The organism is Sinimarinibacterium thermocellulolyticum (genome assembly GCF_040327995.1).
GTDB lineage: Bacteria > Pseudomonadota > Gammaproteobacteria > Nevskiales > Nevskiaceae > Solimonas > Solimonas thermocellulolyticum.
Genome location: NZ_JBEPIJ010000008.1, coordinates 1 through 56,309 on the forward strand (window position 1 = coordinate 1; position 56,309 = coordinate 56,309).

The following is a 56,309-nucleotide window of genomic DNA, read 5'->3' on the forward strand; positions in this document are numbered from 1 at the left end:
CCCGCAGGCGCGGCACTTCAGACGTCCATCCCCCAGGCGATAGTGCCGACAACCTGCACATCCGGGACATCGCTTCATGACCAAATCCTCTCAGATTTGGTCCGGTTTGCTTAGGAATTACCATGCCGGCCACCAGGCGTGGTCCACGGACTCCATCAGCCGAAGCAGCGGCAGGTGGAACGACGACGGCGCGTTCTGCAGCGCCTGCAGGGCCTGAATCTGCCGGTGCAGCGTGAGCGTGTTCGGGCGCAGGAGCAGCTGCTCGCCAACGGGGCGGCGGTCGAGCAGGAGCTGGGACGTCTCGGGGTCCCGGTCGAGCACGAGGAGCTTGCGGTCGTCCGCGAACTTCCTCCTCCCGTTGCGCCGTCGGTCGGTCGCGTCGTCCGGATCGTCGTCGACCAGGTCGAACACGTCGCGCACGTTCTCGTCCATGAACGCGCGGAACGTCGACTCGGGCTCGTTCGGGCGGTCCTTGGGCTCCTCGAGCTGGACCCAGAAGCCACGCCCGCGGTCGGCGTCGTCATCGTCAGGCGGGACGCCAGCCTTCCAGGCGAGCCGCTTCACCGCAGCGTCGCTCTCCATTTAGTCCTTCGTTCGGCGGAGGAAGTCGTAGAACGCTTTCAGGCCGTAGAAGGCTTTCCTCATGAGGATGTCCGGCCGTCGAACATCCAGGTTCTGGTAATGGAGCAAGGCCATCGTCGTCAGCTGTCCTCGTCGGCAAGAGTGCGTTGCCGCGAGCGTGTGTGAGCGAAGCGCATGCCAACGACCGTCGTCGTTGGGTTCGACGTCGGCATCAAGGGTTGAGCGTACAGCGGTCGGCCTTCCTCCGGGCGACACCGCCCGGCTCCGGGTCATTCTACCCGGATCGGTCGAGGGCTGCGTCGCGTCGCCGAGAGGACCACAAAGCCCGCCGAGCCAGTCTTCGAGCCTCCGAGCTACCGCGCCAAGTGGCGCCAGCGACGAGCCGCCGTCGCGAGGCCGCAATCAGGTAGGATTCGCCTGCTACGTCTCGCCGAGCTACTTCGCCGGGGACGACCCGTTCGCCGACTTCATCGTCCACGAGGCCGCGCACATCTTCCACAACTGCAAACGACGGACGATCGGGCTCCGAGAGACGCGCCGGAGGGAGTGGCTGCTCGACATCGAGCTCGGGGAGCGCGAGACGTTCGCGTACTCGTGCGAGGCATACGCCCGCATCGTCGCCCGGGCGAAGAGCCCCGCCGAGCGGCGCGCGCTGGCCGCCGAGTACGGCTCGAAGCGGCGCATCTCCGAGGAGCGCGTCGATCCGTCAAGGTCGCCGGCATCGTCTCAGAGGCGGCGAACGCGCGGAACGGATGGAAGGTGATCCTGGCCCGGTGCGCGCCGACCAGGAAGCCGCGCTCGGCGCTGCAGCTCGCGCGCGAGATGATCGCAGCCCGGGACCTCGCCGACCGCCCGTGACGCGCCGGTCGAGGCGATCAGGGCGGGTCACGAGCTGGTGGTCCACGGGCCGCCCGGTGCCCAACGCTGGTTGAAGCTCTCGCCTCGGGCGCAGGCGCGCGCGATCGGAACCAGGAACTCGGCGAGGAACGTCACAACTTCCGAGAGCTTCGCCGGGCACTCGGTGTTCGGAAGCTTGTTTCGGAACGCGGTCCACTGCGCGAGCGTCGACGCCTGCTCGGTAAAGGCCGGCGTGAACGCGATCGGCGCCACGTCGATGGCGGTCTCGCGGTTCGCGAACGTAGCGGCGATGGCCTTCGTGAGCAGCGCGCCGTCAAAGGCGAACTGACTCGCGAGGAGCCAGACGTCGTAGAAGTCCTTCATCCTGCTGTTCAGCGTGCGCAGATAGACCATCGCCTGGAACTTCTCGGCCACCACCGTCTCGCGCGGGTAGCCCGAGAGCTCGCGCGCCGGGAAGTCGAGCAGCGCCGGATACGTGATGGTCTCCACGCCCGGCGTGACGACGTCGCCGAACCCGACGTCGATCTGCATCGCGACGCGCGCCCTGCCGAGCAGGCCGACGAATCGCACGCGCACGCCCTCGTAGTCCGCGTCCTCCTTGATGCGCTCGGTCTTCACCGTGGCAGGGTCGAACACCATGCCGTCCGGCTCGACGTCAGCGGCGCACACCTCGCGGACCACGCGCTCCAGGTTCTCGAGCGAGTTGTCGAGGCGGCCGAGGAAGTCGACGTCCTTCGTCGCGCGCGCGAACGGGCCGCCCCACACGTGCAGCATCAGCGCGCCCTTGAGGACGAAGCGCGCGCGGTGCGGCGTCTTCGAGAGCCGGTAGAGGAACCGCTCCATCGCGTAGTACTGCAGCAACTCCTGGAAGGGCCGTTTCGTCGCGCGGGCGTGGTTCTGAAGACGCGCCTGCACGGAGGCAGCGAGGTTCTGGATGGTCACGACATCGCCTCCAGGTAGGGCTGCATCGCGCGTTCGACATGGCGCATGCGGGCGTACTTCAGGAGGACGTCGAGCTTCTTCTTGCGGCGCTCGCGCCAGAACCGCAGGGCCTCCAGCACGACGTCCATACCCAGCTGGTTGCGGTAGCGGAAGCAGTCGACGAGCGTCTTCTCGGGGTCGTAGATGCGGACGGGCACGCCATCGAGCTCGTGCGTCTCGATACCCTCGTGGAACGCCGGCCCCGAGAACCAGAAGAAGCGGGTCGGCGGGTAGTCGAGGCGCGGCTTCCGTGTCCCGCGCTCGAGCGCGACGTCGATGGTGTGCGGCACCTGTGTCGTCAACTCGTGGAACGAGAGGGCCGAGATGAGGCAGAGCACGCCCTGCGGGACGCGCGTCGCCACGGTGACGAGGTCCGGGTGCGCGATCGGATCGAGCGCCGCGAGCCGGTACAGCCCTCGGGTGACCGGCTCGACGACGCCCGCGTCGCGCATGGCGTAGAGCGTCTTCCGGTTGATGCCGAGGCGCAGCGCTTCGGACATGCGGAGGCCGCCGCCATGCTTGCGGAACAGCTCGACCTCACGTTCGAAGGCTCTCGTGCCCATCGCGAGACATATTGCCTTCAAACATATGCAAAGTGAAGGCGTTTTGTTCCGAGGCTCTCCGCGCCCCTCGGGCGCCATTCTTGGGGCCCTGGTGGTTGCGGCGCCTCCGGGGGCCTGCGGTCCGTAGGGCGTGCACACTGGGCCACACCGCCCGCGTCGCGGCGCTCCCCGGCGCTGACCCTGGCGGTCGCGGGTGCCGGCCTACCCGCGACTGGACGGCGCGAACGCGGAGAGCCGTCCGGTGCCGGCGCGCTCAAGCACGAGGAATCTCAGCCTTTCGCTCTCGGCTGGACGGCGCGACTCTCGGCGGGCTGTCCGCCCAAGAGCCGGAGAGAGCGGTTCGCAAGCCGCCCCCATACCGAGCCAAAGATTCCACGACTCAGCCACCTCGGGGTGGCTATTTTGCGCCCGCTTCCTAAGATGTTCCTTGAGATTGGAACCATCACGGAGGCTCGTATGCGCAACTTGATCACCGCCGTGCTGCTCGCCCTGGCTGCGTCGACCACCGCCCACGCGCAGCCCGGCCCGATGACCAGCAGGCCGATCCGCATGCCAGACGGCACGCTGCTGCAACTCGGTGCGACCGAGGCGCAGGTGCTGGCCAAGTTCAAGCGGGCGCCGGATCGCGAGGTGACGCTGGAGAACCAGTTCGGCGGCGCCGTGGGGCAGCGGTGGATCTACATCGAACCGGGCTATTCGGGCCGCGTGGTGACCGTTGAGTTTGCGGGCGGCAGGGTGACGGCGCTGCGCGAGGAGCGGCTCAAGTAGCCGCTACACTGTCACCTCGAAGCTCTGCAGGTTCGGCGCCGCGCCGACGATCTGTGCGCCGCGCGCGAGGCTCTTCAATCTCGTCGCCGCCGATTCGCGCACACCTCCGACCAAGGCGCGCAAAACTCTCGGCTGGTCGCTGGCGGGTCACCGAAGCGCAGCCGCGGCTGGCATCGCTCGGCAAGCCGGGGAGCGAAGGTTCGGAATCAGCCTATCTGTCGGCGGGGATTCGCCTACTCTCTGACCAGTCGCATGACTTCTGCGCCGACCGTCATGTCGTCCAGTCGGCCGAAGTGCTGGCGGCGGATGTGCCCGGCGCGGTCGATCAGGACCAGGGTGGGTGTGCCCTGCATGGCATGGGCCTGCATGGTCGCGGGGATGCGCTGTCCTGGCACGGCGACATCCACGCCCACCGGATGGGTGACGCGAAACTCATGCAGGAACGCTGCCAGCGACACCGGCTGCATGGCGGCGTGGTGCTCGAACACCGTGTGCCGACCGACGACGGTGACGCCTTCGCGGGCGAACTGCTGGTGGATGCGCTCTGCCTGTGGCACGCCGTGCAGCACGCAACCCGGGCAGAGCATTTGGAAAGCATGCAGCACGACCACCCGGCCGCGCAGGCTGGCCAGATCCAAGGGTGTCCCGGTATTGAACCATTGGCTCGTCTGCCAGGCTGGCGCGACCGGAGGCTCGCTCATCGTCTCTGCTCAATCGCGGGTGACGCTGAACACGTAGTCGTGATCCTTCTGCGCGGCGTGGCAGGCGAAGCAGGCCGTCGCCGCATTCTCACCGACGACGCGCTTGTCGCGGTCGCCACCACCAAAGCCCTCGAAGCCCCAACCTTCGGTGGCCGCGAAAGTCTTTGCGTCCTTGTGCATCACGCCGATGACTTTGCGCGCGCCCTCGGTGATCGCGTGGTCGGCGGCGCTGGCGTCGAGCAGATCGAACACGATGACGCTGCCATTCGGAAACTTGCCCGTCTTGTAGCCTTGCAGGGCTTTGTCGTTGGCATACAGGTGATGGATGCCGCCAAAGGCGTCGTAGAGGGCATGGCCGGGCTGGATCACCAAGCTCTTCACGTGGCGCCAGTTCCGATAGCCGTCGGGGTAGGGCACCGCGTTGTCTGCGGCCATCGCGGGCGCGGTCAGACCCAAGAAGGCGAGTGCGGAGGATCGGGTGATTGGCACTCAATCTCCGCTTCGCAGCGCGGCATCATGCACCGCGGGTTCGGGCCAGCACCGGTCTGTGGACCGGGCGGCCGGCGTTCCGGCAGGCTTGGCGACACCGTATCACTCGGGACCTTTGCCCCTCGCGCCGTGATGACCGGAACGAGCAGAGCTTCCGAAACCGCCTCACATACAAATATTCAGACAGCCCCCAGATGGTCGGTCGGGGTTCACAGGCGCGCCGGTGGCGGTCCGCGCTCGGCCTCGGGGCGGGATAGTCCGGCTGTGATGACCAAGCGCATCGCGTCCTCGAAGCCCATGTCCAGCGGCGTCAGGCAGCGGCGCGGCAGCAGCACGGTGTAGCCGCCGATCTGATAGCTCATCGGCAGATAAACCGCGACTTCATCGTCTGCGTCGGCGAGACCGGCCCCGCGCAAGTCCTCGATGGTGACGAAGCCGACCAGGCGGATCGGCAGGCCAGGCAAGCGCACCATGACCACCCGGCTGAAAGCGCGCTCGCCGTTGTTGCCGAGCATCGCGGTCAGGTCGCGCACGGCGCCGTAGACTGTCTTGATCAGCGGGATGCGGTTGAGCACGTTCTCGAACCAGCGCAGCAACTGGCTCATGAATACGCCCTTGAGGCCGAGGCCGACGGCGAAGATGATCGCGATCGCCAATAGCAGACCCATGCCCGGCAGGTGCGCGGACCGGGGTAGCAGGGCGCCGAGCATGCCGCCGAAAAGTGCTTCGGCGAGCTGGATCAGCCACAGCACGAGGGTAATGGTGACCACGATCGGCAGCACCGCGAGCAGCCCGGTGAGAAAGATGCCGGTCAGGCTTGCGGCGTGCCGGCGCAAGGAGGCGGCGAACGACGGCGTGTTCGGTGTGGTCATGCACAGCTCCAGCGGAACTCGCCCAGCAGCGGGCTGGCGAGCACGATCTCGTCGCCCGGTCGCAGCGGGCCGACGCCCTTGGGTGTACCGGTAAAGAGCACATCGCCGGGTTCCAAGGCCCAGGTCTGCGACAGGATGTGGATCTGACGCGCGACCGTGAACAGCATGTCCCGTGTATGGCCGTGCTGGCGTAGCACGCCGTTGACGTGACAGGTGAAGTGGATGTCCTGCAGATCCTGTTCGAGGTAGGGCCGGATCATGCCCATGGGCGCGGAACCGTCGAAGGCCTTGGCCAATTCCCAGGGTTTGCCGCTGCGTTTGAGCTCGGTTTGCAGGTCGCGCAAGGTCAGATCCAGACCCAGGGTCATGCCGGCGACGCAGTCCAGTGCCTCGTCTTCCGGGATGTCGCGCCCGCCGCCGGTGAGTTCGATCACCAGTTCGGCTTCGTGGTGTACCGCGCCGCGGCCGCGCGGTAGCACGATGGGCTGACCTTCTTCGACGATGCAGCTGGCGGGCTTCATGAACACCACGCAGTCGCCGTCCGGCGGGGACACGGCGTCTGCACGAAGCGCTGTGGGTGCGGGAGCTGCCGCTGCCGCCGACCGCGTCGCAGCTTTTGGTGCCCGCAATCCTTCGGAGGCGGCGGCATCCAGGTGGGCGAGTTCGGCGACGTGCTCGGCGTAGTTCTTGCCGATGCAGAAGATGCGGTTGACGGACATGGCGAGGGACGAAAAGCGACTGAGCCGATTATCCGATAGCCGACGTGGGACGCGCGCTACGCGCCGCCCGGCGTGCCGGAAACGACGAAGGCCGCCCATCATGGCGGCCTTCGTGCGTGCAGGCGAGTGCCGTCAGATCCGTTCTTCGATACCGAATGCGGCGAAGCCCTTTTTCCTGAAGTTGTCGCGCAATGCCTGATTGCGCAGCTCGATCAGATCCGTTCTTCGATGCCGAACGCGGCGAAGCCCTTTTTCCTGAAGTTGTCGCGGAACATGTCGCGCAGCTTGATCGCGGTGGCGTCGTAGGCGTCCTTGTCGGCCCAGGTGTTGCGCGGGTTGAGGATCGCGCTGTCCACGCCCGGGCAGGACTTGGGCATCTTCAGATTGAGGATCGGGTGGACCTCGGTCTCGACGCCGTCGAGCTCGCCATTGAGCGCGGCGTTGAGCAGGGCGCGTGTCACCTTCAGGCTCATGCGCTTGCCAACGCCATACGGGCCGCCGCTCCAGCCGGTGTTGAGCAGGATGCAGCGCGCATGGTGCTTCTGCATCTTTTCGGCCAGCAACTTGGCATAGACGTTCGGCTTGTGGGCCATGAACGGCCCGCCAAAGCAGGCCGAGAAGGTCGGCTGCGGCTCGGTGACCCCGACCTCGGTGCCGGCGACACGTGCGGTGAAGCCGGAGACGAAGTGGTACATGACGTCCTTGGCATCGAGGATGGCGATCGGCGGCAGCACGCCGAAGGCATCCGCGGTGAGCAGGACGATGGTCTGCGGATGCGGACCCTGGCCGTTGGGCATCACGTTCGGGTTCGCATCGAGCGGGTAGGAGAAGCGTGTGTTCTCGGCGATGGAATCGTCACTGAGATCGAGCTCGTCCGGATGGCAGTCCTCCATGCGCTTGCCCGGCAGCGGCGGCACGTTCTCGATGATGGTGCCCGGCTTGGACAGCGCCGCGGCGATCACCGGCTCGGCTTCCTTGTCGAGGTTGATCAGTTTGGCGTAGCAGCCGTCTTCGAGATTGCACAGGCCGTTGTCCGACCAGATCGTCTCGTCGTCGCCGATCAGGCGGCGCGAGGCATCCGCCGACAGCGTGGTCTTGCCGGTGCCCGACAGGCCGAACAGGATGGCGGCATCGCCCTTGGCACCGACGTTGGCCGAGCAGTGCATCGACAGCCGGCCCTCCTTGGGCAGCAGATAGTTGCCCACGGTGAAGATGGTCTTCTTGTTGACGCCGCAGTAGTCGGCGCGGCCGGCGACCAGACAGATCTTGTTGCGGACATCGATGACGATCGCGACCTCGGAACGGCATCCGTCGCGTTCGGGCACGCACTCGAAGCTAGGCACGTTGAGCATGGTCCAGCGGCGCGCGTCGGCGTCTTTCACGCCCTGCAGGCCCTTGGGGAACATGTTGTGCACGAACATCGCATGCGTCGCATATTCGCCGACGAAGCGGTACGGCACGGCGAACTCCGGATCCGAGCCCATGAACACGTCCTTGACGTACAGCGTGGCCCGCTTGTCGTTGAGGTGCTGGACCACGCGCCGGAGCAGGCCTTCGTACTGCGCCGGGTCGTAGGGGTTGAGGTCGGCCTTGAACCAGATCTCGTCGGCGACCTCGGGCCACTTGACCGCGTAGGTGTCCTTGGTGCGGCGACCGGTGCAATCCGGGTCGGTGTAATAGACCAGCGGTCCTTTGACGCCGAGTTTGGTCGGGAATGCCTTCTGCTCGTTGCTGGGGCCGCCGCGGCGGACGCGGCCGCGGTCATTGGCGATGGCTTCGGCGAACAGCGCTTCCTTGTCGAGATTGTGTTTGTAGTTGACTGTTTTTAGACCAAGAAGCTTTTCGAGATCGGCCTGGAAGCTCATGCGATTCCCTCGGAAGGCAGTCGGGCGGCGGCAAGGCCGCGAAAAAAGAGCGCAGATGGTAAGGAGGGGGCGGGGGGGGAGGCAAGCGCAGCCACAACGCAGCGGCGTGGCCGCGCGGCGATGGCGCGCGGGCACGCGATGCCCCCTGTGCAGATCGTCCAAGCCCGTCGGGCCGCTCGGGAATCGGTCAGACGGACGGTCTCGTCTGGGGGGCGCGAACAGCGAGCGACGCTGCAGAGGATGCGCGCTAAGCCAGGGTGTCCTCCGGCAGCTTGAACCCGGCCACCGACTCGCGCAGCTTCTGCGACAGCAGGTTGAGCTCCTCGACCGCGTTCGCGGTACGGTTGGCCGCACCTGCCGTCTGTACGGCGATATCGCGGATCGCCTGCATGGTACCGGCGATGCTGGTCGCCTGTGCCGACTCCTTGCGCGCCGCCGAGGAGATGTTGGTGATCAGCTTCGCCAGCTCCTGCGAGGCGCTCTCGATCTTGGTCAGCGCCTGGCCGGCTTCTTCGGCACTCTTGGCGCCGACGACCACGTTCTGCGTCGAGCGCTCCATCGACACGATGGCCTCGTTGGTGTCGGCCTGGATCGTCTTGACCAGATTCTCGACCTGACGCGTGGCGTTGGCCGCGCGTTCGGCCAGCCGCTGCACTTCGTCGGCGACGACGGCGAAGCCGCGGCCGGCGTCGCCGGCCATGGCCGCCTGGATGGAGGCGTTGAGGGCGAGGGTGTTGGTCTGCTCGGCGATGTCGTTGATGAACTCGATGATGTTGCCGATTTCCTGTGACGATTCGCCGAGGCGCTTGATGCGCTTGGACGTGTCCTGGATCTGCTCGCGCAGCGCGGTCATGCCCTGGATCGTGCGGTTCACGGTCTCGGCGCCGTTGTGCGCGACGCGCACCGATTGCTGCGCCTGCAGCGCGAGCTGCTCGGCGCTCGCGGCCACCTGCTGCATCGACTGCGAGCTCGCGGTAATGGTGTTGGCAGCCTCGGTGATGGCCTTGGCCTGGCGTTCGGAGGCCTCGTTCATTTGCAGCGCCGTCTGTTTGGTACTCGACGCCGCGTTGGCGATCTCGACCGAGGTGTTGTTGATGGTGCCGACCAGGTTGCGCATGTTCTGGACGGTGTAGTTGATCGAGTCGGCGATCGCGCCGGTGAAGTCCTCGGTCACGGTCACGTCGACGGTCAGATCGCCGTCGGCGAGGTTGGTGATCTCGTCGAGCAGCGACAGGATCGCGCGTTGCTGCTTGGCGTCGCGCTCTTCGGCGAGACGCAGGCGCAGGCGCGTGGCGCGCACGGTCACGACGATGAAGATCACCAGCAGCACGATCGCAAGGCCCCCGGACACGGCGACGACGATCGGCAGGATGACTTGGCGTACGCGCGTGTCCAGCAGGCGCTGTTCGAGCGCCTTGGCGGTGGCGATGACGTCGGCCGCCAGTCCCTGGAGCTGGCCGGCGGCGATCTGCAGGCGGTCGACGGCCTCCGCATTTTCGAGCAGCAGCTCGCTGGCCGAGGACACCGCCTCGAAACGCTGCGCCGCCTCACGCGCCAGCGCGCCGACCTCGGCGTCACTGGTGAGCTGGTCGTTGACTTGCCGGAAGCTGCGTACCTCGGCGTCCAGCGCCTGCACCGTGGCCAGTGCATCGCGGCCGGCACCGAGTACGCGCGCCGCTTCCGACGAGATGCGTTCGAGCCGGACGAGCTGTGTGATCGCCGGGTTCTGTCCTGGACGGCCGCCGAGCCGTTCGGCGATGCGCTCGTAGAGTTTGAACAGATCGTCGCCCTCGTCGGCGTGCACGGCAGTACGGATCTGGTTGACGCTGCTGGCCGACAGGCGCCAAGCCTGCTCGCCGTCGATCAGCGTCTGCACCGTGCCCTTCATCTGGTTCCAGGCGGCGCTGACTTCCGCGACCTCCGCTTGCACCTGCGGCGGCGCCGCTTCGATGCCGGCGACCTCGTCACCCTCAGCCAGCGCCTCGACGTTGAGGTCCAGGTCCTCGATCCGGGCCGCGAGTGTCAGGAAGTCCGGCGTCAGACCGCGCGTGACGGTCTCGCCTACATCGACGATCTCGCCGACGTCACTGGACAGTGTGCGCGCGAGCTCCACCCAGGTTTCGTCGCGCGTGTCCACGCGCTGGATGAAGTAGAAGCCCGCCATCGCCACGATCATCAGCAGCACCGCGGTGATCAGCGCGGCGAGTTCGCGACGGGCGCCCCGTACCCTGCGTTTTTCGGCCATGTCTCCCCCAGATGACGTTGCCGCGTTACGACCCGAGCACGGCCTTGATCTTGGCGAGCAGATCGGCCTCTTTAACCGGCTTGGTCAAGTATTCCTTGGCGCCCTGACGCAGGGCCCAGACGCGATCGGTTTCCTGGTTCTTGCTGCTGACCACGACCACCGGAATGTGGGCCGTCGCCGGGTCCTTGGCCAGCATCCGGGTGGCCTGGAAGCCGTTCACGCCGGGCATCACCACGTCCATGATCACGACGTCCGGCTTTTCCGCCTTGACTCTTGCGACCGCCTCTTCCCCCGTCGAGACCTCGGTGACGGTGTGACCGGCCTTCTGCAGCAGGTTGCGCAGGTTCTGCACGTCGGTCGGTGAATCGTCCACGATCAGTACGCGTGCCATCGTTTCTTCCCCAGTCCGCGCGGGCGGACCCTCCAAGTGGCAAATCGTTTTTGCGACTTTATACCAAGCGGCGTCTGCGCACGCCAAAGGCGTCGGTACTCAGCCGCTTGCGCGAAACACAGCTCGCCCGGCGCGCCAGGTCGCGCGCACCCGGCCACGCAGCGTGCGGCCGGCGAACGGCGTGTTGCGCCCGGCGCTGAGCATCCGTTCCGGACGCAGCGTCCAGCGTGCCTCGGCGTCGACCAGCACCAGGTCCGCCAGCGCGCCGCTGGCGATGCGGCCGCTGTCGAGACCGGCGATCGCCGCCGGTCCACGGCTCAGGCGCTCGGCCGCCTGCAAGGGAGACAGCAGGCCGTCGTGCACCAGTTGCAGCGTCAGCGGCAGCAGCGTCTCCAGCGCGCTGATGCCGGGCTCGGTCAGCGGAAACGGGTTGATCTTGGCGTCGGCCTCGTGCGGCTGGTGGTCCGAGCAGATCGCGCCGATCACGCCGCTGGCGACCGCGGCGCGCAGCGCGTCGCGATCGTCCCGCGTCCGCAGCGGCGGCTGCACGTGGCACTGCGCATTGAAGCCGTCGACGTCGGTGTCGCAAAGGTGCAGCTGATGGGCAGCGACGTCGGCGGACACCGGCAGGCCGCGGCCCAGCGCCGCCTCGATCAGCTCGGCACCGCGCGCGGTCGACAGCCGGCAGAAATGCACACGCGCGCCGGTGTCCTCGACCAGCGAGATCCAGAAGCGCAGCGCGGCGACCTCGGCCGCGACCGGCACCGCGGACAGGCCCAGGCGTGTGGCCACCGGACCTTCGTGGGCGCAGCCGTTGCCGGCAAGACCCGCATCCTGGGCGAACACGTGCACCGGCAGCTCGAGGCCTTTGGCGTACTCCAGCGCGCGCCGGGCGATGCGCGAATCGTTGATCGGCGCGGCGGCGTTCGAAACGCCGACGGCGCCGGCGCTCTTGAGCGCGGACAGCTCCGCCAGCGCCGCGCCGGAAAGCTCGCGCGTGAGCGCGCCGAGCATGCGCACGTCGAGCGTGCCGGCCTGGCGGGCGAGGCGCTGCACGCGGATCAGCATCGCCGGCGTGTCCAGCGCCGGTTGCGTATCGGGCGGGATCAGCACCTGGGTGATGCCGCCGGCGAACGCGGCCGGCATCTCGCTGGCGAAACTGGCCTTGTGCGTGGCGCCTGGTTCGCGCAGACGCGCGCACAGATCGACCAGGCCGGGCATCAGCCACAGGCCGTGGGCGTCGATGATGCTCGCCCGCGCGGGCGCGGCCAAGGCCTCGCCGACGGCGGCGATGTGTTCGTTCTCGATCAGCACGTCGAGCTTACGGTCGGTCGCGCTGGCCGGATCGAGCACGCGCGCGCCGCGGATCAGGGTCGCGCCCGTCGGTTCGGCTTGCGCCTCGCCCGCTGCGCGGGCCCGTGCCGACCACTCGCGCATGTTCGAGGGGCGCGTCATCGGCGTCGCCCTCTGCGCGATGCGGCGCCGCGCGCCGCGGTTTTTGCCGTACGCTCGCCGGGGCGCGCTTCGAGAATCATCGACATCACCGCCATGCGCACGGCGATGCCGTGGCTGACCTGCTGCAGGATCACCGATTGCGGACCGTAGGCGACCTCGCCCTCGATCTCCACGCCGCGGTTGATCGGACCCGGGTGCATGATGATCGCGTCACGACGCATCGCGCTCAGACGCTTGCGGGTGAGGCCGAAGTCGCGATGGAACTCGCCGAGCGAGGGCAGGTAGGCGCCGAGCATGCGCTCCTTCTGCAGGCGCAGCAGGATGACGACGTCCACACCGTCGAGGCCTTCTTCGATACGATGGCAGACGCGCACGCCCATCTCTTCGATGCCGGCCGGCACCAGCGTCGGCGGCGCGACCGCGCGAATGTCGCGCACACCGAGCGCGCGCAGGCCGTGGATGTCGGAGCGGGCGACGCGTGAATGCAGGATGTCGCCGACGATGGCCACGCGCAGCGTCGCGAAGCAGTCCGGCCCCTTGTAGCGGCGGATCGTCAATAGATCGAGCAGCCCCTGCGTCGGGTGCGCGTGGCGGCCGTCGCCGGCATTGAGGATCGCAACGCCAGGGGCGGCATGCTCGGCGAAGAAATGCGCGGCGCCCGAGGCTTCGTGACGCACGACGAACATGTCCGCCTGCATCGCTTCGAGCGTCTTGAGCGTGTCGAACAGAGTCTCGCCCTTGGACGTGCTCGAGGTCGCCATCTGCAGGTTGAGCACGTCCGCCGACAGGCGCTTGGCGGCGAGCTCGAAGGTCGTGCGCGTGCGCGTGCTCGGCTCGAAGAACAGATTGACGATGGTGCGTCCGCGCAGCGTGGTCAGCTTCTTGTCGGGGCCGCGCAGCGATTTTTCGATCGTATCGGCGCGGTCGAGGATCTCCGTCAACAGCGGTGCGCCCAGGCCTTCGAGCGTCAGCAGGTGGCGCAGGCGGCCGTGGCGGTCGAGTTGGAGTTCGGGGCTCATGCTGGGCGCGTATTGTGGGCGTTCGCGCGTGGCAATGAAAGCTGCGTGAGCCGTTTTCGGATTGCGCCGAGTTTCGCCCCTGCCGGGCCGAAACCATTGTCAGTTCAAATGCCGATCGCCGTGCAGCGATCAACCGCGACTCTCCAACCACTGCTGCAGAATCACCCGCGCCGCCTGCGCGTCGCGATCCCCCTTGCGCACACGCCGCGTCAGGCGCCCGCTGGCGCGCGCCTCGCGTAGCAGCTCGTCGGCGGCGAGCGAGCTGTAGCGCTCGTCGGCCAGATGCACCGGCAGTCCGGTGCGTTGGCCGAGCTGCGCGGCGAAGCGGCGCGCGGCGGCGCTCATGCTCTGTTCGGCGCCATCGCGATCCAGCGGCAGGCCGACGATCAGCTCGGCCGGGCGCCACTGCTCGACGAGCTTGAGCACGGCGGCCCAGTCGTCGCCGGGAAACGACGCCAGCGCGCGCGCCTGGCCGGTGACGTCATCGCCGATGGCCGCGCCGGTTCGCCGCTGGCCATAATCGAAGGCGAGATAGAGCGGCATGCACCGCCTCTAGGCGTGTCCGGCCTCGCCGCTGAGCTGGCTCACGTCGACGCCGAGCAGCTTGGTCGCCGCGGCCCAGCGCAAGGGCGGCGGCGTGCGGAACAGGATCTGCTGGTCGACCGGGGTGTGGAGCCAGGCGTTGTGCAGGATCTCGCTCTCCAGCTGTCCTGCGCCCCAGCCGGCATAGCCGAGCGCGACGACGTACTCGCGCGGGCCCTCGCCCTTGCCGATCGCACGCAGCACGTCGCGCGAGGTGGTCACGTAGAGCTCGTCGCCCAGGGCGATCGACGACTCCCATCCGCCCGGATCGCCGTGGATCACGAAGCCGCGCTCGGGTTGCACCGGACCGCCCCAGAACACGATCGCACGGGCGTCCACGCCTTCGTGTTCGAGGCCCATCTGTTCCATCACCTCGGTCAGGAGCAGTTCGGTGGGCCGGTTGATGACCAGGCCGATCGCGCCGCTGTCGCTGTGCTCGCAGACCAGCGAGACGGTGTGACTGAAGTTCTCGTCGTCCAGGCTCGGCATGGCGACGAGAAACTGGTTTCTCAGGTAGGCCTCGATCTCGCTCATGGGGCCAGTATCGGCCGCGCTCGCGGGGAGTCAAGGCCGGGCGGCGGCCGGCGGCGGTAGATGGCGCAGGATGGCGGCCGCGGCGGCGCCGGTCGCGAGCCCGAACAGCAGCGCCGCGCTCATCAGCAGCGGCAGCAGCCGCAGCAGGCCCGGATGCGGCACGAAAACCGCATAGGCGAGGGCGAACTGCCCCCCCATGTGGGCCAGCGCCGCGAGCACCGACAGGCCGACCGCGCCGAGCTGCAGCGGCGGCAGCAGACGGCTGAAGGTGCGGCCCAGGGTCAGCGCCGCGAGGCTGGCGAGCGCCCCCGAGGCCGAGAGCCAGAATCCCGGCGCCAGGAAGCTGCCGACCAAGAGGCTGCCGACGAGCACGCGCAGCAGGGCCACCCAGATCGCTAGACGCAGCGAATGGCGCAGCAGCACGATCAGGGTCACGACGTTCGCAAGGCCCGGCTTGACGCCGGGGATCGGCGACGGGAAGCCGGCTTCGAGCACGTGAATGACGATGGCCAGCGCCGCATAACCGGCGACCAGGCGATCCTCACGGGTGGCTTGGAGCCGCATCAGTAGGCGATGCCGTCGAGCGGCACGTCGCCGCCGACGAGGCTGATGCTGACGCGATTCGGCAGACAGGCCGCGGCGTCGCCGCCGCGCTGTAGCCAGCCGCTGTGCACGCAGACTTGGTTGCGGCACGGGCTGCGCAAAAAGCGCACGCGGCCGTCTTCGATCTTGAGCACCGAGGGGCCGAGCCGGCCGTCGACGCGGATCTCGCGCGCTTCGTTCAGGGCGTAGCGGCCGGCGTCGACGCCACCGACACGCAGTTCCACATGCGTGGCCGCGACCGCCGGCTGCCAGAAGTGCGCGTAGAGCGCGCCGACCAGCGCCGAGGCAAGCGCGATGGCGAGCACGTCGCCGCGGTTCATCGCACCGTCGTCACGGCGGCGTCGTCGGCGAACCGGATGCGCGGCGCGAGCGCCGTGGTGACCTCGATGCGCCCGTCGGCATCGACGACGAACACCTGGTCGACGCCGAGCGCGCTTGCGGTTTCGCGCCAGCGCTGTGGGCCGGCCACGAAGATCGCGGTGCTCGCGGCGTCGGCGAGCGCGCCAGAGGGCGCGACCACGGTCACCGCTTGCAGACCGCGCGCCGGCTGGCCGCTGCGCGGATCGAGCAGGTGGTGGTAGCGCCGCCCGTCGGCTTCGAAGTATCGCTCGTAGTCGCCGCTGGTGATCACCGCCTCGTCGCCGTCGATGTTGAGGGTCGCCAGCACGCGCTGCTCGCGGTTTGGGCGCGGATGGCGTACGCCGATGCGCCAGGCACGCGCACCGCGGCGCCCGGCGGCACGCAGGTTGCCGCCGGCGTTGACGATGACGTTGGCGTAGCCGGCGGCGCGCAGCGACGCGACGATGCGATCGGCCGCGTCGCCCTTAGCGATCGCGCCGAAGTCGAAGCGCACCGCGGGCGCCGGGCCGTAGGCCAGCGGCGCGGCATCCAGCATGGGCGCCTGTGCGAGCGCGGCGACGGCGGCGTCGAGTGTCGCCGGATCCGGTGACGTGCTGCGGTAGTGCGCCTCGTCGTGAAAGCCCCAGATTTCGACCAGGCGGCCGATGCGCACGTCGAACAGCCCGCCGCTGGCGTGGGTGAGCTGCGCAGCCTGCGCGAACAGCGGCTGCAGTGCCGCCGGAATCGACACGCGCTCGCCCTCAGCCAGACGCTGGTTGAGTCTTCCCAGTTCGCCATCGCCCCAGGCGCTCCAGCGCTGCGCATACGCCATAAGCTCATCGCGCGCGCGGTCGAGCGCCATGAGTGCGTCGGCGCGGTCTTGATCCTCGCCCAGATACAGCGAGATCGACACGATCGTGCCCATCGCCAGGAATTCTTCGTGCAGCAGGCGCGCGTCCTCGCCCTGCGGCTGGCGCAGCGCCAGCCAGGTGAACAGCACCGCCAGCCCGATGCCCAGTGCGAGGCGTCGCAGGAACAGGCGCAGATGAGGCGATTCGGGCAGTTTCATGTTCTAGGGATCGGCAGCGGCCAGCGGCCGCAATGGGCACGCACCGTGCTACGTCAGTTTGCGTTCGATCGCGGCGATCACGTCGCTGCCGATGTCAAGGCCGCAACCGGCGTCGAGTTCGCGTACGCAGGTCGGCGAGGTGACGTTGATCTCGGTGAGGTAGTCGCCGATGACGTCGAGGCCGACGAACAGCAGCCCCATCTCGCGCAGCTTGGGGCCGACCTGCGCGGCGATCCAGCGGTCGCGCGCGGACAGCGGGCGCGGCTCGCCGCGGCCGCCGGCGGCGAGATTGCCGCGCACCTCGCCGTGTTGCGGGATGCGCGCGAGCGCGTGCGACACCGGCTCGCCGTCGATCATCAGCACGCGCTTGTCGCCGTGGACGATCTCCGGAATGTAGCGCTGCGCCATGATGTGGCGACGGCCGTTGTCGGTGAGCGTCTCGATCACCGCGCCGAGGTTCAGGCCGTCGGGCCGTACACGGAAGATGCCGGCGCCGCCCATGCCGTCGAGCGGTTTGTAGATCACGTCGCGATGCTCGGCGTGGAAGGCGCGCAGCGTCGCGGCATCGCGCGCGATCAGCGTCGGCGCGCAGCACTGCGCGAACCAGCTGATGAAGACCTTCTCGTTGGCGTCGCGCAGCGCGCGCGGGCGGTTGACCACAAGCGCGCCTTGCTCCTCGGCGCGTTCGAGCACATAGGTCGCGGCGATGTATTCGAGATCGAACGGCGGATCCTTGCGCATGAACACGGCGTCGATCTCGCCGAGGCGCCGCTCCTGCGCTTGGCCGAGCTCGAACCAGCGCTTGGCGTCGTCGAACACCGTCAGCGGGCGCATGCGTGCCATCGCGATCCCATCGCGCAGCCACAGGTCCTGCATCTCGATGTAGCGCAGCGTCCAGCCGCGCTTCTGCGCGGCGAGCATCAGCGCGAGCGTCGTGTCCTTGTACGGTTTGATGGACCCGATCGGGTCCATGACCACGGCGAGGGTTCTGCTCATCCGCAGGCCTTCAGGCCGCCCGCGGCGCCGCAAGCTGGCGCGTCGCCTCGATCTCGCGCGCCGCCGCCAACGCCGCCATGCGTGCGACCACGCCATAGGCGTAGAAGCGGTTGGGGCGTTCGTCGGGACCGCAGCGCGGATCGGGGTGGCTGCAACATTCCTCGAAGGCCAGCGGCTCGAAGCGCATGCCCGGCGCGTTGAGATTCTCCTGGTTGCCGCGTTGCGCATTTAGCCGGTAGAAGCCGCCGACGACGAACTGATCGATCATGTAGACCACCGGTTCGGCGGTGGCGCCGTCGGGGCCGAGCTTCTCGAACGTGTAGACCCCTTCTTGGATGATCGCGCTGGTCACCTCCCTGCCTTCTTTGGCGCTGGACATGTGCGTTCGCGCCCTGCGGTTCATGTTGCGGATGTCGTCGACGCTGCGCGCGGTCATCACGCCCATGCCGTAGGTGCCAGCGTCGGACTTGACGATCACGAATGGCTGCTCGGTGATGCCGTATTCCTTGTATTTGGCGGCGATGTCTTCCAGCAGCAGTGCGACGTTGGCTTCGAGACACTCCTGGCCTTCGCGCTTCTGGAAGTTGATCTGGCCGCAGTTGCGGAACAGCGGGTCGAACAGCCACGGATCGAGTCCGAGCAGGGCCGCCATCTCCTTGGCCACCTCGCGATAAAAGCCGAAGTGGTTGGACTTCTGCCGCGCGTGCCAGCCGAGATCCAGCGGCGGAATCACTTCTTGGTCGAGGTCGCGCAGGATCTCGGGCACGCCGGCGGACAGGTCGTTGTTGAGTAGCACCGCACAGGGCACGTAGTCGCCCACGTGCACACGATTGCCGGTGCGGCGCAGGGGTTCGAGGCGCAGCCGGCGGCCGGAGTGCTCGAGCGGCAGCTCGGTCGCCTCGTGCAGATCGGGAATCAGCGAGCCGATGCGCATGTGAAAGCCGGCCTTGGTGATCAGATCGACCAGCGTCGCCACGTTCTCGAGGTAGAACGTGTTGCGTGTGTGGTTCTCGGGCACCAGCACGAGGCGCTTGGCGGTCGGGCAGATGCGCTGGATGGCGGTCTGCAGCGCCTGGATGCACAGCGGCTCGAAGGCTGGATTGAGGTTGTTGAAGCCGCCCGGGAACAGGTTGGTGTCGACCGGCGCCAGCTTGAAGCCGGCGTTGCGCAGGTCCACCGAGCTGTACAGCGGCGGCGTGGTCTTGAGCCACTGTTCCCGGAACCAGGCCTCGATGTCCGGCGAGCGCCGCAACAGCGTCGATTCCAGCGCCAACAGCGGACCGGTGAGCGCGGTGGTCAGGTGGGGGACGGGGCTGTTCATGGGCAGACTCGATGCGCGCGGATCGTGGCACCGCTGCGCGGCGCACGGACGGGCCGGCATGGTAACCCAAGCCGCACATCGAGGGGGTCTGTCCGTGGACCGCTGTCGAAGCGGCCGGGACTGTGCTAAAACCCGCTGGAAACGAGCGCTTGCAGCCTCTTTTTGACGCGCTCCGGACTCGACTCACGGGGAGAATTGAGTGTCCACCGAGCCCATCGCGAAGGTCATGGTGATCGACGACAGCCAGACCATCCGACGTACTGCCGAAACCCTGCTCGCTCGCGAGGGCTATCAGGTGTCGACGGCGCAGGACGGTTTCGAGGCGCTGGCCAAGATCGCCGACGATCCGCCCGATCTGATCTTCATCGACATCATGATGCCGCGGCTCGACGGCTATCAGGCCTGCGCGCTGATCAAGGGCAATCCGCGCTTTGCCAAGACGCCCGTCATCATGCTCTCGTCCAAGGACGGGCTGTTCGACCGAGCGCGCGGGCGCATTGTCGGTTCCGACGAGTATCTGACCAAGCCGTTCACCAAGGACGAGTTGCTGGGTGCGGTGCGCTCGCACACGGCGCGTAAGTGAGGGAGGCATGGCGGGGGAATTGAGGGGGCTGCGCGATGACCCGTTCGGGCAGTTGGCCGAACTCGAGCGGCTGCTGCGCGCATCGCGCCGGGACGCCGCGGCCGGCGCGGCACAGAGCTGGACCGGACTGGGCTTTCGCATCGGCGACACCTGGCTGGTCGCGCCGCGCGAGGACGTGCGCGAGGTGATTCCGCCGCCGGCGACCACGCGCGTGCCCAATGCCAAGCCGTGGATGCGCGGTGTCGCCAACGTGCGCGGCGAGCTGCTCGCCGTGGTCGATCTGCCCGGCCTGCTCGGCTTGGGCGAAACGCCGCAGCAGCGGCTGCAGCGGGTCCTCGTGCTGAACTCACGACGGGTGCCGGTCGGCCTGCTGGTCGACGAGGTGGCCGGCTACCGCCAGTTTTCGCCGGGCGATCAACGTCCGGCGCTGGTGGCTCGCTCGCAACCCTTCACTCCCTATCTGCTCGGCGCCTTCGCGCGCGAGAACCGCCAATGGCTGGCGTTTTCGCTGCACCGGCTCGTGCAGGACGAAGCTTTCAGGTCCGCGGCGCTATGAACGCAAGCCCCCGTCCACTTCTGGCCATCGGCATCCACTGGGTGCGCGGCGAGCTCGATCAGAGCATCGCCCGGGCTCGCGCGCTGATCGATCACCATGCCGAATCCGGCGGCGACCCACTGCAGTTGCAGCAGGCCTATGTCGAGTTGCATCAGGTGCGCGGCACGGCGGCGATGATCGAGTGCCATGGCCTTGCGACCGTCGCCGCGGAGATGACCGCCGGCCTGCAAGACTTGATGCACCAGCGCATCGCCGAGCCCGAGGCGCTGTACGCCGCACTGCTCGGCGCCAGCGTGCAGCTCAGCGACTACATCCACGCGCTGGCCGACGGTCTGCCCGACTGCGCGCTGGTACTGCAGCCTGCGATCAACGAGCTGCGCCTTTCGCGTGGACGTCCGGTACTGACCGAGAGCGAGCTGTTCGTCGCCCAGATGCAGGCGCTAGGCGTGACACTACCGCTGCCGGTCGATGCCGCCGCGCAGCCCGGCGGCGCCCAGCGGCAGGCAAGGCGACTGATGGCGCTGTTCCAGGCCTCGCTGGTGGCCTGGGTGCGCGGCGGTGCCGATGCCCAGACCGGCGCCGCGCGCGCCGGCAAGATCGCCGAGCAGATCGCGCAAGATGCGACGCAGCCGGCCGTGCACCAGTTGTGGCGCGTGGCGGCGGCTTCAATCGAAGCCTACTTGGGTCGCGCCATCACCAACGCGCTCGAACTCAAGCGCCTGTTCGGTCGGCTCGCCGCGCAGCTCAAGCTGCTGGCCGAAGCGGGCGAGGACGCCGCCGCCGCGCAGGCGGGGGATCTGGCGTTCCAACTGCTGTTCATGATCGGGCGTTCGAGCGCCCAGGGCGCACGCGTGCGTGCGCTGCGCCGGGCTTTCGAGCTCGACCGGTACCTGCCGACGGTGGCGACGCTCGAGCAGATGCGCCGCCGTATCCACGGTGCGAACACGGCGCTGTTGGCCAAGGTCGCCAGCGAGATCCGCAGCGAGTTCGTGCGCGTGAAGGATCAGATCGACCTGATGGTGCGCACCGGCGATGAGACAGGGCAGCGCAGTGCCGCCGTCGCCGACAGCCTGACCGAGATCGGCCGCACCCTGTCGGCGCTCGGATTGCTGCGCCTGCAGGAGGTGATCCTGCGTCAAGTACAGCGCTTGCGTGAAGCGAGCGCGGACGGCGCGCAGCCGGCGCTGCTGATGGATCTGGCCACCGCGATCCTGCGCGTAGAGAACGATCTGGAAGACGCGTTGTTCCGGCAGATGCAGCTCGCCGACGCCGCCGCGCGCGAGTTGTCCGAGGACGTGCCCGCGCCGCGCGATCTCGCCGAGGGGCGCGATGCACTGTACCGCGAGTTCCTGGTCAACCTCGCGCGCATCAAGGCGGCCGTCGATGCCTATCTGCGCCATGGGAACGAGTCCGACCTGCCGGCCTGCGCTGCGCTGCTGCAGGAAATCGCCTCCGGCTTCGAGGTGCTGGCACAGCCGCAGGCCGCAGAGCTGTGCTGCCGCCTGTCGCGTCCTCTGGCGGCGCCGGCGTACACGCGCCTGCGCGAGGACTCGGCCTACGCCGACCGCTACGCCGACGCCGTGGCCGCGGTCGAGTACTACATCGAAGCACAGCGATCGCGCCTGCCGGGGGCCGAGCGCATCCTCGCCGACCTGATCGCGCGCACCGAGCGGCTGGAACAGCGCGACGCCGCCGCGGCGCCTGCGCTGGACGACACGGCCGACAAAGCGGCGGGCGAGGCCGCCGAGGTGCCGCCGCGGACTGAGCGCGTCGCCGTTGCGGCACCCGAGACCTTGCAACCGACCGAGCTCGCTGCCGGCGCCGATCCGGAGATCCGCGAGATCTTCCTCGAAGAGGCGGCCGAAGTCGGGGCGACGCTGGATGCCGCCTTCGCCGCCTGGAGTCGCGATCCCAAGGACCGTGACGCGCTGACCACGCTGCGGCGTGCCTTCCACACGCTCAAGGGCAGTGGCCGTACCGTCGGAGCGACCGAGATCGGCGAGTTCGGCTGGGCAATCGAGAACATGCTCAACCGCTGTCTCGACGGATCGGTCGCGGTGACGCCGGGCATCGTCGAGACCGTCGGTCGCGCGCGCGCTGCTGCCGGAACTGATCGGCGCATTTCGCGAGGCGCGCGACATCGCCGAGCGCAAGAGCTGGCGACGGTCATCGAGCACGCCCGCGAGTACGCGGCCGGCCGTACGCCGGTCGTGGCTACCGAGCCGGACATCGCGCAGGTGTTTCGCGAGGACATTGGCGAGAAGCTGGCTGCGGTCGAGCGCTGGCTGGCCGAACACCCGGAACCCGAGGCCGAGGTCGCCGCCGAGGTGGTGCGCGCCTTCCACACGCTGCGCGGCGCGGCGCGCGTCGTCGATGCACAGGCGCTGAGCGAACTCGCCGGGGCGCTCGAGGCTTACCTTGACGCGCTGGTCGAGGCGCAACGACCGCTCGATGCGCAGGGGCTTGCCCTGCTGCGCGAGGCCGTGCCGCTGCTGCAGCGTTGGGTCGGCGAGGTCGGCTCGACCGCCGTCGTGCGTCAGGACGCCGGGCCGCTGCTGCAACGCATCGAGGCGCTGCACGCCGAGCTGCCCAAGGCCGCGGCGCAGGCCAGCGCCGAGCGCCAGCTCGTCGAGATCTTCGCCAGCGAGGCCTTCGAGCTGGTGTCGAAGATCGAGGATCAGGTGCGCGGCTGGCAACAGTCACCGGAGAGCCAGCGTGCGGCGGTGGAGCTGCGCATGCTCAGCCACACGCTGCTGGGCGCCGCGCAGATGTCGTCGTGCCCGGCGGTCGCCAAGGTTGCGCAGGCACTCAACCGCAGCGTCGACGGTGCCGCTGCGCGCGGCATCGTGCCGGACGCGGCGGCGTTCGCGCTGTTGCTCGATCTGTGCGAGGGATTGTTCGGTTACCTCGACCGCTTCCGCGAACATCGCCTCGCCGACGACGACGAGGGTTGGACCGATCGCGTGAACGCGCTCGGCTGGGCACGCGAAGCCGAAGCCGCAGCCCCGGCGGCCGCGCCGTCCGGCGAAGTGCCGGCCGCGACCGAGCCGCAGGCACCGACCGAATTGCCGGAACTGTCGCTCGACGGCTTCGACGCGGCGCTCGATCTGCCAGCGCCGCAGGCGACGCTCGCAGCGGATGCGCCGCCGGTTGCGGATACGGCGATCGAACCGAGCCTCGATGAACCGGCGCCGCCGTCTGCCGAGCCGGCTGCTGCCGCAACCGACGGCGAGGATGCCGAACGCATCGTCGAGATGCCGCCGGATGAAGCGGCGCAAGGCCCGTGCGATCCGGAGCTGATCGCGATTTTCCGCGCCGAGGCCGAGGAACTGGTCGAGAGCCTCGACCAGAGCCTCGCAGCACTCGAGCGCGACCCACGTCAGTTTGCGCCCCTGGCGGAGATCAAGCGCGCACTGCACACCTTCAAGGGCAGTGCCCGCGTCAGCGGGCTCCACACGCTCGGCGAGGTCGCGCACCGGCTCGAATCCCTGTTCGAGGATTTGGAAGTGGGTGCCGTGACTGCCGACACGCACTTCTTCGCCCGTACGCACAATGTCGTCGACGGCCTGCATCTGGCGCTCGACGATCTGCGCCGGGGCGTGATTCCGGAGCCCCTGAACCTGCTCGACGAGCTGTCGCAGCCACTGGCGCCGGCGCCCGCTGCTGCGGCGTCCGAAGCGCCGCTCGCTACACCGCCGCCGGTCGCGCCATTGCCGCCGCCGATGGCGCCGGTGACGCTGCCGAGCGCCGCCGCCGCGTCGCTGCCGGACGATTTCGACATCGATCTCGCGCAGACCTTCGCTGCCGAGGCCGAAGAACTGATGGAGATCCTCGAGGCGGCGCTGCCGCGCTGGCAGGCACTGCCCGGCGATTTCTCGCCGGCGCGCGACATGCTGCGCGTGTTGCACACGCTCAAGGGCGGCGCGCGCATGGCCGGCCTGCCGGTGCTCGGCGACGCCGCACACGAGCTCGAATCGCTGATCGAGGGTCTGGAGTACGCCGGGGAGCTCGATGCCGGCGCGCTCAGGGTCGTCGAAGGCGCGGTCGCCGAGTTACGGCGCTACACCGACCATCTGCAGCGCGGGCAGTACGCGGCGCTGATCACCGCGACCGACGAGGCCGCGCAAGCGCCCGCGGCAGCATCAGCGCTCGACACCGGCGCGCCCGCCGTCGTCGACGGGCCAGCGGCCGAGGACGTCGCCGAGGAGGCGGCATCGCAGGGTCTGTGGGACCCGCAGTTGTTCTGGCGGCCGGAAGAAGACCTCGAAGGTCTGGCCGCGCAGCGTCGCGAGACCGCGCGCGTGCCGGTCGAGGCGCTCGAGCGCATGCTCAACGAGGCGGGCGAGATTTCGATCCACCGCTCGCGTATGGACGAGCACAACGCCGCGATCCAGGCCCAGCTCGACGACATGGCGCAAGCGATCCAGCGCGTGCGCGACCAGCTGCGCCAGCTCGACATCGAGACCGAGGCACAGATCACCGCACGCGGATTCAACCAGGCCGAGGGCGCCGACCGTTACGCCGGCGAGTTCGATCCGCTGGAAATGGACCGTTACACGCGCATGCAAGAACTGTCGCGCGCGCTCAACGAATCCGTCGGCGACCTCGCCGCGGTACACGCCGCGCTCGATCGGCTCGCCAGTGAAGCGACGACGATCCTGCTGCAACAAGGCCGTATCAATACCGAGATACAGCAGGGCCTGATGCGCACATTGATGGTGCCGTTCTCGCGCCAGGTCGCGCGCCTGCAGCGCGTCGTGCAACAGACCGCGAACGAGCACGGCAAGCGTGTCGAGTTCGTCGTCGACGGTGCCGAGGCCGAGCTCGATCGCAACGTGCTCGAACGCATGACCGCGCCGCTCGAGCATTTGCTGCGCAACGCCGTGATCCACGGCATCGAGACGCCGGAGCAGCGCGACGGCGCCGGCAAACCGCAGACCGGCCGCCTGAGGCTGTCGCTGTGGCGCGAAGCCAGCCAGTTGTTCATGGAGTTGGCCGATGACGGCCGCGGCCTCGATCTCGATGCGATCCGCCAGACCGCGATCCGTCGTGGCCTGATCCCGGCCGATGCCGAGATTTCCGACGACGAGGCCGCGCAGTTCATTTTCCTGCCCGGCTTCTCGACGGCACGGCAGCTCACCCGGGACGCCGGCCGCGGCGTCGGCATGGACGTGGTCGCGGCCGAGGTCAAGCAGCTCGGCGGCAACCTCGAGCTCGCCTCCGAGCCGGGCAAGGGTACGCGCTTTAAGATCCGTCTGCCGTTGACGCTGGCGCTGTCGCAGTCGCTGCTGATCGGCGTCGGTCACGAAATCTACGCGACGCCGTTGCCGAGCATCGAAGGCATCACCCGCATCGCGCGCGACCAGCTCGACGCCTATCTGGCCGAGGACGGGCCGGAGCTCGAATACGGCGGTCAGCGTTACCGCGTGCGACATCTCGCCGATCTGGTCGGCATGCCGCGCGAGGCCGCCAGCGATGCCAAGACCGCGCACGCGGTGCTGGTGCGCATGCCGGAGGGCATCGGCGGCAGCGAGCGCCACGTCGCCGTCGTCGTCGACCGCTTGATCGGCAGTCGCGAAATCGTCTCCAAGGCGGTCGGCCCGCAGATCAGTTCGATTCCGGGAATCAGCGGTGCAACCATCCTCGCCGACGGCCGCGTCGTGTTGATCCTCGACATCGCCGCATTGGTGCAGGACCGCACGCGGCGCGTGCTGCGCACGCAGATGGCCGAGCGCAGCGGCGGCGAGGCGCCGCTGGCCGCGCAGCGCGACACCATCATGGTCGTCGACGACTCGATCACGATCCGCCGTGTCACCGAGCGCCTCTTGGCCAAGCACGGCTTTGCCGTGGTCACCGCCAAGGACGGTCTCGATGCCATGGCGCAGCTCGCCACCGAGCGCCCCGCGGCAATCCTGCTCGACATCGAGATGCCGCGTGCCGACGGGTTCGAGGTCGCGACCTTCGTGCGCAACACCTCGGCGATCGCGCGCACGCCGATCCTGATGATCACCTCGCGCTCGGGCGACAAGCACCGCGAGCGCGCCGCGGCGATCGGCGTCGACCGTTATCTGATCAAGCCCTACCAGGAGGACCAGTTGCTCGGTGAGCTGCGCGCGGTCCTCGCGGAGCGTCGATAAGTGAACGCCGATGAACTCTATGCGGTGCTGATGTCGGTGCATGACGACACCCTGCTGCTGCCCAACGCCGCGGTGGCCGAGGTGCTCGCGCGCGATGCCCTGCAGCCGGCCAGCGGCGGCCCCGACTGGCTCGCCGGATTCTGCGACTGGAACCACAAGCGCGTGCCGGTCGTGCGCTTCGAAGTGCTCAACGGCGGCGAGCGCGGCGGCGATCCGCGGCGGGAACGCATCGTCGTGCTGCACTCGCTCGGCCGTCACGTGCCGGGCGGGCACATCGGCTTCGTCGCGATGGGTTATCCGCACCTGGTGACGCTCAACCGCTCGGCGCTGCGCCCGATGGCGCTCGATCGTGGCGATGTCGACGAGTTCGTGCTCTCGCGCGTGCGCATTGCCAGCCAGATCGCGCTGATTCCCGATCTCGAAGCGGTCGAGGCGCGGATCGCCGGCGCGCTGGCTGCGGCCTAGCGGATTCGCGGCATGGCCGCGAGTCTTGCGTCCGCGCCGGCGGCTCAGGCGCACCGCTGGATGCTGCTGTCGATCGCCGCGGCACTGGCGACGATGGTGCTCAAGCTCGGCGCGTGGAGGCTGACCGGTTCGGTCGGCCTTTTGTCCGACGCGCTCGAAAGCGTGGTCAATCTCGGCGCCGCGCTGCTCGGCTTTGCGATGCTGCGCCTCGCGATCCAGCCGGCGGATGACGAGCACGCGCACGGGCACGGCAAGGCCGAGTACTTCGCCAGCGGCTTCGAAGGCGCGCTGATCTTCGTCGCCGCGCTGGCGATCGCCTGGAGCGCGTGGCCGCGGCTGTTCGATCCGCAGCCGCTGGCGCAGCCGGGCCTGGGCCTGGCCATCGCGCTCGTCGCCGCGGCGATCAATGGCGGTGTCGCGCTGCTGTTGCGGCGCGCCGCGCAGCGGCACCGTTCGCTCACGCTCGAGGCCGATGCCCAGCACTTGCTGACCGACGTGTGGACCTCGCTCGGCGTCGTCATCGGCGTGGCCCTGGTCGCCGTCAGTGGCTGGCTGCTGCTCGATCCCTTGATTGCGCTGGCGGTCGCGACGCACATCCTGTGGACCGGCTGGCGTCTGTTGCGCGAGTCCGCCGCCGGATTGATGGACGCCTCGCTGCCGGCGGCCGAGCGCGCCAAGCTGGATGCGATCCTCGACGACTTTCGCGGTGAGGGCATCGATTTCCACGCGGTGCGCACGCGGCGTTCCGGAGCGCGTCACTTCGTCAGCTTCCACGTGCTGGTGCCGGGGCGTTGGAGCGTGCAGCGCGGCCACGACTTCGTCGAACGCATCGAATCGCGCATCGCCGCCGAGCTCGCGCCGGTGAGCGTGCTGACCCATCTGGAGCCGATCGAAGACCCCGCGGCGCACGCCGACACCGGTCTGGACCGCGTACCGTGATGGCGGCGCCCGCCGCGGCCGGCTAGGATCGGCACCCATGGCCAACCCGTTCGGTGGCGGCGACGTGAGCACCGTGGCGCACGCGATCCAGCTCGCGGTCGCGCCGGCGTTTCTGTTGACCGGCGTCGGCGCGACGCTCAACGTCATGGCCAGCCGTCTCGCCCGCGTGGTCGACCGTGCCCGCATTCTCGAGCAGCGGCTCGACGGCATCCGCGGCGCGGAGCGCGATCAGGTGCTGGCTGAGCTCGGTACGCTCGCGCGGCGGGCGAAGCTGATCGGTCGGGCGATCGGCTTGTGTACGTTTGCCGCGCTCGCGGTCGCCACCGTCATCATCGTGCTGTTTTTCGGTGCGGTGACGCCGGTACGGGTATCGGCACCGGTGGCGCTGTTGTTCATCGTTGCGATGCTCGCGTTGATCCTTGCGCTGCTGCTGTTCCTGCGCGAGGTGTTCCTGGCCACGCGCAGCCTGCGCATCGGCGGGCGCCAGACATGATCGAGCTGATCGCCAATATCGATGTCGACGACCTGTCCGCCGCACTCGCGTTCTACGTCGATGGCCTGGGTCTGGCCGTGCGCCGGCGTTTCGGCGACCTCGGCGTCGAGCTCTGCGGCGCGTCGTCGTCGATCTTCCTGCTGGTCAAGCCGGCCGGCACGACGCCGGCGCCCGATGCCGCAGCGCGCGACTACCGCCGCCACTGGACGCCGGTGCATCTGGATTTCGTCGTCGACGATGTCCAGGCCGCCGCGGCGCGTGCGGTCGCCGCCGGCGCCCGCCTCGAAGGCGAGATCCGCACCCACCGCTGGGGCCGCATCGCGCATCTGGCCGATCCCTTCGGTCACGGCGTCTGCCTGATCCAGTTCCTCGACCGCGGCTACGATGAAATCGCCGACGCCTGAGGGTGCCCGTGGTATGGCCTTTGGAGGGCCGCGAGCATCGCCGCCCGCGGCCTCGATGGTCCCGCGGCCGGTCCTCAGCTCGGGAACGGTACGGTCGCGAAGGTGCGCACGGCGAACGCGGCGTACTCGGCGCGGCTGACGGTGCCACGCGGGTTGATGCGCGCCTGGCCGTCCTCGATTTCGGCATCGAGGATGCGCAGGTTCAGGGCTTCCTGGACGTGGCCGAGCAGGGCAGGGTCGACGTCGGCGGCGTCGACCACCGGCACCGGGTTGCCGTCGGCGTCCGGCGCGGTGAGCGCAGTGCCGGCATGGCCTTGGGCGCGCGCCTGCAGGCCGATGGCCTGGACCAGCGCGTAGGCGACCTGCTCGCGCGTGACCGGCGCCGAGGGCCGGAAGTTGGCGCCCTGCAGCGGCATCAACGGCAGCGAGGCAGTATCGCGGCTCAGGATCAGCTGGCCGCTGCGCGTGACGGCTTCTGCCGCGGCGGCGACATGGCCGGCGTCGGCCGGGATGTCGATGAAGCGCAAACTGCCGTCGTGCGCGCGCGTCTGGCGCACGCCCCAGGCCATGAGGTATTCGGCGAACTGCGCGCGTGTCAGCGGCAGGTCCGGCTTGAAGCCGCCGGGCAGGCCGTCGATCAGGCGCTCGGCGACCGCGGTCAGCACGAACGCTTCGAGCGGATGGCCGAACACGTCGTCCACGCCGCGCGGCGCGGCGGCAGTGAACTGGGTGACGTTGATGTCCGCCGAACCGGGGCCGGCGATGCCGTTGGTGACGCCGGCCGGATCGAGCGGCACGCCGGACACCGAGCCGATGCCGCGCAAGGTGAGAGTCCAGGTGCCAGGAATGCCGCGGCCGACGGCGGCGACATTCGAGCCGAGTAGTGGCAGGGCGATGCCCGAGCCATAGCGCGTGCCTTCGGGGTCGATCAGCACGACCGCGCAGGTGCAGGGATTGCCGAGCGGCTGGCTCCACTGCGCGGTGACCAGGGCGATGTCGTCGCCGACCTCGAACTGCACCTCGCTGACTGGCCCGACCGGCGCGAAGTCGATGGTGTAGCGCTCGCTACTGGCGTCGCCCAGGCCGATCTCGGCGTAGAAGCCGCGCTGCGAGTGATTGGTGCTGCCGTAGTCGTCGCGCAGCGCGAGCGCCACTGCCAGCGCGGCCTCGACGTTGGCGAAGCCGGCACCCACTTCCCAGCTCGCGTAGCCGGGCATATTCGTCGCGGTCTGTTTGAAGATCTGTTTGACCTCGCGCCAGGTCAGCGCCGGGTTGGCTTCGAGCAGCAGCGCGGTCAGGCCGGCCAGGTGCGGCGCGGCCATGCTGGTGCCGGTCTTGCGCGTGTAGAACGGAATCAGTTCCGGCGGAATCTCGCCGGACTCGATATCGGCCTGCAGATCCAGCGGCGTGAACGGATCGGCGGCGACGGCGCGCGCGGAGATGTAGTCGGTGCCCGGCGTGACCACGGTCGGCCGGTCTTCGACCACGAAGGTTTCACCGTCGACCTCGACCGTGTAGCTCGGGTGCGCCAGCGAGCCGCGCGACGACGACGGCGCGAGCAGGCCGGATTTCTCGCCGTTGGCGGCCACCAACACCCAGGGTGCTTTCTTGAAGTTGCCGGTGATCGTGTCCTGGCCCGATCCGGAATTGCCGGCCGAGAACACGACGATGACGCCGCGATCGGCCAGCGCCTTGGTGGCGATGTTGGTCGGATCGTCGGGATCGAAGCAGGTACCGACGTCGCCGGTGTTGCCGAAGGAATTGGTGACGATGCGCAGGTTGAGCTCCGGCGCTTCGTCGAGCAGCTTGAGCGCGTAATCGAAGCCGCCGAGCGTGTCGAGCACGAACACGACCGCGCCGGAGCCGTAGCCTACGAGCGTGGCGCCCTTGGCCGCGCCGGCGAAGCGGCCGCCCGAGGCCGTGCCGTCACCACCGGCGATGCCGGCCACGTGGGTGCCGTGCGAGCCGAGCAGGTCGGTGTTGGGCACGCCCTCGATCGGCGTGAACGGCACCATCTGGTTCTCGGTCAGGCTGCGCAGGTTCAGGTGCCCGAGGGCATTGCGCACCACCTTGTCGCCGAAGGCGAGATCCGGATGCGTCGCGTCGATGCCGGAGTCGTTGACCAGGATGGTCACGCCCTTGCCGGTGATCGGCTCGCCGGTGGCGTTGCGCAGCGCCGGCGCCGCCTGGGCCTGGTCCACCGAGGTCAGGTAGCGGGCGACCTCGTCCTCGTAGCTCAGCGGTGCGTTCCAGCGCACCGAGCGCACACCGGGCAGCGCTTGCAGAGCCTCGATCTGACGGCGCGTGGCCAGCACGCCGGCGATCGGCAGGCGACTGAGGGTGTAACCCCGCAGACCGAGCCGTTCGAGCAGACCGATGCGGTCGGGGCCGAGCGGGCCCTCGCCGTCGAAGCTGACGATCACCTCGAGCAGCTCGTCCTCCCCGAGCAGACCGATGCGTTCGGTGGTGGCGGCCTCGGGGTCGGTGCACTGGGCTTCGGCGAGCGGCGGTGGCGGGGGTAGCGGGGCGATGCCGCCGGGCTGGGCCGGCACGCCGCCGGTCTGGGGCGCGGTGCTGCTGCCGCAGGCAGCGAGCAGCACGCACAACAACAGCGCGGCGCCGCGGCTGCGGCCCGGAGTCGCAACATGGTTCATCTCTCACCCTCTTCCAATGACGACAAGTCCGGCCTCTGGCGGGCCGGATGATCGGTAACGCAAGCACGAAACGTACCGTGCGCGCAGTGTAGGCCGTCCGGCGCCGCCGCGCGTCAGGGTTTTCCCCAAGCGCTTGCGGCCGGCGGCGAGCGTGTTGTATCTACGCGTAAACACAGCGCAGGGATGCCGCATCGGCTGCGGCCATCGACACGGGACGACGAGGATGCCGGACATGGCAGACAGCGGGCTCGACCGGCTCATCGAGGCGCTGTACGGCTGTGTCGTCGAATATCCGGACCCCGCGGTTTTTCGCGCCGCCGCCTTGGAGCGGCTGTGTGCCTGGTGTGGGGCCGGGGCCGCCGCCTGGCTGACCCAGACCGCGCAGGGGCAGCAGGCCGATTTCACCCACTGGCGGTCATCGCTCGAGGCCGCGCAGGTGGCGGCGATCGCCTGTTCGTCGGATCGGCGCTGGCGCGAGCTCTCGCCGGCCGCGGACTGGTTGGTCGACGGACGCCCGGCGGCTACCGCGCTGGCCTTGCGGCTGGTACATCGTGCAATGCCGCTGCACAGCACGGTGCTGCTGCTGTTCGCCGGCGCACCCGGGGTCGCCGGCGCTGCGCTGCAACGTGCACTGGGCCACCTGGTGCAGGCCGGCAGTCTTTCGCTGCTGCAGCTGATCCAGCGCGACCAATGGTTGCAATCCTTGGGGCGGCCCTCCCGCGGTTGCGCCGCACTGGTCGATGCGCAGGGGCGCATCGTCCTCGCCAGCCGGCGCTTCTTCGAACTGCTGCCGGATCTCGGGCACACCGGGGACGATCCACGTCTGCCGTTCCCGCTGCCGGCGGCGGTGCTCGCCCCAGGGCATGGCGAGCTCGATCTCGACCGGCTGCACGTTCGCATGCGGCGCAGCGGCGGGCTGCTGCTGATGCATGCGCGCCGGCCGCACCCGCTGGACGCCCTCACCCCGCGCGAGCAAGAGATTGCCCGCGCGCTCGCCGCCGGCAAGACCTTCAAGACCATCGCCCGCGACTTCGACATCGCGATCAGCACCGTGGCCAATCACGCCTCGCGCATCTACCGCAAGCTCGGCTTGTTCCGGCGCGAGGAGCTCGTCGGCCTGCTGCGCCAGACGGCGGCTGCGTAGCGGGGCGATGGGCGAATCGCGCACAATCGCGCGCCGTGGCCGACAGCCACAGGCCCGACCGATACGACCGCCGCACTCTCCGAGATGAACGCCGATCCCCAGCCGCGTCTGCCGCCCGTCATCGATTACCCGCACGGCATTGTTTGCGTCGACACACTGCAGGAACGCGCCGGTCTGGCCTGCTGCTATCTCGTGCGGCGTGGCGAGGACCTCGCCTTCGTCGAAGCCGGCACCGCGCCCGGCGTGCCGCGCCTTTTGGCCTTGCTCGATGCGCGCGGTCTGGCGCGCGAGCGTGTGCGCTACGTCATTCCCACGCACGTGCATCTGGACCACGCCGGCGGCGCCGGCGCACTGCTGCGCGAGTTGCCGGCGGCCAAGCTCGTCGCGCATCCGCGCGGCGCGCGACATCTGATCGATCCGTCCAAGCTGATCGTCGGCGCGCAGGCGGTCTACGGCGCGGCGGCGGTCGCACGCATGTACGGCGAGATCGTGCCGGTGCCCGAGGATCGCGTGATCGTCGCCGACGACGGTGCCCGTCTGCCGTTCGGCGATGCCGAGCTGCAGTTCGTCGACGCCCCGGGACATGCGCGCCATCACTTCTGCGTCTGGGACGTGGTGTCGCGCGGCTTCTTCTGCGGCGACAGTTTCGGCCTGTCGTATCGGGAGTTCGACGGGCCCGGCGGCCCGTTCCTGTTCCCGACGACCACGCCGGTGCAGTTCGAGCCGGACGCGTGGATGCAGACGCTGGACCGGCTCCTGTCCTTCGCCCCGCAGCGCATGTATCTCACGCACTACGGCTGTGTCGACAACGTCGAGCATCTGGCGCGGATGCTGCGCGCCGGCATCGAGCGTTACCGCACGATCGCCGAGGCGCTCGCGAAGCAACCCCAGCGCCACGCCAAGCTGGTCGCGGCCTTGATGGCGGACGCCCTGCGCGAACTGGCCATGCTCGATGCGCCGGTGTCCGAGGCGCGCGCGCGCAAGCTGCTGGCCTTCGACATGGAGCTGAACGCGCAGGGCCTGGAGGTCTGGCTCGACCGAGCGGCGTAGTTTCGGCCCGCATCTGCGCCGTTCGGGCGGAGTGCCAGCGCGGTGTATCGAGGCCGGGACGCCGGCCTCGATACGGATCTGCCACGCTCGCGGCAGGTTTCTATGCGCCCGCGTGGCGGGCGACTCGATCCGAACGGTTTGAGTGAAGCTGGTTACACGCCCTCACGCACGATCTCGCTCGGCGCGAGCAGCGGCAGCTGCACGCTGCCGGAGAGGTTCAGCGCCGGCACGAAGAGGTCGCGCGACCAGGTGATCGGGAACTGCGGATGGAAGCCATAGATCAGAAGGCCCAGCGCGTCGCCCTCGGCGAGACGCTCGCCGATGCCCGTCATCTCCAGCGTGTGGCGGCCGAAGCCGCGTAGCGGCGTGAGCTGGTCGTCGATCAGATCCCAGCGCTCGCTGCCGGCGGCGCGGCGTCCGATGCCGACGAACAGAATCGGATCGCAGCCGAGCTGGATGACCGGCGTCGCACAGGTTTCCATCTCGAAGCCGGACAGCCCGGTGATCTCCACGTCGATCAGCGGCACGCCGGCGAGGATCGCGCCGCCGGCGCCGATGGTCTTGAGCGGCTGTGTCGCCAAGAGCGCCTCGCGCGCCGCATTGCCGAGCAACGAGCCGAGCACGCCGAGCGCACCGCTGAGCTGCGGCGTGCCGGTGGCGATCGGGAAGCTCTCGCCGCCGCGCTTGACGCTGCGCACGCTGATGGCGTCGTCCTCGGCGAGGCTCAGGCAGACGTCGTGACCGGTGGTCAGCACCGCGTCGATGGCGCCGGACTGGCCGCGCAGCTTTTCCTCGAACCAGGCGAAGCGCAGTTCCGCCATGTCGAGGCTGCCGCAGGCGCCGCTGCCGCCGGCGTCCTGGAAGTTGGGTAGGGTCAGCGCCGCGTAGAACGGATCGAACGGCCCTTCGAGCGGCTCGCTCGACACTGGCAGGATGTGGCCGGATTGGTGGGTGAGTAGGCGCACGTCGCCGCCGCGCGCCTTGAGGCACTCATAGTTGCGCAGGCCGTCGTTGAAGTTGAACAGCGTGTCCTTGAAGCCCTGCGTGATCAGCGCGTCGATTGCCGGGAAGGGCCCCGGTGGTACGAGGAAGGTATCGGGCGTCGCGAACTGGAAGTCCTGCGGCCCTGGCGCCACGCCGTCGCAGAAGTAGCGCACGCTGTGGTAGGCGAAGAAGTTGCGGCCGGGCTCGGGGAACTGGTTGCTGAGCGAACCTTCGATCAGGGTTTCGATGATCGCTGCGTCTTGGTTCGTCCCCGTCGGAATCTGGCCGGCCGAAAGGCCGGTGATGTTGCTGGCCTCGCCGCCGGCGACCAGCACCAGCGCCCAGCCGGATTTGATCACCTCGTGCGGGTTGAGCGCGTAGACCAGATCGTGCGGGGTGATGTCCGGCGCGATCACGCGCAGGCGCTGCTTGGGATCGGCGCCGGCGAGCAGGAACTGGTACATGCCGCCGTAAGAGCCGCCGTAGCTGCCGACGTACATCTCGCCGTTGCCGCGGCGGCGCAGACCTTCGAGGTTCTCGGCCCAGTCCAGTATCGCGATCAGGTTTTGGCCCTCGTAGTCCGGGTCCATCACGCGCACGGTGCCGCTGGACTCGCCGAAGCCGCGCTGGTCGATGGAGATCACATAGTAGCCGGCGTCGTTGAGGCGCTTGATGAAGCTGCCGTCGGGCGCGGTGGTCTCACGCGAGCCGCCATAGCCGTGGCCGTGCAAGACCAAGGGGTAGGTCTTGCCGACTTCGAGCCGCGTCGGCTCGAACACCTGTATGACGGTGGTGTCGCCGGTCACCGGCGAGACGACTTCCTGACGGTAGACGGTGCCGGCGCGATCGGCGGCCACCGCGACGCGCGGCGGCGTCTCGTCGGCCGGCAGCGGACTGTTGTCGATAGAGCCGCCGTCGCCGCCACAGGCGGTCAAGAGTACGACGAGACCGGTGAGGACAGGGATGCGCATCGACATGGAAAACACTCCTCCTGGGGGCAGCGGCACTATCCTGTGCCTGATGTTGTGCCTAATACGTCCTTGAGCACGTGTCAGATTACGCTTTCGTGACTTTCGATGCGACTGGCAAAAATCGCCTTCATCGTCCTTGCCAGCGTGTCCGGCGTTTCGTGCACGCGCCTTGGCTACTACGCGCATCTCGCCGGCGGGCAGATCGCATTGCTGTCGGCGCGTCAGCCGATCGCGCGGCTGATCGAGGATCCAGCCACCGACGCTGCGCTGCGCGAGCGCCTTTGCACGGTGCGCGAAGCGCGCGCCTGGGCCGCCGCGCATCTGCACCTGCCGGCCAACGGCAGCTATACCGCCTATGCGGATTTGCAGCGCGAGTACGTCGCCTGGAACGTGTTCGCGACACCGGAATTCTCGCTCGCACCGCTGGAGCATTGCTTCCCGTTCGCCGGCTGTGTCGCCTACCAGGGTTTCTACGCGCTGGACAAGGCTGAAGCGCGCGCACGCGAACTACGCGCCCAGGGCTATGACGTGCACATCGGCGGCGTGCCGGCGTACTCGACGCTGGGCTGGTTCGACGATCCGCTGCTGAGCACGATGATGCGCTGGGACGATGCGACGCTGATCGGCACGTTGTTCCACGAGCTGGCGCACCAGAAGCTGTACGTGCGTGACGACAGTGCCTTCAACGAGTCGTACGCGAGTTTCATCGAGCAGCAGGGGCTGCGCGAGTATCTGGCGCAACACCCGGACGTTGCGCCGCCGGATGCGGTCGCACGCGGCCGGCGCACGCAGTTCGTGCAACTGATTCTCGCGGCGCGCCAGCGGCTGGAGGATTTGTACGCGCTACCGCTGTCCGCCGAGGCGATGCGCGCGCGCAAGGCCGAGGAGTTCGCCCGGCTCAAGGCGCAGTACCTGCGTCTGCGTGACACCGCCTGGGACGGCGATCCGCGTTACGACGGCTTCTTCGCCGACGATGCGCCGAACAACGCGCGTCTGCTGCCGTTTGGTCTGTACGACGAATACGTGCCGGCGTTCGCGCTCGTGTTCGAGCAGGCGGATCGCGACTGGGCGCGCTTTCACGACGAAGTCGGGCGCCTCACCAAGCTCGATGCCGATGCGCGACGCACCGCACTCGCTGCCTTGTCGCGTCGGCGCCTGCCCGAGTGAGGCCGATGCGCGGTGAGCGATATCCGAGTAATCTGCGCGCATTTTTCCCTGAGCGTTTCGAACCATGCAGCTGTACGACACCCTCTCCGGCAGCAAACGAGACTTCGTTCCAATCGATCCGCGGCGGGTGACGATGTACGTCTGCGGACCGACGGTCTACAGCTACGCGCACATCGGCAACGCGCGGCCGGCGGTGGTGTTCGACGTGCTCGCGCGCGTGCTGCGGCGGCGTTTCCCTCAGGTCGTCTACGTCCGCAACATCACCGACATCGACGACAAGATCAACGCCGCGGCGGCCAAGGAAGGCGTCGACATCCGCGTGATCACCGACCGCTATGCGGCGATCTATCACGAGGACATGGCCGCGCTCGGCGTACTGCCGCCCGATCATGCACCGCGCGTGACCGAGCACCTGCCGCAGATCATCGACATGATCCGGCGCCTGATCGACCGCGGTCATGCGTATGAGGCCGAGGGGCATGTGCTGTTCCATACGCCGAGCTTCCCCGAGTACGGTCGCCTGTCCGGCCGCGGCGAGCAGGCACTGATGGCCGGCGCGCGCGTGGAGGTCGCCCCTTACAAGAAGCATGCGGGTGACTTCGTACTGTGGAAGCCGTCCAGCGACGAGCAGCCGGGCTGGGCATCGCCCTGGGGTCGCGGCCGTCCGGGCTGGCACATCGAGTGCTCGGCGATGGCCGAGGCGCTGCTGGGCGAGACCATCGACATCCATGGCGGCGGCCACGACCTGATCTTCCCCCACCACGAGAACGAGATCGCGCAGTCCACCTGTGCGCACGGCGGCAAGGTGCTCGCGCGTTACTGGCTGCACAACGGTTTTCTGAATGTCGACAGCCAGAAGATGTCCAAGTCGCTCGGCAACGTGCTGCTGGTGCACGAGCTGCTCAAGACCGTGCCCGGCGAGGTGATTCGCCTGGTGCTCTTGACCGGCCACTACCGCCAGCCGATCGACTGGACCGACGAGGTCGTGACGGAAGCGCGCAAGAAGCTCGACCGCCTCTACGGCGCGCTGCGCGAGCTGCTGGATGTGACGCCGGTGGCCGGGGTCAAGGCACCGGAAAGATTCATCGCCGCGCTCGAGGACGATCTCAACACGCCGATGGCGCTGGCCGAACTGTTCGAGCTCGCCCGCGCCGCAAACAAGGCGACGACGCCGGACGAGAGGTCCCGGATCAAGGCGCAGATGCTCGATGCCGGCGAACTGCTCGGCCTCTTGCAGCAGGACCCGGTGGCGTGGTTCGCGCATTCGCCGCTCGCTGCCGGGGCGCCGTCGGCGGAGGAGATCGAGGCCTTGCTCTCGCAACGCGCACAAGCCCGCAAGGACAAGCGGTGGGCCGAATCCGACCGCATCCGCGATGCGCTCAAGGCACGCGGCGTGCTGGTCGAGGACTCCAAGGACGGGCAGCGCTGGCGCTACGCCTGATCGGCACCGGCGTCGCGTTCGTCTCGGACCGCATCGGGCTGCGCCGGATCGCGCCGCAGCCGATCGAGCCGGCGCTGCGCCTCCTCGGCCTCGGCGGCGTCGCGCTGCTTCTGTGCCTTGGTACGACCGAAGCGCACGCGATTCTCCTCGGCCTGGCGCGCGGCGGCCTCGCGCGCCTTGCGCTTGCGAAAGCGTTTCAGGTTGACGATGTCGGCCATGCTGTTGACGTGAGCACCGTCCGCTACGTTGCGCTCGGACCACCGGCGGCCCGCAGGCGGTTCTCGCCTGCGTTCGTGTACAGCGCGTAGCCGAACCGTTCGGGCGAGTCGGGTTCGAGGATGGAGTCCACGTACCACCATTCGCCCTGGGTGCGTTCGTGGGTGATGTCGAGCAGCACGTAGCCGTGGCGCTGGCCTTCGAAGTATTTGATGTGCGGGTCGGCGACGCGCAACGCCGCCTGCAGCAGCGGTGTGGTGCCGTCGGGGAAGCCGCTGGAGGTGACGGACGGCGAGACGAACTCCACGCCCAGCGCCTTGATCAGGCCGAGGTCGAGCGGATCGCCGACGGTGTTGTCGAGCAGCGTCACCAGTTCGCCGGGATCGCGGTACAGCTCGCTGCCCCAGGAGCTGTGGATGTCGCCGGTGAGCACGACCAGGTTGTCGACGCCGGCGCGCTCGAGTGCGTCGAACACGCGGTCGCGCGCCGCCGGATAGCCGTCCCACTGATCGCCATTGATCGCCAGCAGTTCCTCGGCGAGCGTGGTGCCGAGCAGGGCAAGATCAGGCAAGGATGCCAGTCGCAGTTGCGCGAACATCACCTGCTGGCCGAGCAGTTTCCAGCGTGCGGTGGAGGTCGTCAGACGCTCGATCAGCCAGTTTTCCTGCGGCACGCCGAGGAGCTGTCGCCGAGGGTCGTTGAGTGCGACCGGATCGAGCGGCGGCGTGCCGAGCTGCTCGTCGCGTCCGTACAGGCGCGTGTCGAGCATCATGAGATCCACCAGATCGCCGAAGACGAACTGGCGCCAGATGCGCTGCGGCTCGGACGGATCGACGAGGCGGATCGGCATCCACTCGAAATAGGCCATGATCGAGGCCGCCTTGCGCAGTGCCCAGATGCCTTCCTCGCCCTCGGTGTGATTCTCGGCGCCACCCTGCCAGGCATCGTTGGCCGACTCGTGGTCGTCCCAGACCGCGATCAGCGGATGCGCTGCGGTCATCGCCTGCAGGTCGGGATCGGTGCGGTACTGCGCGTGACGGTCGCGGTAGTCGGCGAGCGTGATCGTCTCGCGGCCGTTGCTGTGACCGCGGTTGAGGCCCTCCACGCCGCTGGAGCCCGACTCGTAGAGATAGTCGCCGAGATGGAATACGGCGTCGAGATCGCTGCGTTCGGCCATGCGCCGGTAGACGCCGAAATAGCCGGCCGCATAGTTCGAGCACGAGGTGAAGGCAAAGCGCAGGCGCTCGACGTGGCCGATCGGCAGGGTCTTGGTGCGGCCGACCGGCGAGACGGCGCCGCCGGCCTCGAAGCGATACCAGTAGTGCGTGCCGGGGGCAAGCCCGGTCGGGTCCACCTTGACGGTGTAGTCGCGCGTCGCGTCGGTCACGACCGTATCGCTGATGAGCACCTGCTTGAAGTCCGGGTCGCGGGCGACGACGTAGCGCACGCGCACCGGGCCATCGGTTGCGGGCGTCACGCGCGTCCACAGGATCACGCGGTCGGTCAGCGGATCGCCGCTGGCGACGCCGTGCTCGAAGCGCACCTTGCCGGCCACGCCGTCATTGCCGGGGATGGTGCTGCTGCCGCAACCCGGCAGCAGCACGCTGCCCGAAAGTCCGCCCAGGCCTTGAAGAAATCTGCGCCGCTGCATGTTCGCTCCCGTATGATCCAGACGCGCCAGTATGGCGCTCGCAGATCACCGACGTATGAAACGGCGCGACCTCAGTGGCAGCGCTTGAGGTTGCGTGCCAGCAGCCACTTGTTCACCGGCAGCGCGGCGGCGTAGCCGGCGAAGGCGGCGATCGCGAAGGCGAGCCAGAACTGGGGATGCGCGGGACTCATGCCGGGTCCCATGCCGCCGAGCTGATAGTCGACCAGATTCATGACCAGCTCCATGACCGCGATCGACACGGTCTCGCCGAGCCAGACGATGCGCAGCGCCTGACGCGCCGTCATGCCGCCGCGCACCAGCGGAATGATCGCCAGCGCAAAGCCGCAGGCGAAGGCGAGCGTCACCGCCAGCGTGATCGTCGCGGCTATGCCCCAGCCGAGGCCGACGCCGATCGACAGGCCGATCCATTCGCCGATCGCGCAGCCGGTCAGGCAGTGCAGGGTGATGCGGGCGGCGGTCGGCCAGTCGTTGCGTGCGCCGTGATGACCGTGCGCATGGCCGCCGCCGTGCGAAGCGGCCGGCATTGGGGCGGTTTCGCAGCAGGCATGGCGATCGCCGTGTTCCGGGGCGGAGTTGGAGACGCAAGGGTTCATGCGGCGTCTCCACTGAGCGCCTGCAGGATCGGGCAGTGTTCGGCCGCACCGTGTCCCGGGCAGGCATCGACCAGCCGGCGCAGGCCGTCGCGTATGCGCCGCAGCTCACGCAGTTTTGCTTCGACCTCGGCGAGACGCTGTTGCGCCAGATGCTTCACCGCTTCGGCATCGCCGCGCCGGTCGGACAGGTCCAGCAGGCCCGCGATGTCGTCGAGGCTGAAGCCGAGTGCCTTGGCCTTACGGATGAAGCGCAGGCGCTGCAGGCTCTGCGGCGGGTACTCACGATAGCCAGACGGTCTGCGCGGCGGCTCCGGTAACAGACCGCTGCGCTCGTAGTAGCGCACGGTGTCGATGCCGACGCCGGCCTGTTCGGCAAGCTGGCTGATGCGCAGGCTGCGCATGGTCGGTCTCCATCGAGGCGGGTCCTCATGCTAAACCCTGGACTCGGGGCCGGAGTCAAGACCAGACGCAGGACGCATTGCGTCGTGCTCGCGCGATCCCGCGCCGCAGGGTATTGCGCCGCAGCGGCATGGCTGTGTCTGGCCGCTACCCAGTGGACCACGGCGGACGTACATGTGGGCGCTGGTATGCACGGGGCTGCCGTGCGCCGGCTTCCCCGATCGTGCGAGGGCCGTTAGCCTTGGGCTCCGCTTGATGAGTGCGGAACATGATGATCACTTCGCGAACCGATGCATGGCGCAGTCTGCACGCCCACGCGGCGCGCATGCGCCAGCACCGTGTCGTCGAGCTGTTCGCTCAAGATGCGCGGCGTGCGCAGGATTTCGCCGCCGAGGCTTGTGGCCTGTATCTGGACTACTCCAAGCAGTGCGTCGATGCCGAGGTCCGCAGCGCGCTGTTCGCGCTGGCCGAGGCCTGCGAGCTATCGGCGTGGCGTCGGCGTCTGTACGCCGGCGAGCGGATCAACGGGTCCGAGGACCGCGCCGCGCTGCACATGGCACTGCGCGCACCGCGCGATCACGCCGGGTTCGCCGCCGTGGCCGACGAGGTGCACGCGGTGCGCGCGGCGATGGCGCGCTTCGCCGATGCGCTGCGTGGCGGCGCGTATCGCGGGGTTTCGGGGGCGCGCATCACCGATGTGGTCAACATCGGCATCGGTGGATCCGATTTCGGGCCGCGCATGGTCTGCGCGGCGCTGGCGCCGCAGATCGACGGGCCGCGTGCACACTTCGTCGCCAATGTCGATGGCGCGGAACTGCACGCGCTGCTTCCGACGCTCGATCCGGCGCGCACGCTGTTCATCGTCACCAGCAAGACGTTCACGACGCAGGAGACTCTGGCCAATGCACGGCGCGCACGCGCCTGGCTGGTCGCGGCACTCGGGGACTCGGCGGTGAGCCGTCATTTCGTCGCCGTGTCGACCAACGCCGAGGCCGCACGTGCCTTCGGTATCGACTCCGCTTCGACGTTCGGCTTCTGGGACTGGGTCGGTGGCCGCTATTCGCTGTGGAGCGCGGTCGGCCTTGCGATCATGCTCGCGCTCGGACCGCAGCGCTTCGAGGCGCTGTGCGCCGGGGCCCACGCGATGGATCGCCATTTCGTCGAGGCGCCGCCGCAGTCCAACCTGCCGGTGCTGATGGGTCTGCTCGGTGTCTGGAACACCAACTTCTTCGGCTGTGCGAGTCAGGTCGTGGTGCCGTACGCCGAGCGGCTGTCGCTGTTCGGCGGCTGGCTGCAGCAACTGGAGATGGAATCCAACGGCAAGCGCGTCGACCGCGACGGGCGCGCCGTCGACTATGCCACCACGCCGGTACTCTGGGGCAGCGTCGGCACCAACGCCCAGCACGCCTACTTCCAGATGCTGCATCAGGGCCCGGCGGTGCATGCGATCGACTTCATCCTGCCGCAGGTTGCGGATCATCCTTTCGACGAGATGCAGCGCATGCTCGTAGCCAACTGCCTGGCGCAGTCGGCGGCGCTGATGCGTGGCCGGAGCGCGGACGACGTGCGCGCGGAGCTGGCCGCGGCGGGCTGGTCCGGCGAGGCGCTCGAGCGCGCCATCGCGCATCGCGTCTGTCCCGGCAATCGGCCGAGCAATACGGTGCTGCTGCCGCGTCTTGACGCCTATCATCTGGGCGCGCTGCTGGCGCTCTACGAGCACCGCTGCTTCGTGCAGTCGGTGATCTGGAACATCAATGCCTTCGACCAATGGGGCGTGGAGCTGGGCAAGCAACTGGCGCAGCGCATCGCCGATCCGCAGCAGCTCGCTGGCCTTGATGCGTCGACGCGCACGCTGTGGTCCCGGATCTACCCGCAGGGCTGACGCCGGGCATCGTCCGGTTGGCGGGATACGATGCAGCCGATACGATGCAAAGAACGTACGACTCAACACGAACGAGGTGCACCATGGATGGATGTCGCGGTGTCTTGGCGGTCGTCGTGGCGGTGGCGTTGGGTATGGCGACGATTGCCGCACCGGCGTCGGCGGCCATCGTCGGCACCGAGCAGATGCTGTCGCCGTCCGCGGCGCGGAACCAGGTCGAGGCGTTCATCGCGCGCGCGGACGTGCAGCAAAAGTTGCAGGACTGGGGGATCGACCCCGCCGATGCGCAGCGCAGGGTCGCCGCGCTCACCGAATCCGAGCTGCAAGGCTTGGCGGCACGGATCGACGAGCTCCCGGCCGGCGCCGGCGCACTCGAGGTCATCGGCGTGGTGTTTCTCGTGCTGCTGATTCTCGAACTGGTCGGCGTCATCAACGTCTTCACTGCCATCTGAGGCGGATGGCGCCGCCCCCCCGGCGCTGGCGGGCGCCGGGTTTGCTGATGGTTGCGCTGATGATCGGGGCCTGCGCAGGCCCGGAGACACTGCGTCTGCGCGCCGAATCGGTCCCGGTGGAACTGGCCGCGGTGCCGTTTCATCCTCAGGATGAGTATCACTGTGGGCCGGCGGCGCTGGCGACCGTGCTGGCGGCCGACGGTGTCGACGTCTCGCCGGAGGCGCTGGTGCCGGAAATCTATGTGCCGGCACGACAGGGCAGCCTGCAGGCCGAAATCATCGCCGCGGTGCGCCGACGCGCGCGTGTGCCTTTCGTGCTGGCTCCGCACATCGACGCCGCACTGGCCGAGCTTCACGCAGGCCGTCCGGTGCTGGTGCTGCAGAACCTGGGTACGCGCGGCTTGCCGGTCTGGCATTACGCGGTGGTCGTCGGTTTCGATCCGCGGCAGCAGCGTTTCGTGCTGCGCTCGGGGCGCGAGCGGCGGCTGGAAATGTCGGCGCGACGCTTTCTGCAAAGCTGGGATCGCGCCGGCCGCTGGATGCTCGTCGTCGCGCGGCCCGATGCGCCGCCGGTCAGCGCCGAGGTGCAATCCTGGCTGCGCGCCGTCGCCGCGTTCGAGTCGCTCGGCGAGCTCAAGATCGCGATCACCGCTTATCGGGCGGCGACGCGGCGCTGGCCGGCGGTGCCGATGACGTGGACCGCGCTCGGCAACGGTCTGGCCCAGCGCGGCCTCTGGGCGTCTGCAGCGCGTGCCTACGAACGCGCGCTCACTAGCGGCGGCGATACGCCATGGTTGCGCAACAACCACGCTTGGGTGCTGGCGCAGATGGGCTGCCGCGCCGATGCGCTGGCCGAGATCGACGCGGCGCTGACGGCGGCGGTGGAGCCGGCGCAGCGCGACACCCTGCGCGACACGCGGGCGCGGATCGAAACGCTTCAGCCGGACGCCGTCTGCGACCGGTGACGCGCGAGCGCCCAGGCGACGTGCTCGCGGACCATGGCATCGTCGTGCTCGGCGCGACGATTCAAGGCGTCGATGACGGCTTGTGAGCGGGGGGCATTGCCGAGCGCGACGGCGAGGTTGCGTAGCCAGCCGGCGTAGCCGGCGCGGCGCAGCGCCATGCCCTCGGTGCGGCGCCGCCACTCGTCCTCGGTCCACGCGAACAGATCGACCAGGCGCGCGGTATCCAGGCCGTGACGCGGGGCGAAATCCGCCTCGGTCGCGAGTTGCGCGTGGCGGTTCCACGGGCACACGAGCTGGCAGTCGTCGCAGCCAAAGACGCGATTACCGATCAGCTGCCGCAACTCGAGTGGAATCGCACCGCGATGCTCGATGGTCAGATACGAGATGCAGCGTCGCGCGTCGAGCTGGTAGGGCGCGACGATGGCCTGTGTCGGACAGATGCGGATGCAGGCCATGCAGCGGCCGCAGCGGTCGGTGACCGGCGCGCTCGACGGTTTGGGCAGCGGTAGATCGGTGTAGATCTCGCCGAGAAAGAACCACGAGCCCGACTGCTCGTTGATCAGCAAGGTGTGCTTGCCGATCCAGCCGAGCCGGGCGTCACGCGCCAGAGCCTTTTCGAGGACCGGCGCACTGTCGGCGAACACGCGGTATCCGTGCGGACCGACGGCATCCTCGATACGCAGCGCGAGCTTGCGCAGGCGTGCGCGCATCAGCTTGTGGTAGTCGCGGCCCAGGGCATAGCGCGAGATATAGGCGCGCTCCCCATCGGCCAGCACCTGCTGCGCGTCCGCGGCCAGCGGCCGGTAGGGCATGCGGACGCTGATCACGCTGAGCGTGCCCGGATGCAGAGCGGATGGGGTGTGGCGCTTGTGCGGGTCGCGCGCCATCCACGTCATCTGGCCGTGGCGCGACTGCGCGAGCCAGTCGCGCAGGTGCGCGGCGTCGGCGTCGAGCTCGCAGCTCGAGATGCCGGCGTCGGCAAAGCCGAGCTCGCGCGCCCAATCCACGATCCGCGCGGGCAGATCGGCGGGGACGGGCGCGAGCTGACTTGCGGGACTCATGTACGGATGCGTTCGGCTGGCAAACGGGACGGGCTCTTATACTGTCCGCATGTCCGAGTTGATGCACGCGTTGTACGACGCCGAGCAGGTGCGCGAGCTGGATCGCCGTGCGATTGCCAGCGGCATCGACGGCTACACGCTGATGCAGCGTGCGGCGCTGGCGTGCTGGCAGGCGATGAGCGCGCAGCCGCAGCCGCGCAGCGTGAGTGTGCTCTGTGGTACCGGCAACAACGGCGGTGACGGTTACGAGATCGCGCGCCTGGCGCGGGCTGCCGGGGCGCAGGTACGCGTGGTCGCGCTCGCCGAGCCGCGCGCGGGGAGCGAGGCCGCGCGCGCGCGGCGCGCCTGGCTCGGCGATGGCGGCACGATCGAAGAAGATCTCGGCGCGCTGGCTCGCAGCGACTGGGTCGTCGACGCCCTACTCGGCACGGGCCTCGGGCTCGAGCCGCAGGGCGCGATGCAGGCGGCGATCGCAGCGATCAATCGCGCGCGAGACGAGGGTGCCCGCGTGCTCGCGGTCGATGTGCCCTCGGGCCTGGACGCGAGCAGCGGTCACGTGCCAGGGGACTGCGTGCACGCCGATGTCACCGTCACCTTCATCGGCAACAAGCTGGGCCTGTGGACCGGGCGCGGTCCGGCGTTCTCCGGAAAGCGTGTGTATGCCTCGCTGGACGTGCCGTCTTCGATCTTCGCCGGCCTGCTGCCGCGCGCCCGCTTGCAGTCGGCGCGGGAGCTGAGCGCACTGGCCCCGCGCCGGCGCGATGCGCACAAGAACCTGTCCGGGCATGTGCTGGTCATCGGCGGCAATCACGGCATGGCTGGCGCGGCCCTGCTCGCCGGCCGCGCGGCGCTACGCGCAGGCGCCGGGCTGGTGACGCTGGCGACCCGTCGTGAGCACGCACCGGCGCTCACCGCGGCGCAGCCGGAGCTGATGGTGGCGGGCATCGATGATGCGGACGCGCTCGATCCATTACTCGCGCGCGCGAGTGTCGTCGCTCTCGGTCCGGGGCTCGGGCAGGACGAATGGGCGCGCACGCTCTACGCGCGCGTGCTCGCCGGCACGCATCCCCTTATCGTCGATGCCGACGCACTCAATCTGCTGGCGCGCTTTCCGCGCGCACGCGGCAACTGGGTGCTGACGCCGCATCCGGGCGAGGCCGGGCGCCTGCTGCAGTGCTCGACCGCGCAGGTGCAGGCGCAGCGGCTCGAGGCCGCCGAACGGCTCGCCGCGCGCTACCACGCCGTGGTCGTGTTGAAGGGTGCCGGCAGCATCATCAGCGGCACACCGGCGCACATCTGCGCCGAGGGCAATCCGGGCATGGCGGTGGCAGGCATGGGCGATGCGCTCACCGGCGTGATCGCGGCGTTGTGGGCACAGACCGGCGATGCGCAACGCGCGGCGCAGCTCGGCGTGCTCGCCCACGCGTGCGCCGGCGATCGCGCCGCCCGCGGTGGTGAGCGCGGTTTATTGCCGAGCGACGTGATCGCCGAACTGCGCAGCATGCTCAATCCGTCATGAGCGGCAAGGAGACCACGGACGCGATCGTTCTGGCCGACGCCGCCGCGACCGAGGCGGCCGGTGTGGTGCTGACGCAGGCGCTGGATGCGCGTGCCGGCGCCGTGGTCTTTCTCGAAGGCGATCTGGGGGCGGGCAAGACGACGCTCGTGCGCGGGCTGCTGCGCGCACTGGGCGTCGCCGGTCCGGTGCGCTCGCCGACGTACACGCTGGTCGAACCCTACGCGATCGGTACGCGCAGCGTCGTGCACATGGACCTGTATCGCCTCGCCGATCCACACGAGTGGTGGACGCTGGGGCTGGACGCCTATCCGCCCGATCAGACCCTGTGGCTGGTGGAATGGCCGCAGCGCGCGCAGGGTCTGTTGCCGGCGCCGACGCTGGTGCTGCGGCTCGCCGTGCGCGGCAGCGCGCGGACCCTGGAGGTCCACGGTGAGGCCGGACTTGCCGACAGCGTTCGCGCCGGACTGCAGGCTTTGTCTTAAGAGTTGTGGCTATCTCGATGTTTGGGCGTAATATTCCGCTTGCATTCGAGCGCTGGACGGCGTAATTTGCGCAGCAGCCGTGTACGGAAGGGCGCATGCGCTGGGGTTTGCTACTGATCGCGATCGCGATGAACGCGGCGGCTTCGGCCGCCGAGCTGCGTGACTTGCGCGTCTTCAGCGAGGCCGAATCGACCCGCGTGGTGTTCGATCTGGACACTCCCGCCGCGCACGAGCTGTTCACGCTCTCCGGTCCCGAGCGCGTGGTGATCGACATCCAGGGCCTCGATGCCGGCGCGATCGCGCGCGTCCAGGCCACCGCCGGGCAGGGGATCGTGCAGCGTCTGCGCAGCGGGCCGCGCGGTGACGGCGTGCGCGTGGTGCTCGATGTCCGAGACCGCGTGTTCGCGAGCAGCTTCACGCTGCCGCCGGAGAGCGGCAGCGGCCATCGGCTGGTGGTCGATCTCGCGCATCCATCCGCGGGCACTGCAGCGCCGGCGTCGGTGGCGGCGGAAACGGCGCTCGCCAGTGCGGTCGCCGAGCCGGCACCAAAGGTCAAGCTGCAAAGCCGTCCGGTGGTCATCGCGATCGATGCCGGTCACGGCGGCCAGGATCCAGGCGCCAAGGGGCGCAGCGGACTGCTGGAAAAGGACGTCGCGCTCAAGGTTTCGCGCAAGCTCGCCAAGCTGATCAACCATACGCCGAACATGCGCGCGGTGATGACCCGTGACGGCGACTATTTCCTCGGCTTGCGCGAACGCGTCAACATCGCGCGCAAACATCAGGCCGATCTGTTCGTCTCGATACACTGCAATGCGTTCACGCGGCGTGACATGCGCGGCTCGGCGGTCTACGTGCTGTCCAACGGTGGCGCCAGCAGCGAACATGCGCGCTGGCTCGCGCAGAAGGAGAATGCCGCGGATCTGGTCGGCGGCGTGCATCTGCACGACAAGGACGATGAACTCGCCGCGGTGCTGATCGATCTGTCGCAAGGCGCCACGCGCGAGGCGAGCTTCGACGTCGCCGGCCGTATCCTGGGCTCGCTGTCGAAGATCAACCGCCTGCAGCGGCGCGATGTCCAGCAGGCCGGCTTTGCCGTGCTCAAGGCCCCGGACATCCCCTCGGTGCTGGTCGAGACCGCTTTCATCAGCAACCCCGAAGAAGAAAGACTCCTCGCCTCGGATGCCTTCCAGGACAAGCTGGCGCGGCAGATTCTCGATGGTGTGAAGGGCTACTTCGCCAGCTACAGACCGCAGCAGCAGATCGTCGAGGCCGAACCCGAACCGCAATACCTCAGCCGCAGCGCCGTCGCCGATGCCGATTGGCACGGCGCATCCTTCACCCAAGGCGTCTCCCGTTGAACGGAGGCCGACTGCCCGGGCGGAGTCTGCTCCCGCCCGGGTTTTTTTATGGTCACCGCTAAACTGGGCGGATGATTCGCATCCTTCCCGACCAACTCGTCAACCAGATCGCAGCCGGCGAAGTCATCGAACGCCCCGCCGCCGTGGTCAAGGAGCTGGTCGAGAACAGTCTGGACGCCGGTGCGCGGCGCATCGAGGTCGATCTCGAACGCGGTGGTCTCGGTTTGGTCCGCGTTCGCGACGACGGCGCTGGCATCGAGCCGGCGCAGATGGCACTGGCCTTCGAGCGGCACGCGACCAGCAAGATCAAGAGTCTCGACGATCTCGAAAGAGTCGCCAGCCTTGGTTTTCGTGGCGAGGCGCTGCCCAGCATCCTGTCGGTGTCGCGCCTGCGGATGACCTCGCGCAGGTCCGGTGCCGGGCATGCCTGGACGCTCGGCGGCGAGGGTGTGCTGTTTGCGCGACAGCCAGTGCCGGCGGCGCATCCTCCCGGTACCAGCATCGAGGTGCGCGATCTGTTCTTCAACACGCCGGCGCGGCGCAAGTTCCTCAAGAGCGAGGCGACCGAGTTCCGGCACGCACAGAACGCGCTCGACCGCATCGCCTTGTCGCGTTTCGACGTCGGCTTCGCGCTGCGCCACAACCAGCGACGCGTCCGCGATCTGGCGCCCGCCGATGGCGCGCCGGCGCGGCGCGCGCGTGTAGCGTCGATCTGCGGCGAGGACTTCATCGCCCAGGCAGTCGAGATCGACGAGTCGCGCATGGGCATGCGCCTGCACGGCTGGGTCGGGTTGCCGAGCTTCGCGCGCAGCCAGGCCGATCTGCAGTTTTTCTACGTCAACGGTCGTCTGGTGCGCGATCGCCTGCCGGGTTTCGCGCTGCGTCGCGCTTTTGCCGACGTGATGCACTCGGCGCATCACCCGGCCTACGTGCTGTACCTGGAACTCGATCCGGCCGGCGTCGACGTCAACGTCCATCCGCAGAAGACCGAGGTGCGCTTCCGCGACGGCGGTCGCGTGCACGACATGCTGTTCGGGGCGGTCCACCAACTGCTGCGCGGCGTGCGGCCGCAACCCGAGCAGCACCGTGTGATGCTGATACCGCCACCCGCATCTGCCAGCCCCGAACGGGCCTCGCCGGCGTATCCACGTCAGGCTTCCGGACTCGCAACCGACCTGCGCGCAATCCCGGCCGTTGCCGAGGCGGCTGCCGTCTACGCCCGCACCGAGACGGCGCCACTCGCAGTCACGGACAAAGCGGCGAACGCAGCGCCGGACGAGGCGCCGCTGGGACATGCGCTGGCGCAACTGCATGGCGTCTACATCCTCGCGCAAAACCGCCAAGGCCTGGTCGTGGTCGACGCGCACGCCGCCCACGAGCGCGTGCTCTACGAACGCATGAAGCATCAGCTCGACGGCGGCGGTATTCCGGCGCAGGGCCTGCTGATGCCGCAGTCCGTGACCTTGCACGAGGACGAGGCCGATGCGCTCGAAGCGCGCAAGGCCGAGCTCTATCGTTATGGCATCGATTTCGATCGTGCCGGGCCGGGCAGCGTGCGCGTGCGTGCAGTCCCGCCGCTGCTCGATCCTGCGCAGGTCGAGGCGCTGATCCGCGGACTCGTGCGTGACGACGAGCGTCGTGAGGCCGTGAGTCACTTCGGCGAGGCGATCGAGGCCCAGTACCGCGTGCTCGCCGACGTCGCCTGCAAAGCCGCGATCAAGGCCAATCGCCGCCTGACGCTGCCGGAGATGGACGCGCTGCTGCGCGACATGGAGCGCACCGAACTGGCGGGGCAATGCAATCACGGCCGGCCGACCTGGGTGCAGTTGGGTATCGATGCGCTCGATCGTCTGTTTCTCAGAGGGCGCTGACGCGCGCCGCGCCAGAGCGTGACAACGACGCACCCCGCCTTGCCGCTGATCTGCCTGATGGGGCCGACCGCCTCGGGCAAGACGCAGTTGTCCGTCGATCTGGCGGCGCATTGGCCGGTCGAGATCATCAGCGTGGATTCCGCGCAGATCTACCGCGGCATGGACATCGGCACGGCCAAACCGGCACCGGCGCTGCGCGCGGCCATCCCGCACCACCTGATCGACATCCTCGATCCGGCGCAGAGCTACTCGGCAGCGCGGTTCGCCGCCGACGCGGCGGCGCTGATCGCGCAGATCCGCGCACGCGGACGGCTGCCGCTGCTCGTGGGCGGCACCATGCTTTACTTCCGCGCGTTGTTCGACGGGCTCAGCGAGCTGCCATCGGCAACGCCCGCATTGCGCGCCAGGCTTAAGGCCGAAGCGCAGGCGAACGGCTGGCCGGCGCTGCACGCGCGGTTGGCCGCGGCCGACCCTGAAACGGCGGCGCGTCTGCATCCGAACGACAGCCAGCGCATCCAGCGCGCGCTCGAAATCCTCGACGCCACCGGCGTCGCGCCCAGCCGCTGGTATGCACGGCCGCGCGCACCCGCGATCGACGGCGCGCTGCTGCGCATCGCGCTGCTGCCGCAGGATCGTGCCGAGTTGCATCGTCGCATCGACCAACGCTTCGACGACATGATCGAGCAAGGATTGCTCGACGAGGTGCGGCGGTTGCACGCACGCGGCGATCTGCACGCGGAACTGCCGTCGATGCGCGCGGTCGGTTACCGGCAGCTCTGGGCGCATCTGGACGGCGCGTACGGCCTTGACGAGGCCATCGCCCGCGGCAAGGCGGCGACGCGTCAGTACGCCAAGCGCCAGCTCACCTGGTTGCGCGGCGAAAAGGGTCTGCTGCAAATCGAGGCCGGTGCAGTCGACGCGGTGCGCCGGGTGCTGCGCGCCGCCGAACGTGCGGCCGGTGACGCGTGATACACTCAAAGGCCCGCGCAATGGCACGAAACGGCCTCGGCGAGGCCGGCATGACAAACAGGGAAACGTCCGATGTCCAAAGGTCACACACTACAAGAACCGTTCCTCAATGCGCTGCGCAAGGAGCGCATTCCGGTCTCGATCTACCTGGTCAATGGCATCAAGCTGCAGGGGCACATCGAGTCTTTCGATTCCTTCGTCGTGTTACTGCGCAACAGCGTGAGTCAGATGGTCTACAAACATGCGATCTCGACGGTGGTGCCGGCGCGCGCCGTGCGTCTGTACGATCCGTCGAACGACGATGCGCAAGACGGCGCCGGGGGCAACGCCGCCGAGTGAATGACCGCGGCACGGGCAAGCGTCGGGCGGCCGGTGGCCGCGCGCGGTGAGGGCTGATGTTCGAGCGTCCCCAAGCCGGTCAAAAGGCGCTGCTGGTCCACCTCGAGTTTCCCGGTGCGGACTTCGCTGCGGAGCGCGCCGAGTTCGTCGAGCTGGCGCGTTCCGCCGGCGCCGAAGTCCTCGATGTGATCGGCGGCAGCCGCCGTCAGCCGGATCCGGGACTGTTCGTCGGCAGCGGCAAGGCCGAGGAGATCGCCGCCGCCGTCGCCGCCAAATGCGCAGAGCTGGTGATTCTGAATCACACGCTCAGCCCGAGCCAGGAGCGCAATCTCGAACGCGTGCTCAAGGCGCGCGTGCTCGATCGCACCGGTCTGATCCTCGACATCTTCGCGACGCGCGCACGCTCGCACGAAGGCAAGCTGCAGGTCGAGCTGGCCCAGCTCCAGCACATGGCGACGCGTCTCGTGCGCGGCTGGACCCACCTCGAGCGTCAACGCGGCGGCATCGGTCTGCGCGGTCCCGGTGAAACCCAGCTCGAAACCGACCGCCGCCTGATCCGCGTGCGCATCGGCGCGCTCAAGCGCCAGCTCGACGCGGTGCGCAGCCGTCGCGAACGTTCGCGCATCGCGCGCGGTCGTCGCCAAGTGCCGACGGTGTCGCTGGTCGGTTACACCAACGCCGGCAAGTCGACGCTGTTCAATGCGCTGACCGGCGAGGCCGCGTTTGCGTCGAGCCAGTTGTTCGCGACGCTGGATACGACGGTGCGGCGCATGCCGCTGCAGTCGGGGGAGCCGGTGGTGGTTGCCGACACCGTTGGCTTCATCCGCGATCTGCCGCACGATCTGGTCGCGGCATTTCGCGCGACGCTCGAAGAGGCGCGCGACGCCGCGCTGCTGCTGCACGTGATCGACGCGGCCGATCCGGAGCGCATGAGTCGCATCAACCAGGTGCAGTCGGTGCTCGACGAGATCGGCGCGGCGCAGGCGCCGGTACTGGAAGTGTTCAACAAGATCGACTTGCGCGCCGAGGAGCTGCCGCGTGTGGACCGCGACGAGCAGGGCGTGGCCCGCCGCGTCTATGTATCGGCCCGCACCGGCGCAGGTCTCGATTTACTGCGCGCGGCGGTGGCCGAGCGCCTGGCGCTGGCGCCGCAGGTGCGCGAGCTGGTGCTGCCGGTGAGCGCTGCGCGGTTGCGCGCGCAACTGTTCGCACAGCGCGCGGTGCTCGAGGAGCACACGGCAGAAGACGGCAGCTTCCGGCTCAAGGTTTCGCTGCCGCCCGCGCAGTTACGCAGGCTGTTCTGCGCGGCCGGGTTGGACGATCCGACCCAAACCGCAGCGACGGGCGCACCCGTCTGCTGAAGACGCCGAGGCGCGCCGGGCTGTTAGAATCCGCCCTGTTTGGCCTGCTGATGCGACGCCCGGTGCGTCGACGGCGTCGAAGCCTGCAGCGCCCCGGTACAACCAGATTCTCCCATCGGACTTTTTCGGAGTAGGCAATGGCCTGGAATGAGCCGGGACCCGGTCGCGATCCATGGAACCAGGGGCCCAAGCGCGGCGAAGGTCCGCCGGATCTCGACGAAATGCTCAAGCGCATCAAGTCCCGTCTCGGCGGCGGCCGTGGCGGTAGCGGCGGTGGTGGCGGCAAATCGGCGCCGCCGCTGCCCAGCGGCCTGATCGGTCTGGTCATCGCGGCGCTGGCGCTGCTGTGGGCGGCCTCGGGGTTCTATGTGGTCGACGAACAGGAGCAGGCGGTCGTGCTGCGCTTCGGCAAGCATGTCGCGACCACCGATGCCGGCCTGCATTGGCGCATGCCGTGGCCCATCGAGAAGGAGGAAATCGTCAACGTCACCGGCGTGCGTGCCACGCGTGACCGTGCGACGATGCTTACCCAGGACGAGAACATCGTCGATCTCGAACTCACGGTCCAGTACCGCGTGTCGGATGTCAACGCTTACGTGTTTCACGTGGCCGATCCCGACATGACGATCCGACAGGCGACCAAATCCTCCGTGCGCGAGGTCGTCGGACAGTCGCGCATGGACTTCATCCTGACCGAGGGTCGCGAAGAAATCGCCAATCGCACCAAGGTGCTGTTGCAAGAGCGTATGGACGAGTACGGCACCGGTCTGGTCGTGACTGAGGTCAATCTGCAGCAGGCGCAGCCGCCGGAGCCGGTGCAGGCCGCATTCGCCGACGCGATCAAGGCGCGTGAGGATCAGGAGCGCCTGAAGAACGAAGCCGAGGCCTACGCCAACGATCGTCTGCCCAAGGCGCGCGGTGCGGCGGCGCGCCAGATCGAGGAGGCCACCGCCTACCGCGACCAGGTCATCGCCAAGGCCCAAGGCGATGCGTCGCGCTTCACGCAGTTGCTGGCCGAGTACCGCAAGGCGCCCAAGGTCACACGCGAGCGTCTGTATCTGGATGCGATGAGCGAGGTCTACGGTGGCAACAGCAAGGTGCTGATCGATGTCGATGGCGGTGCGCCGATGCTCTATCTACCCCTTGACCAGTTGATACGTCGCCAAGACGCCACCGCCGGTACTGAACCCGTCGTCTCACCGTCGGCGCCGGCCCGCAGCAGCGGCAGCGGTGGCGGCAGCAGTGGCGGCATGGATGGCCTGCGTTCGCGCGAGAGGGGACGTTAAATGAGAAACACCAGTCCGATGGTCATCGCGATGGCCGCGATCGCGGTCCTGTTCGTGGTGTCGAACTCCCTGTTCATCGTCGATCAGCGCGAACGTGCGGTGCTGTTCCAGGTCGGCCAGTTGAAGGGCGCCGGCTTCGCGCCCGGTCTGCACGTGAAGATTCCGTTCTTCCAGACCGTGCGCAAGTTCGACGGTCGCATCTTGACGCTCGACAATCAGACCGAAAACTTTTTGACGTCGGAGAAGAAGAACGTCGAGGTCGACTTCTTCGTCAAATGGCGGATCGCCGATGCCGCGGTGTACTACCGCGCAACCGGCGGCCAGGAACTGGTCGCACTCGATCGCCTCGCCGCGATCGTCAACCGCGGCCTGCGCGACGAGTTTGGCTCGCGCACCATCCAACAGGCGGTGTCGGACGAACGCGACGCGATCATGGAGGAGCTCGAGGCCAAGATCGAGCCCAACGTCGCCGAGCTGGGCATAGAGGTCGTCGACGTACGCCTCAAGGCGATCAACCTACCGCAGTCGGTCAGCGAGTCGGTGTACGACCGTATGCGCGCCGAGCGTGCGCGTGTGGCCTCTGATCTGCGCGCCCGCGGCGCCGAAGAGGCGGAGAAGATCCGCGCCGAAGCCGATCGCCTCGCACAAGTCACGCTGGCCAATGCCTACAAGACCGCCGAAGAGCTGCGCGGCGAGGGTGATGCCAAGGCGGCCGAGATCTACGCCAAGGCCTACAGCCAGGACGCGGAGTTCTACAGCTTCTATCGCTCGCTCAACGTCTACCGCAGCAGTTTCGCCGAGGGGCGCGACGTCCTGGTACTCGAACCCGACTCGGCGTTCTTCAAGCACTTCCACGGCGGCGCACCGTGACGGTCGACTGGGGCGAGCTGATTCGCGCCCTCGGCCTGGTGATGGTGATCGAGGGCCTGATGCCGTTCGCGATGCCGTCACGCTGGCGCAGCATGCTGCTGACGATCGCGCAGTTCGACAGTCGTGCGCTGCGGCTGATGGGCGCCTGCAGTATCGGCGCTGGCCTGCTGGTGCTCCATCTCGTGCAAGGTTGAGGATGCTCGACGAACAGTGGATGCTGCCCGAAGGCGTCGACGAGACGTTGCCGCCGCTGGCCTGGCAGCTGGAAACGCTGCGGCGCAAGCTGCTCGATCACTACCGCAAGAGCGGCTATGAGCTGATCCTGCCGCCGCTGATCGAGCATCTCGATACCCTGCTGACCGGCACCGCGCAGGGCCTTGCGCGGCAGACCTTCAAGCTCACCGATCCGGCCAGCGGCCGGCTGCTCGGGCTGCGCGCCGACATGACGCCGCAGGCCGCGCGCATCGCTGCGCGCCGCTACGCCGATAGGCCGACCGTGCGCCTGTGTTACATCGGCTCCGTGCTGCGTACCGAACCCGACAACCTGGGCGGTCCGCGCTCGCCGCGCCAGGTCGGCTGCGAGCTGTTCGGTGTGCCGGGGATCGAAGGGGATCTAGAGGTGCTGCAACTGCTGCGCAGTACGCTGCACCTCGCCGGCGTGCGCAAGCTGCACCTCGATTTGGGGCACGTGGGCATCTATCGCGCGCTGACGGCGCGCATCGGCCTCGACGCCGACGACGAATCGGCGCTGTTCGACATCCTGCAGCGCAAGTCGCACCCGGATCTCGCAGATTTTGCGCGCGCACGTGGCCTCAAGCCCCGCCAGGCGGCTGCGATCTCGCAATTGATGGATCTCAACGGCGATACCTCGGTGCTCGCGCGTGCGCGCGACGCGCTCAAGGCTGGCGGCGACGAGGTCGCTGCCGCGCTCGATCTTTTGCAGCGTATCGTCGATGAGTTGCAGCGCGTCGCGCCGCGGCTCGACATCCACTTGGATCTGGCCGAGCTGCGCGGCTACCGCTATCACACCGGTATCGTCTTCGCCGCTTTCGTGCCCGGTCATGGCCGTGAGAT

Annotated in this window: 53 protein-coding genes (1 of these 53 running past the window's edge); 27 read left to right on the top strand and 26 right to left on the bottom strand. The window is 68.6% G+C overall.

Annotated features, from left to right (window positions below; genetic code table 11):
• Positions 1-117: 117 nt before the first annotated feature.
• The gene (locus ABSH63_RS08325) at positions 118-582 is read right to left on the bottom strand and encodes a hypothetical protein (protein WP_352888939.1); all 465 of its coding nucleotides are present in this window, start codon (positions 580-582) and stop codon (positions 118-120) included.
• A gap of 193 nt (positions 583-775) precedes the next feature.
• Between ABSH63_RS08325 and ABSH63_RS08330 the strand changes: the two genes are divergently transcribed.
• Positions 776-1,345 carry a hypothetical protein gene (locus ABSH63_RS08330; protein ID WP_352888941.1) on the top strand — a complete coding sequence of 190 codons (570 nt, stop codon included), beginning with the start codon at positions 776-778 and terminating at the stop codon, positions 1,343-1,345.
• A 122-nt stretch (positions 1,346-1,467) separates the two neighbouring features.
• Here ABSH63_RS08330 and ABSH63_RS08335 read toward each other — a convergent pair whose 3' ends face one another.
• Positions 1,468-2,382 carry a nucleotidyl transferase AbiEii/AbiGii toxin family protein gene (locus ABSH63_RS08335; RefSeq protein WP_352888942.1) on the bottom strand — a complete coding sequence of 305 codons (915 nt, stop codon included), beginning with the start codon at positions 2,380-2,382 and terminating at the stop codon, positions 1,468-1,470.
• Positions 2,379-2,984 (bottom strand): type IV toxin-antitoxin system AbiEi family antitoxin domain-containing protein, encoded by a 606-nt coding sequence (locus ABSH63_RS08340; RefSeq protein ID WP_352888943.1) that lies wholly within the window; start codon positions 2,982-2,984, stop codon positions 2,379-2,381. Before ABSH63_RS08340 ends, ABSH63_RS08335 begins: the two co-directional genes overlap by 4 nt.
• 456 nt (positions 2,985-3,440) lie before the next feature.
• On the opposite strand from ABSH63_RS08340, the gene ABSH63_RS08345 reads away from it, so the two are divergent.
• A complete protein-coding gene (locus tag ABSH63_RS08345; protein WP_352888945.1) occupies positions 3,441-3,752 on the top strand; it encodes a hypothetical protein in 312 nt (103 codons plus the stop codon).
• 233 nt (positions 3,753-3,985) lie between these two features.
• Here the strand turns inward: ABSH63_RS08345 and ABSH63_RS08350 are convergent, their stop codons facing one another.
• The 16 genes from ABSH63_RS08350 to gshA all read right to left on the bottom strand — a co-directional run bounded on the left by ABSH63_RS08350 (position 3,986) and on the right by gshA (position 18,952).
• Positions 3,986-4,453, bottom strand: a complete 468-nt coding sequence (locus ABSH63_RS08350) for a redoxin family protein (RefSeq protein WP_352888947.1) — start codon at positions 4,451-4,453, stop codon at positions 3,986-3,988.
• A 9-nt stretch (positions 4,454-4,462) separates the two neighbouring features.
• Entirely contained in the window at positions 4,463-4,888 is a 426-nt protein-coding gene (locus ABSH63_RS08355; RefSeq protein WP_434223263.1) for a cytochrome P460 family protein, read from the bottom strand.
• Between the two features lie 263 nt (positions 4,889-5,151).
• Entirely contained in the window at positions 5,152-5,814 is a 663-nt protein-coding gene (locus ABSH63_RS08360; RefSeq protein ID WP_352888951.1) for a DUF502 domain-containing protein, read from the bottom strand.
• A complete protein-coding gene (locus ABSH63_RS08365) occupies positions 5,811-6,635 on the bottom strand; it encodes a fumarylacetoacetate hydrolase family protein (RefSeq protein ID WP_352888952.1) in 825 nt (274 codons plus the stop codon). Before ABSH63_RS08365 ends, ABSH63_RS08360 begins: the two co-directional genes overlap by 4 nt.
• A gap of 110 nt (positions 6,636-6,745) precedes the next feature.
• Positions 6,746-8,398, bottom strand: a complete 1,653-nt coding sequence (locus ABSH63_RS08370; protein ID WP_352888954.1) for a phosphoenolpyruvate carboxykinase (ATP) — start codon at positions 8,396-8,398, stop codon at positions 6,746-6,748.
• Positions 8,399-8,645: 247 nt separating this feature from the next.
• On the bottom strand, positions 8,646-10,643 hold the full coding sequence (locus tag ABSH63_RS08375) for a methyl-accepting chemotaxis protein (RefSeq protein ID WP_352888955.1): 1,998 nt from the start codon (positions 10,641-10,643) through the stop codon (positions 8,646-8,648).
• Between the two features lie 25 nt (positions 10,644-10,668).
• Positions 10,669-11,034 carry a response regulator gene (locus ABSH63_RS08380; RefSeq protein ID WP_352888957.1) on the bottom strand — a complete coding sequence of 122 codons (366 nt, stop codon included), beginning with the start codon at positions 11,032-11,034 and terminating at the stop codon, positions 10,669-10,671.
• A gap of 99 nt (positions 11,035-11,133) precedes the next feature.
• On the bottom strand, positions 11,134-12,471 hold the full coding sequence (locus tag ABSH63_RS08385; RefSeq protein WP_434223264.1) for a dihydroorotase: 1,338 nt from the start codon (positions 12,469-12,471) through the stop codon (positions 11,134-11,136).
• 14 nt (positions 12,472-12,485) lie between these two features.
• Positions 12,486-13,508 carry an aspartate carbamoyltransferase catalytic subunit gene (locus tag ABSH63_RS08390; RefSeq protein ID WP_352888960.1) on the bottom strand — a complete coding sequence of 341 codons (1,023 nt, stop codon included), beginning with the start codon at positions 13,506-13,508 and terminating at the stop codon, positions 12,486-12,488.
• Between the two features lie 129 nt (positions 13,509-13,637).
• Positions 13,638-14,051 carry a Holliday junction resolvase RuvX gene (ruvX, locus tag ABSH63_RS08395; protein ID WP_352888961.1) on the bottom strand — a complete coding sequence of 138 codons (414 nt, stop codon included), beginning with the start codon at positions 14,049-14,051 and terminating at the stop codon, positions 13,638-13,640.
• Positions 14,052-14,060: 9 nt separating this feature from the next.
• Positions 14,061-14,624, bottom strand: coding sequence for a YqgE/AlgH family protein (locus ABSH63_RS08400; protein ID WP_352888963.1), 564 nt, complete (start codon positions 14,622-14,624; stop codon positions 14,061-14,063).
• 30 nt (positions 14,625-14,654) lie between these two features.
• Complete coding sequence (locus tag ABSH63_RS08405) at positions 14,655-15,188, bottom strand: Gx transporter family protein (RefSeq protein ID WP_352888965.1); 534 nt, start codon at positions 15,186-15,188, stop codon at positions 14,655-14,657.
• Positions 15,188-15,547: a NusG domain II-containing protein gene (locus ABSH63_RS08410; protein ID WP_352888967.1), complete on the bottom strand. Its 360-nt coding sequence runs from the start codon at positions 15,545-15,547 to the stop codon at positions 15,188-15,190. The genes ABSH63_RS08405 and ABSH63_RS08410 overlap by 1 nt, the downstream gene beginning before the upstream one ends.
• A complete protein-coding gene (locus ABSH63_RS08415; RefSeq protein WP_352888968.1) occupies positions 15,544-16,635 on the bottom strand; it encodes an FAD:protein FMN transferase in 1,092 nt (363 codons plus the stop codon). Before ABSH63_RS08415 ends, ABSH63_RS08410 begins: the two co-directional genes overlap by 4 nt.
• Positions 16,636-16,683: 48 nt before the next feature.
• Positions 16,684-17,631, bottom strand: coding sequence for a glutathione synthase (gshB, locus tag ABSH63_RS08420; protein WP_352888970.1), 948 nt, complete (start codon positions 17,629-17,631; stop codon positions 16,684-16,686).
• Positions 17,632-17,641: 10 nt separating this feature from the next.
• Entirely contained in the window at positions 17,642-18,952 is a 1,311-nt protein-coding gene (gene gshA, locus ABSH63_RS08425) for a glutamate--cysteine ligase (protein WP_352888971.1), read from the bottom strand.
• Positions 18,953-19,178: 226 nt separating this feature from the next.
• Between gshA and ABSH63_RS08430 the strand changes: the two genes are divergently transcribed.
• Genes ABSH63_RS08430 through ABSH63_RS08460 form a run of 7 tightly spaced genes read left to right on the top strand, consistent with a single transcriptional unit; the run spans position 19,179 to position 28,529 of the window.
• The gene (locus ABSH63_RS08430; RefSeq protein WP_352889166.1) at positions 19,179-19,535 is read left to right on the top strand and encodes a response regulator; all 357 of its coding nucleotides are present in this window, start codon (positions 19,179-19,181) and stop codon (positions 19,533-19,535) included.
• A gap of 7 nt (positions 19,536-19,542) precedes the next feature.
• Positions 19,543-20,091: a chemotaxis protein CheW gene (locus ABSH63_RS08435; protein WP_352888972.1), complete on the top strand. Its 549-nt coding sequence runs from the start codon at positions 19,543-19,545 to the stop codon at positions 20,089-20,091.
• Positions 20,088-26,228 carry a hybrid sensor histidine kinase/response regulator gene (locus ABSH63_RS08440; RefSeq protein WP_352888973.1) on the top strand — a complete coding sequence of 2,047 codons (6,141 nt, stop codon included), beginning with the start codon at positions 20,088-20,090 and terminating at the stop codon, positions 26,226-26,228. The genes ABSH63_RS08435 and ABSH63_RS08440 overlap by 4 nt, the downstream gene beginning before the upstream one ends.
• Positions 26,229-26,693: a chemotaxis protein CheW gene (locus tag ABSH63_RS08445; RefSeq protein ID WP_352888974.1), complete on the top strand. Its 465-nt coding sequence runs from the start codon at positions 26,229-26,231 to the stop codon at positions 26,691-26,693.
• 12 nt (positions 26,694-26,705) lie between these two features.
• A complete protein-coding gene (locus tag ABSH63_RS08450) occupies positions 26,706-27,632 on the top strand; it encodes a cation diffusion facilitator family transporter (protein WP_352888976.1) in 927 nt (308 codons plus the stop codon).
• 37 nt (positions 27,633-27,669) lie between these two features.
• Positions 27,670-28,125: a DUF2721 domain-containing protein gene (locus ABSH63_RS08455; RefSeq protein ID WP_352888978.1), complete on the top strand. Its 456-nt coding sequence runs from the start codon at positions 27,670-27,672 to the stop codon at positions 28,123-28,125.
• Positions 28,122-28,529, top strand: coding sequence for a VOC family protein (locus tag ABSH63_RS08460; protein WP_352888979.1), 408 nt, complete (start codon positions 28,122-28,124; stop codon positions 28,527-28,529). Before ABSH63_RS08455 ends, ABSH63_RS08460 begins: the two co-directional genes overlap by 4 nt.
• Before the next feature lie 74 nt (positions 28,530-28,603).
• Here the strand turns inward: ABSH63_RS08460 and ABSH63_RS08465 are convergent, their stop codons facing one another.
• On the bottom strand, positions 28,604-31,183 hold the full coding sequence (locus ABSH63_RS08465) for a S8 family serine peptidase (protein ID WP_352888980.1): 2,580 nt from the start codon (positions 31,181-31,183) through the stop codon (positions 28,604-28,606).
• 232 nt (positions 31,184-31,415) lie between these two features.
• Here ABSH63_RS08465 and ABSH63_RS08470 point away from each other — a divergent pair, with 232 nt between their 5' ends.
• Both ABSH63_RS08470 and ABSH63_RS08475 read left to right on the top strand, forming a co-directional pair.
• A complete protein-coding gene (locus ABSH63_RS08470) occupies positions 31,416-32,327 on the top strand; it encodes a helix-turn-helix transcriptional regulator (protein WP_352888981.1) in 912 nt (303 codons plus the stop codon).
• 84 nt (positions 32,328-32,411) lie between these two features.
• Entirely contained in the window at positions 32,412-33,377 is a 966-nt protein-coding gene (locus ABSH63_RS08475) for an MBL fold metallo-hydrolase (RefSeq protein WP_352888983.1), read from the top strand.
• A 152-nt stretch (positions 33,378-33,529) separates the two neighbouring features.
• On the opposite strand, the gene ABSH63_RS08480 is transcribed toward ABSH63_RS08475, so the two are convergent.
• On the bottom strand, positions 33,530-35,338 hold the full coding sequence (locus ABSH63_RS08480; protein WP_352888984.1) for an alpha/beta fold hydrolase: 1,809 nt from the start codon (positions 35,336-35,338) through the stop codon (positions 33,530-33,532).
• Between the two features lie 99 nt (positions 35,339-35,437).
• On the opposite strand from ABSH63_RS08480, the gene ABSH63_RS08485 reads away from it, so the two are divergent.
• Together ABSH63_RS08485 and cysS are read left to right on the top strand one after the other, a co-directional pair.
• The gene (locus tag ABSH63_RS08485; protein ID WP_352888985.1) at positions 35,438-36,499 is read left to right on the top strand and encodes an aminopeptidase; all 1,062 of its coding nucleotides are present in this window, start codon (positions 35,438-35,440) and stop codon (positions 36,497-36,499) included.
• Positions 36,500-36,563: 64 nt separating this feature from the next.
• Positions 36,564-37,940, top strand: coding sequence for a cysteine--tRNA ligase (gene cysS / locus ABSH63_RS08490; RefSeq protein ID WP_352888986.1), 1,377 nt, complete (start codon positions 36,564-36,566; stop codon positions 37,938-37,940).
• Here cysS and ABSH63_RS08495 read toward each other — a convergent pair.
• The 4 genes from ABSH63_RS08495 to ABSH63_RS08510 all read right to left on the bottom strand — a co-directional run bounded on the left by ABSH63_RS08495 (position 37,931) and on the right by ABSH63_RS08510 (position 40,822).
• Positions 37,931-38,158 carry a DUF4169 family protein gene (locus ABSH63_RS08495; protein WP_352888988.1) on the bottom strand — a complete coding sequence of 76 codons (228 nt, stop codon included), beginning with the start codon at positions 38,156-38,158 and terminating at the stop codon, positions 37,931-37,933. The two genes, cysS and ABSH63_RS08495, sit on opposite strands and share 10 nt — an antisense overlap.
• Positions 38,159-38,181: 23 nt before the next feature.
• Positions 38,182-39,807, bottom strand: coding sequence for an alkaline phosphatase D family protein (locus tag ABSH63_RS08500; protein ID WP_352888989.1), 1,626 nt, complete (start codon positions 39,805-39,807; stop codon positions 38,182-38,184).
• A gap of 71 nt (positions 39,808-39,878) precedes the next feature.
• Complete coding sequence (locus tag ABSH63_RS08505) at positions 39,879-40,421, bottom strand: DUF4396 domain-containing protein (protein WP_352888990.1); 543 nt, start codon at positions 40,419-40,421, stop codon at positions 39,879-39,881.
• On the bottom strand, positions 40,418-40,822 hold the full coding sequence (locus ABSH63_RS08510) for a MerR family transcriptional regulator (RefSeq protein ID WP_352888991.1): 405 nt from the start codon (positions 40,820-40,822) through the stop codon (positions 40,418-40,420). Before ABSH63_RS08510 ends, ABSH63_RS08505 begins: the two co-directional genes overlap by 4 nt.
• A 266-nt stretch (positions 40,823-41,088) precedes the next feature.
• Here ABSH63_RS08510 and pgi point away from each other — a divergent pair, with 266 nt between their 5' ends.
• From pgi to ABSH63_RS08525, 3 genes are all read left to right on the top strand, one after another.
• A complete protein-coding gene (pgi, locus tag ABSH63_RS08515; RefSeq protein ID WP_352888993.1) occupies positions 41,089-42,702 on the top strand; it encodes a glucose-6-phosphate isomerase in 1,614 nt (537 codons plus the stop codon).
• A gap of 83 nt (positions 42,703-42,785) precedes the next feature.
• Entirely contained in the window at positions 42,786-43,154 is a 369-nt protein-coding gene (locus ABSH63_RS08520; protein ID WP_352888995.1) for a PA2779 family protein, read from the top strand.
• A gap of 5 nt (positions 43,155-43,159) precedes the next feature.
• Positions 43,160-44,119, top strand: a complete 960-nt coding sequence (locus ABSH63_RS08525; RefSeq protein ID WP_352888996.1) for a PA2778 family cysteine peptidase — start codon at positions 43,160-43,162, stop codon at positions 44,117-44,119.
• Here ABSH63_RS08525 and queG read toward each other — a convergent pair.
• Positions 44,092-45,180 carry a tRNA epoxyqueuosine(34) reductase QueG gene (queG, locus tag ABSH63_RS08530; RefSeq protein WP_352888997.1) on the bottom strand — a complete coding sequence of 363 codons (1,089 nt, stop codon included), beginning with the start codon at positions 45,178-45,180 and terminating at the stop codon, positions 44,092-44,094. The two genes, ABSH63_RS08525 and queG, sit on opposite strands and share 28 nt — an antisense overlap.
• A 49-nt stretch (positions 45,181-45,229) precedes the next feature.
• On the opposite strand from queG, the gene ABSH63_RS08535 reads away from it, so the two are divergent.
• The 11 genes from ABSH63_RS08535 to ABSH63_RS08585 all read left to right on the top strand — a co-directional run.
• A complete protein-coding gene (locus tag ABSH63_RS08535) occupies positions 45,230-46,699 on the top strand; it encodes an NAD(P)H-hydrate dehydratase (protein ID WP_352888998.1) in 1,470 nt (489 codons plus the stop codon).
• Positions 46,696-47,181 (top strand): tRNA (adenosine(37)-N6)-threonylcarbamoyltransferase complex ATPase subunit type 1 TsaE, encoded by a 486-nt coding sequence (gene tsaE, locus ABSH63_RS08540; RefSeq protein ID WP_352889000.1) that lies wholly within the window; start codon positions 46,696-46,698, stop codon positions 47,179-47,181. Before ABSH63_RS08535 ends, tsaE begins: the two co-directional genes overlap by 4 nt.
• A gap of 95 nt (positions 47,182-47,276) precedes the next feature.
• On the top strand, positions 47,277-48,539 hold the full coding sequence (locus tag ABSH63_RS08545) for an N-acetylmuramoyl-L-alanine amidase (protein WP_352889002.1): 1,263 nt from the start codon (positions 47,277-47,279) through the stop codon (positions 48,537-48,539).
• A gap of 71 nt (positions 48,540-48,610) precedes the next feature.
• Entirely contained in the window at positions 48,611-50,410 is a 1,800-nt protein-coding gene (gene mutL / locus ABSH63_RS08550; RefSeq protein WP_352889004.1) for a DNA mismatch repair endonuclease MutL, read from the top strand.
• 57 nt (positions 50,411-50,467) lie between these two features.
• Positions 50,468-51,379 (top strand): tRNA (adenosine(37)-N6)-dimethylallyltransferase MiaA, encoded by a 912-nt coding sequence (gene miaA / locus ABSH63_RS08555; protein WP_352889168.1) that lies wholly within the window; start codon positions 50,468-50,470, stop codon positions 51,377-51,379.
• Between the two features lie 72 nt (positions 51,380-51,451).
• On the top strand, positions 51,452-51,718 hold the full coding sequence (gene hfq, locus ABSH63_RS08560; RefSeq protein WP_352889005.1) for an RNA chaperone Hfq: 267 nt from the start codon (positions 51,452-51,454) through the stop codon (positions 51,716-51,718).
• A 56-nt stretch (positions 51,719-51,774) separates the two neighbouring features.
• Complete coding sequence (gene hflX, locus ABSH63_RS08565) at positions 51,775-53,079, top strand: ribosome rescue GTPase HflX (protein WP_352889007.1); 1,305 nt, start codon at positions 51,775-51,777, stop codon at positions 53,077-53,079.
• Positions 53,080-53,216: 137 nt separating this feature from the next.
• On the top strand, positions 53,217-54,365 hold the full coding sequence (gene hflK, locus ABSH63_RS08570) for an FtsH protease activity modulator HflK (RefSeq protein ID WP_352889009.1): 1,149 nt from the start codon (positions 53,217-53,219) through the stop codon (positions 54,363-54,365).
• Positions 54,366-55,235 (top strand): protease modulator HflC, encoded by an 870-nt coding sequence (gene hflC, locus ABSH63_RS08575; RefSeq protein ID WP_352889011.1) that lies wholly within the window; start codon positions 54,366-54,368, stop codon positions 55,233-55,235.
• Entirely contained in the window at positions 55,232-55,429 is a 198-nt protein-coding gene (locus ABSH63_RS08580) for a DUF2065 domain-containing protein (protein WP_352889013.1), read from the top strand. Before hflC ends, ABSH63_RS08580 begins: the two co-directional genes overlap by 4 nt.
• 2 nt (positions 55,430-55,431) lie before the next feature.
• Positions 55,432-56,309 carry the 5' portion of an ATP phosphoribosyltransferase regulatory subunit gene (locus tag ABSH63_RS08585; RefSeq protein WP_352889015.1) on the top strand. It continues 133 nt past the right edge of the window, so the window shows 878 of its 1,011 coding nt (coding positions 1-878); the start codon lies at positions 55,432-55,434; the stop codon falls past the right edge of the window.

Coding starts and splice junctions, on each gene's coding strand:
- ABSH63_RS08325 (WP_352888939.1), bottom strand. CDS start 582: ATGGAGAGCGACGCTGCGGTGAAGCGGCTCGCCTGGAAGGCTGGCGTC.
- ABSH63_RS08340 (WP_352888943.1), bottom strand. CDS start 2,984: ATGGGCACGAGAGCCTTCGAACGTGAGGTCGAGCTGTTCCGCAAGCAT.
- ABSH63_RS08345 (WP_352888945.1), top strand. CDS start 3,441: ATGCGCAACTTGATCACCGCCGTGCTGCTCGCCCTGGCTGCGTCGACC.
- ABSH63_RS08350 (WP_352888947.1), bottom strand. CDS start 4,453: ATGAGCGAGCCTCCGGTCGCGCCAGCCTGGCAGACGAGCCAATGGTTC.
- ABSH63_RS08355 (WP_434223263.1), bottom strand. CDS start 4,888: ATGGCCGCAGACAACGCGGTGCCCTACCCCGACGGCTATCGGAACTGG.
- ABSH63_RS08360 (WP_352888951.1), bottom strand. CDS start 5,814: ATGACCACACCGAACACGCCGTCGTTCGCCGCCTCCTTGCGCCGGCAC.
- ABSH63_RS08365 (WP_352888952.1), bottom strand. CDS start 6,635: ATGATGGGCGGCCTTCGTCGTTTCCGGCACGCCGGGCGGCGCGTAGCG.
- ABSH63_RS08370 (WP_352888954.1), bottom strand. CDS start 8,398: ATGAGCTTCCAGGCCGATCTCGAAAAGCTTCTTGGTCTAAAAACAGTC.
- ABSH63_RS08375 (WP_352888955.1), bottom strand. CDS start 10,643: ATGGCCGAAAAACGCAGGGTACGGGGCGCCCGTCGCGAACTCGCCGCG.
- ABSH63_RS08380 (WP_352888957.1), bottom strand. CDS start 11,034: ATGGCACGCGTACTGATCGTGGACGATTCACCGACCGACGTGCAGAAC.
- ABSH63_RS08385 (WP_434223264.1), bottom strand. CDS start 12,471: ATGCGCGAGTGGTCGGCACGGGCCCGCGCAGCGGGCGAGGCGCAAGCC.
- ABSH63_RS08390 (WP_352888960.1), bottom strand. CDS start 13,508: ATGAGCCCCGAACTCCAACTCGACCGCCACGGCCGCCTGCGCCACCTG.
- ruvX (WP_352888961.1), bottom strand. CDS start 14,051: ATGCCGCTCTATCTCGCCTTCGATTATGGCCAGCGGCGAACCGGCGCG.
- ABSH63_RS08400 (WP_352888963.1), bottom strand. CDS start 14,624: ATGAGCGAGATCGAGGCCTACCTGAGAAACCAGTTTCTCGTCGCCATG.
- ABSH63_RS08405 (WP_352888965.1), bottom strand. CDS start 15,188: ATGCGGCTCCAAGCCACCCGTGAGGATCGCCTGGTCGCCGGTTATGCG.
- ABSH63_RS08410 (WP_352888967.1), bottom strand. CDS start 15,547: ATGAACCGCGGCGACGTGCTCGCCATCGCGCTTGCCTCGGCGCTGGTC.
- ABSH63_RS08415 (WP_352888968.1), bottom strand. CDS start 16,635: ATGAAACTGCCCGAATCGCCTCATCTGCGCCTGTTCCTGCGACGCCTC.
- gshB (WP_352888970.1), bottom strand. CDS start 17,631: ATGAGCAGAACCCTCGCCGTGGTCATGGACCCGATCGGGTCCATCAAA.
- gshA (WP_352888971.1), bottom strand. CDS start 18,952: ATGAACAGCCCCGTCCCCCACCTGACCACCGCGCTCACCGGTCCGCTG.
- ABSH63_RS08430 (WP_352889166.1), top strand. CDS start 19,179: ATGGTGATCGACGACAGCCAGACCATCCGACGTACTGCCGAAACCCTG.
- ABSH63_RS08435 (WP_352888972.1), top strand. CDS start 19,543: ATGGCGGGGGAATTGAGGGGGCTGCGCGATGACCCGTTCGGGCAGTTG.
- ABSH63_RS08440 (WP_352888973.1), top strand. CDS start 20,088: ATGAACGCAAGCCCCCGTCCACTTCTGGCCATCGGCATCCACTGGGTG.
- ABSH63_RS08450 (WP_352888976.1), top strand. CDS start 26,706: ATGGCCGCGAGTCTTGCGTCCGCGCCGGCGGCTCAGGCGCACCGCTGG.
- ABSH63_RS08455 (WP_352888978.1), top strand. CDS start 27,670: ATGGCCAACCCGTTCGGTGGCGGCGACGTGAGCACCGTGGCGCACGCG.
- ABSH63_RS08460 (WP_352888979.1), top strand. CDS start 28,122: ATGATCGAGCTGATCGCCAATATCGATGTCGACGACCTGTCCGCCGCA.
- ABSH63_RS08465 (WP_352888980.1), bottom strand. CDS start 31,183: ATGAACCATGTTGCGACTCCGGGCCGCAGCCGCGGCGCCGCGCTGTTG.
- ABSH63_RS08470 (WP_352888981.1), top strand. CDS start 31,416: ATGGCAGACAGCGGGCTCGACCGGCTCATCGAGGCGCTGTACGGCTGT.
- ABSH63_RS08475 (WP_352888983.1), top strand. CDS start 32,412: ATGAACGCCGATCCCCAGCCGCGTCTGCCGCCCGTCATCGATTACCCG.
- ABSH63_RS08480 (WP_352888984.1), bottom strand. CDS start 35,338: ATGTCGATGCGCATCCCTGTCCTCACCGGTCTCGTCGTACTCTTGACC.
- ABSH63_RS08485 (WP_352888985.1), top strand. CDS start 35,438: ATGCGACTGGCAAAAATCGCCTTCATCGTCCTTGCCAGCGTGTCCGGC.
- cysS (WP_352888986.1), top strand. CDS start 36,564: ATGCAGCTGTACGACACCCTCTCCGGCAGCAAACGAGACTTCGTTCCA.
- ABSH63_RS08495 (WP_352888988.1), bottom strand. CDS start 38,158: ATGGCCGACATCGTCAACCTGAAACGCTTTCGCAAGCGCAAGGCGCGC.
- ABSH63_RS08500 (WP_352888989.1), bottom strand. CDS start 39,807: ATGCAGCGGCGCAGATTTCTTCAAGGCCTGGGCGGACTTTCGGGCAGC.
- ABSH63_RS08505 (WP_352888990.1), bottom strand. CDS start 40,421: ATGAACCCTTGCGTCTCCAACTCCGCCCCGGAACACGGCGATCGCCAT.
- ABSH63_RS08510 (WP_352888991.1), bottom strand. CDS start 40,822: ATGCGCAGCCTGCGCATCAGCCAGCTTGCCGAACAGGCCGGCGTCGGC.
- pgi (WP_352888993.1), top strand. CDS start 41,089: ATGATGATCACTTCGCGAACCGATGCATGGCGCAGTCTGCACGCCCAC.
- ABSH63_RS08520 (WP_352888995.1), top strand. CDS start 42,786: ATGGATGGATGTCGCGGTGTCTTGGCGGTCGTCGTGGCGGTGGCGTTG.
- ABSH63_RS08525 (WP_352888996.1), top strand. CDS start 43,160: ATGGCGCCGCCCCCCCGGCGCTGGCGGGCGCCGGGTTTGCTGATGGTT.
- queG (WP_352888997.1), bottom strand. CDS start 45,180: ATGAGTCCCGCAAGTCAGCTCGCGCCCGTCCCCGCCGATCTGCCCGCG.
- ABSH63_RS08535 (WP_352888998.1), top strand. CDS start 45,230: ATGTCCGAGTTGATGCACGCGTTGTACGACGCCGAGCAGGTGCGCGAG.
- tsaE (WP_352889000.1), top strand. CDS start 46,696: ATGAGCGGCAAGGAGACCACGGACGCGATCGTTCTGGCCGACGCCGCC.
- ABSH63_RS08545 (WP_352889002.1), top strand. CDS start 47,277: ATGCGCTGGGGTTTGCTACTGATCGCGATCGCGATGAACGCGGCGGCT.
- mutL (WP_352889004.1), top strand. CDS start 48,611: ATGATTCGCATCCTTCCCGACCAACTCGTCAACCAGATCGCAGCCGGC.
- miaA (WP_352889168.1), top strand. CDS start 50,468: ATGGGGCCGACCGCCTCGGGCAAGACGCAGTTGTCCGTCGATCTGGCG.
- hfq (WP_352889005.1), top strand. CDS start 51,452: ATGTCCAAAGGTCACACACTACAAGAACCGTTCCTCAATGCGCTGCGC.
- hflX (WP_352889007.1), top strand. CDS start 51,775: ATGTTCGAGCGTCCCCAAGCCGGTCAAAAGGCGCTGCTGGTCCACCTC.
- hflK (WP_352889009.1), top strand. CDS start 53,217: ATGGCCTGGAATGAGCCGGGACCCGGTCGCGATCCATGGAACCAGGGG.
- hflC (WP_352889011.1), top strand. CDS start 54,366: ATGAGAAACACCAGTCCGATGGTCATCGCGATGGCCGCGATCGCGGTC.